The 43,198-nt window shown below is 61.6% G+C and carries 41 protein-coding genes; 15 read left to right on the top strand and 26 right to left on the bottom strand.

The genetic code is table 11. The annotated features are described in order from the left end of the window. The first annotated feature begins 25 nt into the window (after window positions 1–25). Window positions 26–2,365, top strand: coding sequence for a glycine--tRNA ligase subunit beta (gene glyS, locus PZ897_RS10545; protein WP_275752243.1), 2,340 nt, complete (start codon window positions 26–28; stop codon window positions 2,363–2,365). Between the two features lie 219 nt (window positions 2,366–2,584). Here glyS and PZ897_RS10540 read toward each other — a convergent pair whose 3' ends face one another. Together PZ897_RS10540 and purD are read right to left on the bottom strand one after the other, a co-directional pair. Continuing rightward, window positions 2,585–3,109 carry a plant virulence effector HPE1-like domain-containing protein gene (locus PZ897_RS10540; protein ID WP_275752230.1) on the bottom strand — a complete coding sequence of 175 codons (525 nt, stop codon included), beginning with the start codon at window positions 3,107–3,109 and terminating at the stop codon, window positions 2,585–2,587. Between the two features lie 97 nt (window positions 3,110–3,206). Further along, complete coding sequence (gene purD, locus PZ897_RS10535; protein WP_275752242.1) at window positions 3,207–4,484, bottom strand: phosphoribosylamine--glycine ligase; 1,278 nt, start codon at window positions 4,482–4,484, stop codon at window positions 3,207–3,209. A gap of 179 nt (window positions 4,485–4,663) precedes the next feature. On the opposite strand from purD, the gene ubiA reads away from it, so the two are divergent. After that, complete coding sequence (gene ubiA, locus PZ897_RS10530) at window positions 4,664–5,638, top strand: 4-hydroxybenzoate octaprenyltransferase (RefSeq protein ID WP_275752229.1); 975 nt, start codon at window positions 4,664–4,666, stop codon at window positions 5,636–5,638. 60 nt (window positions 5,639–5,698) lie between these two features. Here the strand turns inward: ubiA and PZ897_RS10525 are convergent, their stop codons facing one another. From PZ897_RS10525 to PZ897_RS10515, 3 genes are all read right to left on the bottom strand, one after another. Then, complete coding sequence (locus tag PZ897_RS10525; protein ID WP_275752228.1) at window positions 5,699–6,265, bottom strand: DUF6101 family protein; 567 nt, start codon at window positions 6,263–6,265, stop codon at window positions 5,699–5,701. Between the two features lie 184 nt (window positions 6,266–6,449). After that, window positions 6,450–7,883 carry an FAD-binding oxidoreductase gene (locus PZ897_RS10520; RefSeq protein ID WP_275752227.1) on the bottom strand — a complete coding sequence of 478 codons (1,434 nt, stop codon included), beginning with the start codon at window positions 7,881–7,883 and terminating at the stop codon, window positions 6,450–6,452. An 83-nt stretch (window positions 7,884–7,966) separates the two neighbouring features. Continuing rightward, complete coding sequence (locus tag PZ897_RS10515) at window positions 7,967–8,941, bottom strand: L-threonylcarbamoyladenylate synthase (protein WP_275752226.1); 975 nt, start codon at window positions 8,939–8,941, stop codon at window positions 7,967–7,969. A gap of 379 nt (window positions 8,942–9,320) precedes the next feature. Here PZ897_RS10515 and PZ897_RS10510 point away from each other — a divergent pair, with 379 nt between their 5' ends. Then, window positions 9,321–11,102, top strand: a complete 1,782-nt coding sequence (locus PZ897_RS10510; RefSeq protein ID WP_275752225.1) for an acyl-CoA dehydrogenase — start codon at window positions 9,321–9,323, stop codon at window positions 11,100–11,102. Window positions 11,103–11,149: 47 nt separating this feature from the next. After that, on the top strand, window positions 11,150–11,908 hold the full coding sequence (locus tag PZ897_RS10505; protein ID WP_275752224.1) for a crotonase/enoyl-CoA hydratase family protein: 759 nt from the start codon (window positions 11,150–11,152) through the stop codon (window positions 11,906–11,908). Between the two features lie 109 nt (window positions 11,909–12,017). Here the strand turns inward: PZ897_RS10505 and PZ897_RS10500 are convergent, their stop codons facing one another. Further along, window positions 12,018–12,260: a hypothetical protein gene (locus tag PZ897_RS10500; RefSeq protein ID WP_275752223.1), complete on the bottom strand. Its 243-nt coding sequence runs from the start codon at window positions 12,258–12,260 to the stop codon at window positions 12,018–12,020. A 202-nt stretch (window positions 12,261–12,462) separates the two neighbouring features. Between PZ897_RS10500 and PZ897_RS10495 the strand changes: the two genes are divergently transcribed. Further along, window positions 12,463–14,565, top strand: a complete 2,103-nt coding sequence (locus tag PZ897_RS10495) for a methyl-accepting chemotaxis protein (protein WP_275752222.1) — start codon at window positions 12,463–12,465, stop codon at window positions 14,563–14,565. 918 nt (window positions 14,566–15,483) lie between these two features. Here the strand turns inward: PZ897_RS10495 and PZ897_RS10490 are convergent. The 9 genes from PZ897_RS10490 to dctP all read right to left on the bottom strand — a co-directional run bounded on the left by PZ897_RS10490 (window position 15,484) and on the right by dctP (window position 23,624). After that, window positions 15,484–16,743 (bottom strand): class I SAM-dependent RNA methyltransferase, encoded by a 1,260-nt coding sequence (locus tag PZ897_RS10490; RefSeq protein ID WP_275752221.1) that lies wholly within the window; start codon window positions 16,741–16,743, stop codon window positions 15,484–15,486. Then, window positions 16,740–17,507, bottom strand: a complete 768-nt coding sequence (locus tag PZ897_RS10485) for a TlyA family RNA methyltransferase (protein WP_275752220.1) — start codon at window positions 17,505–17,507, stop codon at window positions 16,740–16,742. The genes PZ897_RS10490 and PZ897_RS10485 overlap by 4 nt, the downstream gene beginning before the upstream one ends. A 72-nt stretch (window positions 17,508–17,579) precedes the next feature. After that, on the bottom strand, window positions 17,580–17,879 hold the full coding sequence (locus tag PZ897_RS10480) for a hypothetical protein (RefSeq protein ID WP_275752219.1): 300 nt from the start codon (window positions 17,877–17,879) through the stop codon (window positions 17,580–17,582). Between the two features lie 95 nt (window positions 17,880–17,974). Next, window positions 17,975–19,906 (bottom strand): 1-deoxy-D-xylulose-5-phosphate synthase, encoded by a 1,932-nt coding sequence (gene dxs / locus PZ897_RS10475; protein WP_275752218.1) that lies wholly within the window; start codon window positions 19,904–19,906, stop codon window positions 17,975–17,977. Between the two features lie 103 nt (window positions 19,907–20,009). Further along, complete coding sequence (locus PZ897_RS10470; RefSeq protein WP_275752217.1) at window positions 20,010–20,252, bottom strand: hypothetical protein; 243 nt, start codon at window positions 20,250–20,252, stop codon at window positions 20,010–20,012. A gap of 78 nt (window positions 20,253–20,330) precedes the next feature. Then, complete coding sequence (locus tag PZ897_RS10465; protein WP_275752216.1) at window positions 20,331–20,744, bottom strand: OsmC family protein; 414 nt, start codon at window positions 20,742–20,744, stop codon at window positions 20,331–20,333. An 18-nt stretch (window positions 20,745–20,762) separates the two neighbouring features. Then, window positions 20,763–22,052, bottom strand: a complete 1,290-nt coding sequence (locus tag PZ897_RS10460; protein WP_275752215.1) for a TRAP transporter large permease — start codon at window positions 22,050–22,052, stop codon at window positions 20,763–20,765. Between the two features lie 3 nt (window positions 22,053–22,055). Further along, on the bottom strand, window positions 22,056–22,601 hold the full coding sequence (locus tag PZ897_RS10455; RefSeq protein ID WP_275752214.1) for a TRAP transporter small permease: 546 nt from the start codon (window positions 22,599–22,601) through the stop codon (window positions 22,056–22,058). 9 nt (window positions 22,602–22,610) lie between these two features. Further along, the gene (gene dctP / locus PZ897_RS10450; protein ID WP_275752213.1) at window positions 22,611–23,624 is read right to left on the bottom strand and encodes a TRAP transporter substrate-binding protein DctP; all 1,014 of its coding nucleotides are present in this window, start codon (window positions 23,622–23,624) and stop codon (window positions 22,611–22,613) included. A 926-nt stretch (window positions 23,625–24,550) separates the two neighbouring features. Between dctP and PZ897_RS10445 the strand changes: the two genes are divergently transcribed. Next, on the top strand, window positions 24,551–24,760 hold the full coding sequence (locus PZ897_RS10445) for a hypothetical protein (RefSeq protein ID WP_275752212.1): 210 nt from the start codon (window positions 24,551–24,553) through the stop codon (window positions 24,758–24,760). Window positions 24,761–25,084: 324 nt separating this feature from the next. On the opposite strand, the gene PZ897_RS10440 is transcribed toward PZ897_RS10445, so the two are convergent. Beyond that, window positions 25,085–25,330: an exodeoxyribonuclease VII small subunit gene (locus PZ897_RS10440; RefSeq protein ID WP_275752210.1), complete on the bottom strand. Its 246-nt coding sequence runs from the start codon at window positions 25,328–25,330 to the stop codon at window positions 25,085–25,087. A gap of 3 nt (window positions 25,331–25,333) precedes the next feature. Beyond that, the gene (locus PZ897_RS10435; protein ID WP_275752209.1) at window positions 25,334–26,260 is read right to left on the bottom strand and encodes a histone deacetylase family protein; all 927 of its coding nucleotides are present in this window, start codon (window positions 26,258–26,260) and stop codon (window positions 25,334–25,336) included. A gap of 360 nt (window positions 26,261–26,620) precedes the next feature. Between PZ897_RS10435 and PZ897_RS10430 the strand changes: the two genes are divergently transcribed. Together PZ897_RS10430 and PZ897_RS10425 are read left to right on the top strand one after the other, a co-directional pair. Further along, window positions 26,621–27,817, top strand: coding sequence for a winged helix-turn-helix domain-containing protein (locus PZ897_RS10430; protein ID WP_275752208.1), 1,197 nt, complete (start codon window positions 26,621–26,623; stop codon window positions 27,815–27,817). A 154-nt stretch (window positions 27,818–27,971) separates the two neighbouring features. Next, entirely contained in the window at window positions 27,972–28,742 is a 771-nt protein-coding gene (locus tag PZ897_RS10425) for a gamma-glutamyl-gamma-aminobutyrate hydrolase family protein (RefSeq protein ID WP_275752207.1), read from the top strand. Between the two features lie 128 nt (window positions 28,743–28,870). Here PZ897_RS10425 and ribB read toward each other — a convergent pair whose 3' ends face one another. Together ribB and aroC are read right to left on the bottom strand one after the other, a co-directional pair. Next, window positions 28,871–29,971 carry a 3,4-dihydroxy-2-butanone-4-phosphate synthase gene (gene ribB, locus PZ897_RS10420; protein WP_275752206.1) on the bottom strand — a complete coding sequence of 367 codons (1,101 nt, stop codon included), beginning with the start codon at window positions 29,969–29,971 and terminating at the stop codon, window positions 28,871–28,873. Window positions 29,972–29,982: 11 nt separating this feature from the next. Next, window positions 29,983–31,077 carry a chorismate synthase gene (aroC, locus tag PZ897_RS10415; protein ID WP_275752205.1) on the bottom strand — a complete coding sequence of 365 codons (1,095 nt, stop codon included), beginning with the start codon at window positions 31,075–31,077 and terminating at the stop codon, window positions 29,983–29,985. A gap of 223 nt (window positions 31,078–31,300) precedes the next feature. On the opposite strand from aroC, the gene PZ897_RS10410 reads away from it, so the two are divergent. Beyond that, window positions 31,301–31,561, top strand: a complete 261-nt coding sequence (locus PZ897_RS10410) for a DUF1344 domain-containing protein (protein ID WP_275752204.1) — start codon at window positions 31,301–31,303, stop codon at window positions 31,559–31,561. 56 nt (window positions 31,562–31,617) lie between these two features. Here the strand turns inward: PZ897_RS10410 and PZ897_RS10405 are convergent, their stop codons facing one another. The 4 genes from PZ897_RS10405 to PZ897_RS10390 all read right to left on the bottom strand — a co-directional run bounded on the left by PZ897_RS10405 (window position 31,618) and on the right by PZ897_RS10390 (window position 34,817). Continuing rightward, window positions 31,618–32,211, bottom strand: a complete 594-nt coding sequence (locus tag PZ897_RS10405) for a histidine phosphatase family protein (RefSeq protein ID WP_275752202.1) — start codon at window positions 32,209–32,211, stop codon at window positions 31,618–31,620. Window positions 32,212–32,293: 82 nt separating this feature from the next. Beyond that, window positions 32,294–33,106, bottom strand: a complete 813-nt coding sequence (gene fabI / locus PZ897_RS10400) for an enoyl-ACP reductase FabI (RefSeq protein WP_275752201.1) — start codon at window positions 33,104–33,106, stop codon at window positions 32,294–32,296. A 114-nt stretch (window positions 33,107–33,220) separates the two neighbouring features. Further along, complete coding sequence (locus PZ897_RS10395; protein WP_275752200.1) at window positions 33,221–34,252, bottom strand: DnaJ C-terminal domain-containing protein; 1,032 nt, start codon at window positions 34,250–34,252, stop codon at window positions 33,221–33,223. A gap of 106 nt (window positions 34,253–34,358) precedes the next feature. Continuing rightward, window positions 34,359–34,817: an RT0821/Lpp0805 family surface protein gene (locus tag PZ897_RS10390; RefSeq protein ID WP_275752199.1), complete on the bottom strand. Its 459-nt coding sequence runs from the start codon at window positions 34,815–34,817 to the stop codon at window positions 34,359–34,361. Window positions 34,818–34,855: 38 nt separating this feature from the next. Here PZ897_RS10390 and pdxH point away from each other — a divergent pair, with 38 nt between their 5' ends. Then, on the top strand, window positions 34,856–35,470 hold the full coding sequence (pdxH, locus tag PZ897_RS10385) for a pyridoxamine 5'-phosphate oxidase (RefSeq protein ID WP_275752197.1): 615 nt from the start codon (window positions 34,856–34,858) through the stop codon (window positions 35,468–35,470). Window positions 35,471–35,475: 5 nt separating this feature from the next. Here the strand turns inward: pdxH and PZ897_RS10380 are convergent, their stop codons facing one another. Both PZ897_RS10380 and tldD read right to left on the bottom strand, forming a co-directional pair. Then, window positions 35,476–36,528: a polysaccharide deacetylase family protein gene (locus tag PZ897_RS10380; RefSeq protein ID WP_275752196.1), complete on the bottom strand. Its 1,053-nt coding sequence runs from the start codon at window positions 36,526–36,528 to the stop codon at window positions 35,476–35,478. Between the two features lie 164 nt (window positions 36,529–36,692). Next, window positions 36,693–38,108, bottom strand: coding sequence for a metalloprotease TldD (tldD, locus tag PZ897_RS10375; protein ID WP_275752195.1), 1,416 nt, complete (start codon window positions 38,106–38,108; stop codon window positions 36,693–36,695). Window positions 38,109–38,188: 80 nt separating this feature from the next. Between tldD and PZ897_RS10370 the strand changes: the two genes are divergently transcribed. After that, window positions 38,189–38,494, top strand: coding sequence for a hypothetical protein (locus PZ897_RS10370; RefSeq protein WP_275752194.1), 306 nt, complete (start codon window positions 38,189–38,191; stop codon window positions 38,492–38,494). Window positions 38,495–38,511: 17 nt separating this feature from the next. Here PZ897_RS10370 and PZ897_RS10365 read toward each other — a convergent pair whose 3' ends face one another. Next, entirely contained in the window at window positions 38,512–39,039 is a 528-nt protein-coding gene (locus PZ897_RS10365) for an invasion associated locus B family protein (protein ID WP_275752193.1), read from the bottom strand. Between the two features lie 379 nt (window positions 39,040–39,418). Here PZ897_RS10365 and coxB point away from each other — a divergent pair, with 379 nt between their 5' ends. The 4 genes from coxB to PZ897_RS10345 all read left to right on the top strand — a co-directional run bounded on the left by coxB (window position 39,419) and on the right by PZ897_RS10345 (window position 43,197). Then, window positions 39,419–40,294: a cytochrome c oxidase subunit II gene (gene coxB, locus PZ897_RS10360; protein ID WP_275752192.1), complete on the top strand. Its 876-nt coding sequence runs from the start codon at window positions 39,419–39,421 to the stop codon at window positions 40,292–40,294. Between the two features lie 18 nt (window positions 40,295–40,312). Beyond that, the gene (gene ctaD / locus PZ897_RS10355) at window positions 40,313–41,968 is read left to right on the top strand and encodes a cytochrome c oxidase subunit I (RefSeq protein WP_275752191.1); all 1,656 of its coding nucleotides are present in this window, start codon (window positions 40,313–40,315) and stop codon (window positions 41,966–41,968) included. Between the two features lie 128 nt (window positions 41,969–42,096). Then, window positions 42,097–43,044 carry a heme o synthase gene (locus tag PZ897_RS10350; protein ID WP_275752190.1) on the top strand — a complete coding sequence of 316 codons (948 nt, stop codon included), beginning with the start codon at window positions 42,097–42,099 and terminating at the stop codon, window positions 43,042–43,044. Window positions 43,045–43,047: 3 nt separating this feature from the next. Then, window positions 43,048–43,197, top strand: a complete 150-nt coding sequence (locus PZ897_RS10345) for a hypothetical protein (RefSeq protein WP_275752189.1) — start codon at window positions 43,048–43,050, stop codon at window positions 43,195–43,197. Window position 43,198: the final 1 nt, after the last annotated feature.

Here is a 43,198-nt window from a genome sequence, read left to right as displayed (position 1 = left end):
GCAGCACCTTTGTGGAGTTGACCTGATGCCCGACCTGTTGCTTGAGCTCCGCTCCGAAGAGATACCAGCCCGCATGCAGCGCAAGGCTGCGGGCGATCTGCGCAAGGCTGTCACCGACGCCTTGGTCGATGCCGGCCTGACCTATGAGGCAGCGCGCGAATACTGGACCCCGCGGCGTTTGACGCTTGATGTCCGTGGCCTGACGGCGCGCTCCAAAGATGTGCGCGAGGAGATCAAGGGCCCGTCGACCAAGGCGCCCGACCAGGCGCTGGCCGGCTTCATGCGCAAGGCCGGTCTTGCCGATATGTCCGAAGCGCATGTGCACACCGATCCGAAAAAGGGCGATTTCTATGTCGCCCATATCTCCAGGCCCGGACGCGCCGCCGAAGAGATCATCGCCAGCGTGATGCCCGGCATCATTCGCGGTTTCTCCTGGCCCAAATCGATGCGCTGGGGAGCGGCTTCGATGCCCAAGGGGGTGACCTGCCACGGCATTGCCGGCAAGGGCCCGGAAGCGCTGAAATGGGTGCGCCCGCTGCAGTCGATCATCTGCACCTTCGGTCCCGAGACCGAGGATCCGACCGTTATCGCTTTCGAGATCGATGGGCTGGTTGCCGGCAACACCACCTCGGGCCACAGGTTCCACGCGCCTGATCCGTTCACCGTGCGCCGCTTCGAGGATTATTCCGGCAAGCTCGAACGGGCCAGAGTGGTGCTCGACGCCGAACGGCGCAAGGAGATGATCCTGTCGGACGCCCGCAATCTGGCTTTTGCCTCCGGGCTCGAACTGGTCGAGGACGAGGCGCTGCTGGACGAGGTCGCGGGCCTGGTTGAATGGCCGGTGGTGCTGATGGGCGAATTCGAGGAGGATTTCCTGGCAATCCCCGACGACATCACCCGGCTGACCATCAAGACCAACCAGAAATGCTTCGTGCTCCGGCAGCCCGGCGGCAAGCTGTCGAACAAGTTCATTCTGGTCTCCAACATCGAAGCCAGCGACGGCGGCGCCAAGGTGGCTTACGGCAACGGCAAGGTGGTCCGCGCCCGCCTCTCCGACGCACTCTATTTCTGGAATACCGACCAGGCCGATCTGCCCGACCGTGACAAGCTCACGGCGTCAGCCGAAAAGCTCGGTCTCGACATGGCCAAGCCGCTCGACCAGCGCATGGCGCGGCTGGATCAGCTCGGCGTCACCTTTCACGCCAAGCTCGGCACGCAAGGCGAGCGTGTTGAGCGCATCGCCAAGCTGGCCGCGGAACTGGCGCCCATCGTTGGCGCCGACCCGAAACTCGCCACCCGCGCAGCGATGCTCGCCAAGGCCGATCTGACCACCGAAGTGGTCGGCGAGTTCCCCGAACTGCAAGGCGTGATGGGCCGCATCTATGCCGGTCTTCAGGGCGAGGATGCGCGCGTCGCCGCCGCGCTCGAAGAGCACTACAAGCCGCAAGGCCCATCCGACGAAGTGCCGACCGATCCGGTGTCGATCGCCGTGGCGCTGGCCGACAAGCTCGACACGCTGGTCGGCTTCTGGGCCATCGACGAAAAGCCGACAGGCTCGAAAGATCCCTATGCGCTCAGGCGTGCAGCACTGGGTGTGATCCGGAGTCTGGTGGAGAATGGACTCAGGATTAGGATGAACAGCAGATTGGAACCAGCCATCCGCCGAGTGCTCCTTGACCATTTCGCTGCAATGGATCCCATCGTCATGGGTGTCAGTATTCTAAGAAAGGATTCCCCCAGTGGGGAGTGGGAAGATATGGGTCCTTCAGTTGATGAGGCACGACGTCAGCTTGTCGAGAAATTGGAAACTGATCAATCTCCCACCGCAGGCGAAATCGAAGACCTTTCTAACCTCCTGTCCTTCTTCCAAGACCGCCTGAAAGTCTATCTCCGCGATCAGGGTGCGCGCCATGATCTCATCGATGCGGTGATCACGCCGGCCTCCGATGACCTCCTGGACATCACCCGCCGTGTCGAGGCGCTGGGTGCGTTCCTCGACACCGAGGACGGCAGGAACCTGCTGGCCGGTGCCAAGCGCGCCGCCAACATTCTGGCCGCCGAAGAGAAGAAGGGAACCGCCGTCGCCGAGACGGTTGATCCGGCCCTGTTCGAACAGGATGAAGAGAAAAACCTGTTTGCCGCGGTGACTCAATCTGTCAGTCAGGCAACGCAAGCCATTGAAACGGAAGATTATTCGGCGGCCATGAGCGCGCTTGCCACTTTACGTGAACCGGTTGATTCATTTTTTGAGGCGGTGCTGGTAAATGCCGAAGAACAATCGGTGCGTGCAAACCGGTTGGCATTGCTCGCCCTGATCCGTCAGGCCACCGGCGCGGTTGCCGATTTCTCCCGCATTGCCGGATAGGCTCGCGGGGGGCGCGTCCCAGCGCCCGAAGCCGGCTACCCCTGGAGGTGGGTGCCGGCTGGGTGCCATCGCGTCGGCCCTTGCGCGGGCTTGCGCGGCAGAAGGTGTATGGTCTGCTCATGCATGTCGCGCAAAAGTGTGCAGCGGTTTTGCGACAACGACATGCATAAACAAAGAGCCTAAAGTGCGTCACCCGGAACCGGTTTGATGCGACGCGCTTTAGTTGAGCCGAAGCTCGAAACTCGATGGATCGAAAGCCGTTTTTACCGGCTCGCCCAGCGCACCGGTCTTGGTGTCTTGGTCGATACCTGGCGCAGTAGTGGCAATCACCGGTTCGAACAGCCTGGGCTGATCCGCCGTTTCTGCCGTCGCCGGCGCGTTGTCCGTGGCGGCTTCCACGGATGCGGTGTCATGGGCCTTGTCGTTGACCAGGCCAAGCGCAATCAGATCGGCCTCGCGGGCCTTGCGCACCATCGTCCGGGGTGATCCCCCGAGCAGGTTTTCGGTGCGGTAGATCATCATCTCGCCGTCCACGTCCCGCGCCTCGACGATGATCTGTCCGGGCTTGAGCTTGATCTCGGTGTCAGCCTTGGCCTTTTGGGCTGCTTCCCTGACGCAAGCCGGGCAGCCGATCGTGATCATGCTGCTGCGCGAACTTGCAGTCGGCTGGAAAGGCTCGATGGAGGATGCCTGCGCCGCGCCTGCGCCAAGACAAAACGTGGCGGCAAGGATAGTTCTGAGCATGGTGTTCACTCCCTTCTTCCCGGAAAGTCCGGTTTTGGTGAGTGCACTCTAGCAGCGGGGCGTTACGATCCGGTTTTTGCAAGCGGTTAACGTGCGGTTATTTTTTGGCTTCCCGCGCCACCGCCTGCCAGCCGATATCACGGCGGCAAAATCCGCCCGCCCAGTCGATCGCGTCCACCGCTTCATAGGCCTTTGCCTGCGCCTGTGTCACATCCGCGCCCTGCGCCGTGACATTGAGCACACGACCGCCATTGGCCTTGAGCTGATCGCCATCCAGCACTGTGCCGGCATGAAACACCTTGGCGCCATTGGCTTCCGCCGCGTCCAGACCCGAGATCGGTGTGCCCTTGCGCGGCGTGGCGGGATATCCCTCCGCCGCCATCACCACGGTGAGCGCCGCATCGTCCTTCCAGCGCGCCGAGACATGCGCCAGCTCCCCCTCTGCGGCGGCTTTGAGCAGCACCAGCACATCGTCTTTGAGCCGCAGCATCAGCACCTGGCATTCGGGATCGCCGAACCGCACATTGTACTCGATCAGGCGCGGACCGGTCTCGTCGATCATCAGCCCGGCATAGAGCACACCGGAAAACGGCGCGCCGATGGCCGCCATGCCGCGCATGGTTGGTTCGATGATCTCGCGCATGGTCTGGTCAATCAGCTCCGGCGTCATCACCGGCGCCGGCGAATAGGCGCCCATGCCGCCGGTATTGGGGCCGGTGTCGCCGTCGCCAAGCCGCTTGTGATCCTGCGCCGTGCCGAAGGGCAGGGCGGTCTTGCCGTCACACAGGCAGAAGAAGCTGGCTTCTTCGCCCGACAGGAATTCCTCGACCACCACTTCGGCCCCGGCTTCACCGAAGGCACCTTCGAAACACTCCTCGATTGCCGCCAGCGCCTCTTCCAGCGTCATGGCCACGGTGACGCCCTTGCCGGCTGCCAGCCCGTCGGCCTTGATCACGATCGGTGCGCCCTGCGCCCGTGCATAGGCCTTGGCCTTGGGCGCATTGTTGAACCGCTGATAGGCGCCGGTGGGAATGTTTTCGCGCGCGCACAGATCCTTGGTGAAGCCTTTCGAGCCTTCAAGCTGGGCTGCCTGCGCCGAGGGTCCGAATACCGGGATGCCTGCCTGCGTGAGCGCATCGGCGAGCCCCGCCACCAGCGGCGCTTCCGGCCCGATCACCACCAGCTCAATCGATGTGTCGCGGCAAAAGGCAACCACGGCGTCATGATCGGCCACGTCCAGGGCGGTGATTGTCGCATATTCGGCAATGCCCGGATTGCCCGGTGCTGCATGGAGCGTGCCGAGCATGGTGGATTGGGCGATTTTCCAGGCCAACGCATGTTCGCGGCCACCTGAGCCGATCAGCAGCACATTCATCATAGCAAAGCTCCATCTTTGGTCGCGCGCCAGACTCGCGCCCGCTTGCGCCCCGGGGTAGGGAATAGCGGACCCAGCGTCAAGGCAGTTGCGGTGCCGCGGCCTAAAGCCATGCACAGAGTGTTATTTTGACAGGCTGCAACTTGACGGCACCTGGTGCTGCTGGCAACAGTCCTGTTATGTCCAGAAGGTCGAACAAATCAGCTGAAATCAATGCCCGGGTCGCCGATGCGCCGTCGGGCAACTGGGTGTACCGGGTGCTGCCGCGCGGGCTCTGGCCGCATGCCCAGCTTGCCCGCTGGGACCGGCCGATCGGCTGGCAATTGCTGATGTGGCCCTGCTTCTGGTCGGCGGCCCTGGCTGCCAACCTCGCCAGTTCGCCCGCCAACATCGACACGGTCTGGTCGCCCACGCTGATGCTTTGGCATCTTTTCCTGTTCATGGCCGGCGCCATTGCCATGCGCGGAGCCGGCTGCACCTGGAACGACCTTGTCGATTACCGGATCGACGCCAAGGTGGCGCGCACCCGCTCGCGGCCGCTGCCCTCGCGCCGGATCTCCCGGCCTGCGGCGATGGCTTTCGTCGCTGTCCAGGCGCTGGTCGGGCTTCTGGTGCTCAATCAGTTCAACTGGTTTACAATCCTGCTCGGCATCGCCTCGCTAGCTGTTGTCGTCATCTACCCCTTCGCCAAGCGGTTTACCGACTGGCCGCAATTCTTCCTCGGGCTGGCCTTTTCCTGGGGTGCGCTGATGGGGTGGGCGGCGGTGTTTGGCAAATTGTCCTGGCCGCCGGTGCTGCTTTACATCGGCGCCATTGCCTGGACCATCGGCTATGACACCATCTATGCCCATCAGGACAAGGAGGACGACGCGCTTGTCGGCGTCCGCTCCACCGCGCGTCTGTTCGGCCCCAACACCAAGGCCTGGCTCATTCTGTTTTACGGGGTGTTTGCCGCCATGGCGCTCGCCGCATTCTGGCTCACCGGCGTGACCTGGCCGGCCTATGCCGGGCTTGTTGTCGCCGTTGCCATGCTCGGCTGGCAGATCCGGGTGATCGATATCGATGACGCTGACCAGTGCCTGGCCTTGTTCAAGGCCAACAGCCGGGTTGGCCTAATCGTCTTTCTCGGCCTCATCGCCGCCGTCTGGGCATGAACAAAACCCGGCTGCCAACATTGGCAACCGGGTCGAGGTTCAGTCTCGGGCGAATTGGTGTTAGCGGCGCGCGATGATCTCGCGGCCTTCGATCTTCATGCGGCATCCAAGTTTGCCGGTCGTGCGGCGCACCAGAAACCGCGGACGGCGCTCGGCGATCTGGTTGTGCCGCCGCCGGCGTGAGGGCGCGGCGGAGGGCGAATGGGTTGATCCGTCGTCAAGCGGCCGGGCCACGCCATCGGCTTCGACCATCAGCATCGGCAGGCTGTAAAGCTCCGACCAGGACCGCCAGTCTGCGGCGATGTCATCGAGATCATGGGCCACCAGCAGCGGCACGCACAAGGCGATGTCGGTGTGGTGCAGTTCCAGCGTCACCGTCACGGTGCCGTCGCCATGATCGATCGCCCGTGCCGCCACGCCCTTGAAGGCGCGGGCCGGAAGCGCAATCGACAAGGGCAGTCCGGATTTCGTCAGCATCTTTCTGACGACGGCGCCGCGGCTGTCGAGCGTGACCGAAACTTCATCACGGTCGTCGCGTGCCGCATAGCATACGCGTTGCGGGAGGTTGTCTGGGTCAAGCCGCAGTTCGAACCCAGCCCATACGGGCTTCAATACGGTATTGGTCATGTACTCGCCTCTGTAACTCTTGAGAGCCGGTTATCCGGTCTTCTCATCCGGGGCTTTTCGCCCTCTCACAGGAAGCAAAATGACCCACAGCCCGTTCCAGTCGGCTTAAGGTTTTGGGTTAAGAAAATCTATGTTTTGGAGATGGTTAGCGAAAGAACACCGTGCCATTTCCGATTTGGAAAGGTTACCGGAAGGCTAGCACCTTGCCCGGATTCATGATGCCCTTGGGGTCGAACGCCTGCTTGATGCGGTGCATCATCGCCATTTCCACGGGCGAGCGGATGCTGGCCAGTTCATCCCGCTTGAGCTGGCCGATGCCGTGCTCGGCGGAAATCGACCCGTTCAGTTTCAGGACAATCGCATGAACGATTTCGTTCATTTCTTTCCAGCGCGCAAGGAAGGCCTGGCTGTCCGCACCTGGCGCTTGCGAGATGTTGTAGTGGATGTTGCCATCGCCCATGTGACCGAAGCCGACGATCCGTGCATCCGGTATCGCCTTGAGCACGGCCTGATCGGCACGGGCCAGGAATTCCGGCACCCGTGCCACCGGCACCGAGACGTCATGCTTGATTGACGCGCCTTCCGGCTTTTGCGCCCAGGACATCGATTCCCGCAATTTCCAGAACGCCTGGCGCTGGGCCTCGGTCTCGGCCGCCACCGCGTCGCGGATCAGCCCCTGTTCATCGGCGGCGACAAACAGGCCTTCGAGCATGGCGCGGGCGGCCTCCTGCGACTGGCCCGAGGAAATGTCGATCAGCACGTACCAGGGATGCGGCTCGGTGAGCGGATCGCGCACCCCCTCGACATGGCGGGTGGTGAATTCGATGCCGATGCGCGGCATCAGTTCAAAGCCGGTGAGCGACGGGCCGCAATAATCCTGCGCCAGCCGGAACAGCTTGAGTGCGGTGTCGGGATCATCGATGCCGGCATAGATGGTCTCGTGGCCGCGTGGGGCCGGAAACAGTTTCAGCACCGCCGCTGTAATCACACCCAGCGTGCCTTCGGCGCCGATGAACAGGTCGCGCAGATCATAGCCGGTGTTGTCTTTCTTCAGGGCCCGCAAGCCGTGCCAGATTTCGCCATCGGGCAGCACGGCTTCGATTCCGAGGCACAGTTGGCGCATGTTGCCATAGGCAAGCACCGCCGTGCCGCCGGCGTTGGAGGAGAGATTGCCGCCGATCTGGCAGGACCCTTCCGAGCCCAGCGACAGCGGGAACAGCAGCCCGGCCTCGCTTGCCGCCTGCTGTGCCTGCTGCAGCACCACGCCCGCCTCGGCCACCATGGTCTGACCGACAGGATCGAGCGAACGGATGGAGTTCATGCGCGCCAGCGACAGCACGATCTCGCCCTTGCCGGAGCGCGGCGACTGACCGCCGACCAGTCCGGTATTGCCGCCCTGCGGCACCACAGCGGTGTTGCTGTCATGAGCCAGCCGCAGGATGGCCGCCACCTCAGCGGTATCCACCGGGCGCAACACCAGCGGGCTCTCGCCTTGGTAAAGCCCGCGCAACTCGATGAGATGCGGCGCGATGTCTGACGGTGAGGTCAAGGCGTTCTGCGCACCGGTGATGGCGGCAAAGCGGTCGATCAGCGAAGGGTCGGTCAAGGGTATGGGCATGCCCAAGCCTTTACCTTTGCGCTGGCCACAAGTCGAGAGCGCTGCCGCCGCCGGAGTGCCCGCTGTGGCGCGCGTGCGGCGTCTTAATCCCGGGGTGCGGCGGCGCGGCTCAGGCGGTCATTGATGGCTTCGCCAAGCCCGTGGCGCGGGACCGGCGCCACCGCGATTCCGGTCGCTCCCGTGGCGTCGGCCTGCTTGAGCATGTCGAACAGATTGGCGGCGGCTTCCCGCAAATCGCCCGACGCTGACAAATCCATGATCGCGGCAGCCTGATCCGCGCCGCGCAAGGGCAATCCGCCGAAACGGATCAGCGCTTCGCCCGGCCTGGCCTCGGATGCGTTCAACCGCACGGGCGCGGATGGCGCATAGTGCGAGGCCAGCATGCCTGGCGCGATCACCGCGCCACCATCGCTCACCGCTGCCGGCCGGTCGACCGCACGCCCGATCATGTCTTCGATCTCCTCGGCCGGAACCCCGCCGGGCCGGAGAAGCCGCAAGCGCTCGCCTTCGACGGCCAGAATGGTGGATTCGACGCCGATCCGGCAGCGTCCGCCATCGAGGATGAGGCTGATGCGGTCGCCAAGATCGTCCGCGACGTGCCGCGCAGATGTCGGGCTGACCCGGCCTGACCGGTTGGCGCTGGGGGCGGCCAGCGGTTGGCCGAACGCGGCAATCAGCTCACGCGCAAAACCTTCAGGCATGCGGATGGCTGCGGTGGCAAGCCCCGCCGTTGCCAGCGAATGGATCCCGGTGGTGTCGCTCAGCGGCAAGACCAAGGTCAGCGCACCCGGCCAGAACGCGTCGGCCAGCCGTTCGGCCAGGGGCGAGAAAGAGACATGCGCCTTTGCCATTTCCATATCTGAAACATGCGCGATCAGCGGGTTGAAGCTCGGACGTGCTTTGGCTTCATATATTGCCGCAATCGCCTGAGGATTGGTGGCGTCGGCAGCCAGGCCATAGACGGTTTCCGTCGGCAGGGCGACAACGTCGCCGCGCCGCAACACGTCGGTTGCCCATGCAAGCGTGTCGGGGTCGGAAATCGGAAGTATCTGCGCCATGGCCAATCCAGTCTGTCAGCGCCCGCTCTATCAGGCGGCCCGCGTTGACGCAATCAACCGGCCTGCAGTGGAATGTGCGATCGCCGCATTTTCATCTCGTGGGTGGGGCCGGAAAAAACCGGGCTGCCGGATGAGGCCGGGTTGGTGGGGAAGCCTTTCACGCCTTGTCGCACCAGTCCCCGATCACGCAACCCCGCAGTGGCGCTGGGGTCGTGGCGGTGCGAACAGGGCTTGCCTTCCGCTGCCACAGCGTCGCAAACTCTTTCAAGTCGCAGCTCATGCCCCATCTGGGAAATTGACGTTTACGTAAAAATCACTTAGCCATGAGCGCGGTCCAGATCCCGCCTCCGGAGCAGGTGGGCAGCAGCGAGGAGATCACATGTATCGTGCGCCGGTAGAGGAAATCGCTTTCACACTCAAATCTGTCGCCGGAATGCGCAAGGCGCTCGAGGCGGGACGGTTTGGAGACCTCGGCGAGGATCTTGTCGACGCCATCCTGGCCGAAGCCGGGCGGTTTGCTTCCGACGAGATCGCGCCGCTCAATGAGATCGGCGACAGCCACGGCGCGGTGCTTGAAGATGGTGCGGTGACGACGCCGCCGGGCTGGAAAGAGATGTACCAGAACTGGATTGCCGGCGGCTGGAACGGTCTGACCGGGCCCGAGGCGTATGGCGGCCAGGGCCTGCCGATGCTTTTGTCGGTGGCAGCGCTTGAAATGTGGAACTCCGGATCGCTGGCCTTTGGCGTTGGCCCGACGCTGACCATGGGCGCTGTCGAGGCGGTCGACAAGCACGCTTCCGATGATCTCAAGGCAAAATATCTTGAAAAGCTGGTGACCGGCGAGTGGATGGGGACGATGAACCTGACCGAGCCGCAGGCGGGCTCCGACCTCAATGCGCTGAAAGCCCGCGCCGAACCGGTCGGCGACGGCAGCTACCGGATTTTTGGCCAGAAGATCTTCATCACCTATGGCGAACATGATTTCACCGACAACATCATTCATCTGGTGCTGGCGCGGCTGCCCGATGCGCCGGCGGGCACCCGCGGCATTTCGTTGTTTCTGGTGCCCAAATTCTTCGTTGCTGATGACGGCACGCTCGGCGGGCGCAACGATGTGATCTGCGCCGGGCTCGAGCACAAGCTCGGCATCCACGCATCGCCCACCTGCACCATGATTTACGGCGACGGCAAATATGGCGAGACGCCTGGCGCCATCGGCTGGCTGGTCGGTGAGGAAAACAAGGGCCTTGCCTGCATGTTCACGATGATGAACAACGCCCGTCTTGCCGTCGGCATGCAGGGCGTCGCAGTTGCCGAAGCCGCCTATCAGAAGGCGCTGGCCTATGCCAAGGAGCGCACCCAGGGCCGCGCGCCGGGATACACCGGCGAGGGCATGAGCCCGATCATCGGGCACCCCGATGTCGCCCGCATGCTGATGACCATGAAGGCCCTGACCCAGGGCGCCCGCGCCATCTGCTATTCCTGCGCCGAAGCACTCGACATGGCCCGCGTCAGTGACGGCGACGAGGCCAGGGCCTGGTCGGAGCGCGCCAGCCTGATTACCCCGATCGCCAAGGCGTTTGCCACCGATATCGGCATGGAGGTCGCCTCGCTCGGCGTCCAGGTGCATGGCGGCATGGGGTTCATCGAGGAAACCGGGGCCGCACGGCTGCTGCGCGATGCCCGCATTGCGCCGATCTATGAGGGCACCAACGGCATTCAGGCAATTGATCTGGTGATGCGCAAGCTGCCGCTGTCGGGCGGCGCAATCGTTGCCGCTTTCATCGCCGATTTCAAGGCCGATGCCGAAGCCGCGCGCGCCTCCAATTCGCCCGCGCTCGACGGCGTTGCCGATCATCTCGATCAGGCCATTGCCGATCTTGAGGCTGCCACCGCTTATCTGCAGGCGGCCACATCGGAAGGGCGCCAGACCGACGCGCTCAGCGGCGCCACGCCCTATTTGCGGCTGTTTGGCCTCACCGCCACCACCGCCATGCTGGTGCGCGGCGCCTTGGCGGATCCCGATGCGCCGGAAGCTGCGGGCCGGGCGGCGCTTGCCCGCTTTGCCGCCACCAATCTCGCGCCGGAAACCAGCGGGCTGGCCGCCAGCGCCACCGCCGGGGCGGACAGCCTTGCCGATGCGTCCGCCGCACTTGCCTGATTATTTTGCAACCGGCTCAACCCGGTTCTGCCGTCAAGGGGACATCCATGACCGACCACATTCTGATCGAGCGCACCGGGGACACCGGCGCCATCAACGTCATCCGCTTCAACCGGCCTGACAAGAAAAACGCCATCACCCGGGCGATGTATGCGACCATGGCGAAAGCCCTGATCGAGGGCGACCGCGATGAGAGCCTGCGGGTGCACGTGATGCTCGGCACCCCCGGCGCGTTTACCTCCGGCAACGACATGCAGGATTTCATGGCGGTGGCCATGGGCGGTTCGATGGGCACCGAAGTGCTCGATTTTCTCGCCTGTCTGGCAACGCTCAAAAAGCCGCTCATCTCCGGCGTTGACGGGCTGGCGATCGGCGTCGGCACCACCATTCACATGCATTGCGACCTGACCTTTGCCACGCCGGAGTCACGCTTTCACACGCCCTTTGTCGATCTGGCGCTGGTGCCTGAAGCCGGTTCCAGCCTGCTGGCGCCGGCCGCCATGGGCCACCAGAAAGCCTTTGCGCTGCTTGCCGCCGGGATTCCGTTTTCGGGCGAAGAGGCCGAGCGCGCCGGCCTGATCTACAAGACCGTCAGCGCCGATCAACTCGAGCCTGCCGTGTTTGCCGCCGCCGAAAACCTGGCACAAAAGCCGCCGCAGGCGCTGGCCATCTCCCGCCGCCTGGTCAAGCCCGACCCGGAGCCGGTGATGGCCCGCATGCGGCAAGAGGCGGACCTGTTTACCAGCCAGCTCAAGAGTGCGGAGGCGCTGGCCGCCTTCCAGGCCTTCATGGCGCGCAAGAAATAGGCGGCTGAGCCGCGCCCGGGCGGTTCAAACCCCTCCGTCATGCCGGACCTGATCCGGGCTGAGGCGGGGAGGGGATCGCTGTTCCCCGCATCGACCGGTTTTCGTCTCGTCATCCGCGGCCTTTGGGCAAGACGAGCCGTGCCACCAGGCCGGATGCCTGCCGGGCGTTGTGCTGGAGCAGCAATGCACCTGTCCCGATCGAAAAGACCTGGATGCGGCTTTCGAGTATTTCCGTGCCAGGCATGGCGCAGCAGATGGCACGAGGATTGTTCTTCAAGGAGTCCGACGACGCCGTCTTTGCGCTTTCCTGGCTCACGCCGGACATCTGCGCGAAAAACAGCGGGCGATACATTCATTTACTCTTAATGATCCATCTCTAAGCAAGAGCAAGAGTAGCAGCGTATCCTCTTGGGTCCGTCAGCGGTTCCAGAATGGCCACCGCCCGAAAACTCGATGTGTCTTTCTAAGCTTCGTCCCGATGTAGCCGCGTGCAGCGAAACAGTGGCCGCAAATGGCAGTGTTGCGTCGTGACCCAATAGGTAAAAGGATTTGCCGTGACTCGACGTTTCAATCTGATGACGCGCATTTTGCTGGTGGCATCGCTTGTGGTGCTTGCAGCCTTTACCGGCTTTTCGCTTTACATTGATGTCTTGCAGCGCGGCACCGCCAGCCGGGCGGTGGAAGAGGAGATTTCTTCGACCGGCGCGCAAGCGGCACAAAGCATAGCCAACTGGATGAATGCGCGGATCGCGTTGACCGAAATGGCCGCCGATGCCGCAGGCCGGGCGGCCGACAATGACGGCATTCGCACGGCACTGCAGAACGGGGTTCTGACCCGCGAATTCATTACCACCTATGTCGGCGATGAAGCCGGAACCTTCACCACATGGCCGGTTCTTGATTTGCCCGCCGGCTACGATCCCCGTACGCGGCCCTGGTACAAGGATGCCGTGACAGCGGGCACGGCGGTGCTGACGGAGCCCTATGCAGACGCGTCTACCAACGACCTGATCATCAGCTCTGCCGCTCCGATCATGCGTGACGGCAAGCTTTTTGGTGTCGCCGGCAGTGATTTCTCGCTGAAGTCACTGGTGGCGATGATCGGTTCGGTCGACATCGGTGGCAAGGGATCGGCATTCCTGGTCAACAGCACCGGAACCATTCTCGTTCACCCGGATCAGGCCCTTGTTTCCAAGACGCTGTCGGAAGCCTTTCCCGATTCCGTGCCTGCGCTCGAACCAGCCATCAGCCGGACGAATTTTGCAGACGCGGATGTGCTGGTCAGCTTCATTCCGCTCACCGGTCTGAAATCGGTCAATTGGCACCTGGGCGTCGTGGTCGATCGCGACCTGGCTTTCGCCAGTGTCGGCAGGTTTCAGGTGGCTGCGATCTTCGCCACCATCATTGCCGTCATCCTGATGACCGCCGTGCTTGCAAGCCTGCTGTCGCGCATGGTGGTTCGTCCGGTTTCCGAGATGACGCGTGTCATGGGCAAACTGGCATCAGGTGACCTGCAGTCGGAGATCCCCGGCAAGGATCGCAAGGATGAAATCGGCGACATGGCCGCTGCCGTCGACGTGTTCAAGGAAAATGCTCTCGAACGCCGCCGTCTGGAAGAACAGGCCGATGAAAACCGCACACTATCGGAACGCGAACGCCATCAGCGCGAGGCGGCAAAGCAGCGTGAAGCCGAAGAGCTTCAGCAGATCGTGGCCGTTCTGGCGGATGGTCTCGGCCGCCTCTCCAATGGCGATCTGGTGCATCGCATCGACACACCTTTCGAGGGCGATCTCGACCGGTTGCGGATCGACTTCAACGAATCCGTGACCAAGCTCAACGCGGCGATGGCCTCGGTTGGCCAGAACGCAACTGCCATCAATGCCGGCGCCAGCGAGATCCGCACCGCTGCAGACAATCTTGCGCATCGCACGGAGCAGCAGGCCGCTTCGGTTGAGCAAACGGCGGCTGCACTCGAGGAAATCACCACGACGGTGAAAGACTCCGCCCGCCGCGCCGAGGAAGTCGGCTCATTGGTGGCTCGCACCCGCAGCGGTGCAGAGAAGTCCGGCGAAATCGTCAACAAGGCAGTCCAGGCGATGCAGGACATCGAGAAGTCGTCTGGCGAGATCTCCAACATCATCGGTGTGATCGATGACATTGCGTTCCAGACCAATCTTCTGGCGCTCAATGCCGGTGTCGAAGCGGCGCGCGCGGGTGACGCCGGCAGAGGCTTCGCCGTCGTCGCCCAGGAAGTGCGTGAACTCGCCCAGCGCTCGGCCAACGCCGCCAAGGAGATCAAGACGCTCATTACCGCCTCTGGAGAGCAGGTTCGTGGCGGGGTCGCCTTGGTCAACGAGACCGGCGGAGCGCTTGAGGTGATTGTCAGGGAAGTCCAGGACATCAATGGCCACGTCAACGCCATTGTGACTGCGGCGCGCGAACAATCGACCGGCCTTCAGGAAATCAACATGGCCGTCAACACCATGGATCAGGGCACACAGCAAAATGCAGCCATGGTTGAGGAGCAGACGGCAGCAAGCCACGGATTGGCGGCGGAAGCAGCAGCGCTCAACGAACTGCTGTCACGCTTCGTGATTGACGAGGCTGCGTCCAAGCATGCCAACCCGGTCCGGAGCACTTCTCGCCGGGCCGCCTGAACGGAAACCCGGACTCATGACAATGCAAATGCCAGCGGACATCGCTGGCATTTGTGTTTGGACCCGACGTCAGTCGGGACCTCAATCGAGCAAGTCAGAAACCCTCTATTGATTCAGCCGCTCCCAAGCGTCACCATTTCGACTTGGGTTGGCCAGGAGAGGGGATCGACATCACCGGCAGGATCTTGTGGCCGGCCATGCCGGATGTCATCCCGCCGCCGCGTCACTCGCACCCTCCCACAAAAAAATTCTCCGCATTTTTCCCCACTCTTTCGCCCCGTGCGATACTCGTCCGACCTTCCGTTCCAACGGATGGCCGGAGTATACGGAGTTCTGGCCAGCGGAAGGCGGTGAGTTCTGGCGCGCGGGGGCCGTATCTGCGGGCCAGAAGCTTGCGAAGCGACATCCCCGGTCAGCGCGGGGGCCTGCCGGATCGCGGTGGATTGCGGCAAGGGTTTTTCGCGCGAATGACCGGAACCGGCTGCCGCCCGTTTGGGTGGCCTCCGGCGGCGTTTGAACCGCATTTCTGTCCGGGCCGGCTGCCCGGCCGAAGCAAGCGGCGTCACCGCAAACGCCGGCCCGATTCATCCCTGCCGCGCCTGACGGGTCGATCCGCCGGGCGCGGGTGGGAAACGGCGGGGTTCGGTCCCCAAAGGTCCGAACGAGACGAAACCGCCCAGGGCTCGCGTCGAGTTTCGCGGGAAGGAGGCCCGCTTGCGCCCGGAAGGCGCTGGCGTCCCTTGCCGGTGGGGTGCGGGTGACCGCGCCAAGCCACTTCTTCCAACCACCACGGGCCTGTCGCCCGCGCCCCACGAGTCCGGATTTTTCCCGGACGAGAAACTGCCCCAGGCCGTCGGCGAAGATTGGTTCGCGCGCGGGGTTTTGGCGCGGGGTGTGGTCGCGCAGGGGAGGCAGTCTCTACCGCTTCGGCCGTTCCAGCAGCGCCACCACTTCGACATGGCTGGACCACAAAAACTGGTCGATCGGCGTCACCGACAGGATCTTGTAGCCGCCCTTGATCAGGATTTCGAGATCGCGCGCCAGCGTCACCGGATTGCACGAGACCGCGGCGATGCGCTTGACCGTCGAGCGGGCGATGTCGCCGACCTGCACCTCTGCGCCGGCGCGCGGCGGATCAAACACCAGCCCCTGATAGGGCTTGAGTTCCGAAAGCATCAAGGGACGGCGGAACAGGTCGCGCTTTTCCACGCTCACCGGCTTCAACCCCAATGTGCGCCGTGCCGCTCTGTCTAGCGCGCTGAGGGAAGGGCCGTCGGCTTCCACTGCATGGACGTGGCTGTGCCGGGCCAGCCTGAGCGCAAACGTGCCCGAGCCTGAAAACAGGTCGGCCACCCGCTTGGATTTGGCGAGATGGGCGCTGACCAGGTCACCCATCACCTGTTCGGCCGCATTGCTGGCCTGAACGAAGCCACCCGGCGGCGGGTTGACGATCACGGCGCCGAAGCTGAGTTCGGGCGGCTGTTTCTCGATCAGGATCTCGCCATTGAAGCTGAGCCGGGTCACCGTTGGCTCGGCGCGCACTGCGGCGATGATCCTGAGCCGGTCGGGCTCCTTGAGTGAAAACGGCGCGTCGACAGCGATGTCGAAGCCCGGCGCCGCATCAAGCACCGAGAAGCGGAATGCCTCCTTGCCGACGGCCACGGCAGTGGCCAGCCGCCTCAATCCCGGCAGGCCCTGGTTGATCGGCGCGGTGGCGACAAGGCAGGCATCAATGGGCACGATCTGATGGCTCGAGGCGCGGTTGAAGCCCAGAATCGCGCCCTTGTCGGTGCGCCGGGCTGCAAACACCACCCGCCGCCGCGCCCCCGGTGCGCAGGCAACCAGCGGTGCGACGTCGGTGTCGATGCCGCGGCTTTTAAGCGCCGCGACCACCAGGCCGTGTTTCCAGGCCCGGTAGGCGCCGTCGGCCACATGCTGCAGGGCGCAGCCGCCGCATCCGGCATTGTCGTCATCGGGGCCGAAATGCGGGCATGGCGGGGTCACCCGGTCGGATGACGGCTCAAGCACCGCCATCAACGAGGCGCGGCCTTTCTCGACCGCCGCGTTGATGGTATCGCCGGGCACGGTAAACGGCACGAAAACCGGACCATTGGAGGTGTCGGCAATGCCGTCGCCCTGTCCGCCGAGCCGGGTGATATCTAGCTTCTGAGCGCTCATGATTTGACGCCTCCAATGAGAAATTCCTGGTTGCCGTCGCTGCCTTCGATCGGCGAGGGCACCGGCCCCACTGCCCGCCAGCCCGGCAGTCCGTCGAGCCATGCGGCGAGATCATCGGCGATCACCGGCCCGAGGGCAGTATTCTTGAGCAGCCCGCCCTTGCCGATGGCTGACCGTCCGGCCTCGAATTGCGGCTTGACCAGCATCACCGCAAAGCTGCCCGAAGCGGCAAGGTCAAGTGCCGGCGGCAGCGCCAGCTTCAGCGAGATGAAACTGACATCTGACACCACGGCGCCAATGTCATGACCGCCAAGATGCGCGCGGTTGAGTTCGCGTGCATTCACGCCTTCAAGATTGCTGACCCTTGGATCAGCGTCGAGTGAGGCATGCAACTGGCCATGGCCGACATCGACCGCAATGACATGGGCCGCACCCGCCGCAAGCAGCACCTGGGTAAAGCCGCCGGTCGAGGCGCCGATGTCCAGGCTCGCCCGGCCGGAGGGATCAAAGCCGAACGCGTCGAGACCGGCCTTGAGTTTCAGCGCCGCCCTCGAAACATAGTCGCGCGCGGGATCGGACAGAGAGACAGCAATGGCAGCGGTGACCATCATGCCCGGCTTGGAAGCAGCTTTGCCGTCGACCGTGACGGCACCACGGGCGATGGCGTCACGCGCCCGCGACCGGCTTTCGTAATAGCCGAGACGGACCAGCATCTGGTCCAGCCGGTCCTTGTCCGGAAATGTGCGCGGAGAAGCGTCTGCCATGAACGCCGTCTTGGCCCGGACGGAGCGTCAGGGCAAGAGATTTGTGTGAGGCCGCATTGACAATGCCGTGCGTCAGTAACTCAGGATACTGCCCTGCTCATTCCGCCGCCGCGATTGTACCGGACCATCACCGGCCTTGCGGTCGCGTCTGCGCTCGCTTGCGGCAGGGTAGAGATGCTGCTCGATCTTGAGATCAAGCGAGCCGCGGATATCGCCGAGTTTGGGAACCAGCATCCGGATCGCGGCTTCCTCGATACGCCTGTCATAGACCGGCTGTTTCTGGGCCACCGCGGCTGGAACCATGGCACAGGCAACAATCGAGGCTGTCGCGAGCAGCCGTGCCTGGCTTTTTCTTACAGCTGTTGCCGCCATTGCCGAAATGTCCCCTGTTTCTGATGGTCTGTGCGAAGACTATCAAAGGGACCTTTCGGAACGCCAAAGGGACGTGGTTAGAAACCGGCAAACGCCTATGGTTTCAGAATGGTAACCTGAGCGCCTGGGCGGCTTTCGGCGTTCAAGGCTCGAAAAACCGTCTCGACAATGCCGTTGCGGTCGAGCCCGGCGCGCGCATACATCGCGTCGGGCGAGGCGTGGTCCATGAACAGGTCGGGCATGACCATCGAGCGCACCCGCAAGCCGCCGTCAAGCAGGCCTTCGGTTGCCAGGAAATGAAGCACATGGCTGCCAAAGCCGCCGACAGAGCCTTCCTCGATGGTGATCAGAACTTCGTGGTGGCGGGCCAGCTGGCGGATCAGATCATGGTCGAGCGGCTTGGCGAAACGGGCATCGGCAACGCTTGTGGAAAGACCGGCCGCATCGAGGTCCTCGGCAGCAACCAGGCATTCGGCCAGCCGCGTTCCGAACGACAGGAGCGCGACCTTGGTTCCTTCGCGCACAATCCGGCCCTTGCCGATCTCCAGGATCGAGCCGCGTTCGGGCATTTCGACGCCGACCCCTTCACCGCGCGGATAGCGGAACGAGATCGGGCCTTCGTCATAGGCTGCAGCCGTGCGCACCATGTGCTTGAGTTCGGCCTCGTCGGACGCAGCCATCACCACGAACCCGGGCAGGCAGGCCAGATAGGCGGTGTCGAAGGAGCCTGCATGGGTGGCTCCGTCTGCGCCGACAAACCCGGCCCGGTCGATCGGAAACCGCACCGGCAGCTTCTGGATCGCCACATCGTGGACCACCTGATCGTAACCGCGCTGCAGGAAGGTCGAGTAGATCGCGCAAAACGGCTTCAACCCCTCGGTTGCCATGCCGGCGGCGAAGGTCACCGCATGTTGCTCGGCAATTCCGACATCGAAGCTGCGTCCGGGAAACGCCTTGGCGAACTTGTCGACCCCGGTTCCGCCCGGCATCGCCGCGGTGATCGCAACTATCCTGTCATCATGGCCGGCTTCCTGCACCAGTGCCTCGCCGAACACGGCGGTGTAACTGGGGGCATTGGGCTTGGCCTTGGCCTGGGTTCCGGTGACCACGTCGAACTTGGAAACACCGTGATACTTGTCGGCGGCGGCTTCGGCCGGCGCATAGCCCTTGCCTTTCTGCGTCACCACGTGAATGAGCACCGGGCCATCGCCATTGTCGCGCACATTGCGCAACACCGGCAGCAAATGATCGAGATTGTGGCCGTCAATCGGGCCGATGTGGTAAAATCCGAGTTCCTCGAACATGGTGCCGCCGGTCACATAGCCACGCGCATGCTCGACGGCGCGGGTGATGGCGCGATCGATGTTCTTGCCCAGATAGGCGGTCAGCTTCTTGCCGAACTCGCGGAAGCCCATATAGGTGCGCCCCGAGGCCATGCGCGCCAGATAGGCGCTCATCGCACCCGTCGGCGGAGCGATCGACATGTCGTTGTCGTTGAGAATGACGATCAGCCGCGCATCCAGCGCACCGGCATTGTTGAGCGCTTCATAGGCCATGCCGGCCGACATCGCGCCGTCGCCGATCACCGACACCACATTGCGTGGTGTGGCGGTCAGGCCGCTTGCCACCGCCATGCCGAGGCCAGCCGAGATCGACGTCGAGGAATGCGCCGCGCCGAACGGATCGTATTCGCTTTCGTCGCGCTTGGTGAAGCCGGACAGACCATCTTGCTGACGCAGCGTGCGAATTCTGTCGCGCCGTCCGGTCAGGATCTTGTGCGGGTAGCATTGATGGCCGACATCGAAGATCAGCCGGTCATGCGGGGTATCGAACACCTTGTGAATGGCAATCGTCAGTTCGACCACGCCCAGACCCGCGCCCAGATGACCGCCGGTTCGCGACACCGCATCAATCATTTCGGCGCGCAGCTCTGCAGCAAGCTGCGGCAACAGCTTGTCATCGATGCCTCTGAGATCGGACGGGAACCGGACGGTGTCCAGAAGCGGGGTTACTGGCGGATTGGTCACATTAGGCCTCACAATTGCCTTCGGCGTAGCCCGGATACCCGAAGCTGTAAACCCGAACAAGCATCCGAAAGAGGATCCGGGCGCAGTTGCCACATGATAAATTTCAACGTTTCAACAGAATACCCCGATCGATCCCGAATAGGTATGGCTTGAATGCAAATTGCCAACCATTGCGATCCGCAAAATAGGAAAAAAGCCTCAGGTTGCAGGGCAGGCCCTTGGTGTCGGGATGAAACGCCTCACCGCTCAGCGGAGCGAGTGTCCGCTCACCGAACGAAAAGGCGCGCGCTTCCAGCCGGCCTCGCCGGAAATGACCTATTCTCGATGACGAAACGCGATAGCTCATGACAGCGCAACGGCCGGGATGGCCGCCTGGAACAATGTCATCTCCGAAAAACACCGGGAGATGATGATCGCTCGCCCGTCAGCCAGGGGTTTTCGACTGAGACAAGGTAACTTGAGTATCGCAATCAAGCGAGTTGCTGACCGTGCAAATTGACTTGGCGTTCGTCACAAGTCCGAGGGCAAGGCGCGGATCAGCGACCGGATTGCCGTGTACGACGCAGCGGATTCCTTTCAATCTGCCGGGCAGGTCGAGCGTCTTTTCGGCGGTGATGGAGATGGTGAAAGGGGCCAGTGCCAGGTCTTCGCGGCGGGCAATGATCCGGATCGATTCGACAAGGCAATGGCCGAGGGAGGCCAGCAGGGTGACGACAGGCGACGACCGGGGCGGATGCTGCTGCGCCTGCGTCAGATCGGCCTGCGCGAAGGTAACCGCGTCTGCACCGTCGAACAGCACGTTGACCGGTCCGAACTGTTTCGGCTTGATTTTAACCATGTCGTTTTGGCCTTTCGCTCAGAACAGGAGGTTGGGAAGATAAAGCGCGATGATCGGGAACATCGTCAGAATGAAAATGGCGAGGAGATGGATGATCCAGTAGGGCACCGTCGCCCTGGCAGCATGCCCGAGACTGACCTCGTTCCTTGTCAGGCTCGACAGCACCGACAGGTTCAACCCGACCGGGGGTGTCACCTGGCCGATCTCGATCACGATGGTGATGAGGACACCGACCCAGATCGCGTCATAACCAAGGCCGGTAAGCAGGGGAAACACCACCGGAAGCGTCATGATCATCAGCGACAGCCCGTCGAGGAAACAGCCGAGGATCAGGTAGATCAGCACGACGAGGAGGAGGATGCTGTAACGGTCGAGGCCACTCTCGGCGACAACACTCAGGATTTGCTGCGGCACCCCGAGAATGCTGACCGAGAGGCCGAGAATGGCCGCTCCCAGGACCACAAAGCCGACAGCCGAGAACAACAGCGCCGAGTGGAAGACCGCACCGGCGAGCTTCGAAAGCGTCAGCTCGCCCCAGATCATCGAGATGATTGCGGCGATGACAACACCGACGCCAGCGGCTTCTGTCGGCGTTGCGAGCCCGCCGATGATGCTGCCGATCACCGCCGCGACCAGGATCAGAAGCGGCCAGATCTGACCGAAACCGAGCACGATATCGCGCAATGACTTCCGTGTCGGATCCACCGGCGCGACATGCGGATGTCGCACCGCCTTGACGCAGATATAGGTCATGAACATGGCAGCCACCATCAGCCCCGGCAGGATGCCGGCTACGAACAACCGGCCTATCGAAGTCTCGGTCAAGGCGCCGTAAATAAGGAAGGACAGGCTGGGTGGAATGAGCAGCCCGAGAGTGCCGCCGCCCGCCAGGCTGCCGACGATGACGTTTCTGTCGTAGCCGCGCTTGATCATCTCGGGATAGGCGACCGAACCGACCGCCGCCGCCGTCGAGAGGCTCGAACCGCTGACCGCCCCGAAGAGGGTGCAGACTGCAATATTGGTGTGCAGCAGGCCGCCGGGAATGCGCCGGAATACCGGCGAGAAGGCTGAATAAACGCGGCTGCTGATGCCGCTGCGCAGCAAAATCTCGCCGAGCAGGATGAACAGCGGCACCGCGCTGAGCGTGAACGAGTTGAAGACGCGCCAGATCGCGTCGACGGCGAGTGAGGTCGCTCCGTTCGAGAAGAAGTGCAACAGCACCAGCCCGGTCAAGCCCAGTGCCGCGCCCAGCGCCACACCCGTCGATGCGCCGACCACCAAGATTCCGCCCAGTGTTGCCCAGAACATGGTTCAGCCCTGTCCGTCAGAGACAGCAATGTCGGGAAGCGATTCCAGCGGCATGTGGTTTTCAGGCTCCAGAACACCGACGAGCCGCGCCAGGAAGATCAGCCAGGTCAAACCCAGCGACAGCGGCAGGACCGCCATCCAGGGATAGAGCAGAACGCGCGAGTTCTCGGTCTTGAGGTTGCGCTTCCAGGCAAATTCAAGCCAGGGGATGGCCTCGAAAACGATCCACCCGAAGAACATCAGCCCGACCAGCAATGCGGCGACCCGCACTGGCGTCTCGAACCGGGCTTTCAACGCTTCGGCGACGATCGAAACCCGTATGTGCTGCGCCCTGAGCGTCACCAGCGGCAGGCCAAGAAACAGCGACGCACTCAGCATGAGGCCGATGAGGTCCTCGGCGATGTGCAATGGCGAGTTCGCAAACCGCCGCATCACCACGCTGGTGACGATGACCGCAACGATTCCCGTCATGATCATCGTCGCCAGCACAGCGAGGCCGAGGGCCAGATATTCCAGCCCAAGCGCGGACGTGCGTTTGAATTTTGCCACGGACAGGGATCAGCGGCCGAGCGCAGTCAGGACGCGCTGCCGGTAGTCGAGCGCGTTTCCACCGGCTTCCTCGGCAAGCATCTGCCACGTCTCGGAAACGGCTTCCAGGAACAGCGCCCGGTCGGACTCGGGGAAATCGTCACCCCAGACGATACCCATCTCGGTGAGCTTCTTGCGCGCGTCCAGCTCTTTCTCCAGGTCGGTGTCGTACTGGTTGGTGCGGGCCCAGAGCGCGTCGGCCGCCTTGATGATCTCCGCCTTCACCGTCTCATCGGTCTTTTCCCAGCGGTCGGTTGCCACACCGAGCGTGTAGGGCGCCGAAGCCATCGGGTAGAGGAATGAGGCGTATTTGGTCACTTCCTGCAGCGAGATGGTGTGAGCGTAGAGGGCTGGATAAAGCGCGCAGTCGACCACACCGGTCTTCAACGCCACATAGGTTTCCTCCTGCGGGATGATCTGCGCCGACACGCCGAGCCGGGTGAAGGTCTCCACCTGCTCGCGCGCCCAGACGCGCAGCTTGATTCCCTTCAGATCGGCGAGCGTGCTGATCGGCTTTTCGCTACAGAACAGGGAGACCGACAAGGTCGGGATGGCGACGAAGCCGACCGTGGTCACGTCCCAGTCCTGATATTCGTTGATGTAGATCTCCTGCGCCACCGGCAGGACCGCCTTGAGTTCATCCACTGTGCTGATAGCGCCCTGCACGAACACCGTGCTCAGCGCCGGGGCATCGCGGCCGAGATAGTTCGACCACATCAAGCTCATCTCGATCGCGCCGGTCGGCAGCACGCGCAGGAGGTCGGTGTTGGGAAAGCCCAGCGACCCGCCGCTGTAGACCTTGATCGAGAAATCCTTGTCAGCCAGTGCGGTGTTCACCTCGGCAGCGAATTGTTCGAGCTGTGCTGATTCGGGTCGCGTTTCCGGGAGGAAATTGTTGAGGCGCCATTCTTCGGCGAAGCTGGCGGATGCCGTCGAGCCTGCCAAGGCTACACACAGAGCGGCTGTGCGGATGATGGTTTTCATATGCTGTCTCTTTTCATTGGTCGGACCTTTGGCCCTTGAGTGCGAGGCATTGTACTTCAAAAAATGACCGACTGTCCTCGCTCGCAATTGAGGGTTCCGTCGGTCGTGAGCATCGCCCGCCTGGTGAGCGTTCGGATGGTGGCGACAACCTCCGCCTATTGGATGAGCGACCATGGCGTTGTAGGCCAAAGGCGGGGCACCCCCAGCGGTTGCTGACTGTGGAATAAGTAACCCTTGTTGCTTCCCAGGTGGCTTGATCAACGACCACACCACATCTGGCCAAGCGTTGCGAGGAATGTTCACGCACGATTTCGCTGTTTTTTAGAATATTGTGATGTCTGACCGCCCATCAGGCGAAAGCCAGTCGGATTGAGCGAGGAAATTGCCGACAGGCCGATGTCTGCGAAGGTGAGCGGCGGCGGCCGCGCTGCAGCGCTCATTTCATATATGCCGTGAAGGCAGGCCGTCTCTTCGCGATACGGTGGACAGCCGTTGTTCATGGCCTCGTGGCAAGAACAGCCCGGGCGGACCAGTTCGGCGTTTCGCCGGCAAAGCGTTCAAAGAAGCTCACCGCCAGATCGCTGTCGGGTTGAACTGTTCACCCCCGGCGACACCTTGCGCGTCGGCCAGTTCACGATAGTGAGCGGGCGATCGGGCCATGTGGTCGGCGGCCTATGGTTCCACGTTGATGATGGTCAGCATCAGGCAGTTTATTGTGCCGATGTCACGCCGGGAAGCAGCGTGTTCGTGATGGATCCTGTGCCGCGGTGCGACCTGATTTTGCTGGATACATCCTCTGCCGCCGATTCAATTTTGGGGTTGCAGCTTCGGGGTTGCAGCGCAGCACCGAGATCGAGAACTCGATAGCCGCCCATCCATCCGGGTGCCTGCTGCCTGTACCGGCTTCAGGCAAACCCTTGGAAATCATGGCCATATTGCCTGGCAGATTTGCCATTCATCAGGCAATGCGCGAACCGATTTCCATACAGATTCTTGCCCAGAACGCCTTTGCGCCCTCCACGCAGGAACTGCTGCGGCAACAGCTGGCGCTTGCCGTCGACTGGTCTGACGGTGAACCGTTTCCGGATTGCCCGCTGCTCACCGTTGACGGCATGGGCAGCGCCGGTCCTTGCTGACAGGGTCGGAACCGACGGGGATGTGACGACGCTGATCATACCGCGCGGACGCGCATGAGACGACAGATGGCGACGAGAACGATTTGATAGACAAGGGTTATGCCTGCATCAACCGTCTCAACTGGTTCGGACAGAAGGCGCTGGAGGACCGTCTGCTTCAGCAATTGCCGAAGTGATTGACCCGCTTGCCCGGTATGGCGCACCGGTGCCCATCTGAGCGCGATGCCCCCGATCCTCAACAGCGCCGAATAGAACCACAGGCGCTGGCCCCGCCACCTTCACCGTCGGGGGAGCGCCAGATGTCGTCCACGTGTGACTGTAAAGTTACTCGGCGTCGAGCGGCTCCGTGCCGACCGGCTGGCCCTGGCGGTCGAGCCGGATCTTCTCGATGCGCTTTTCCGCCGCCGAAAGCAGTTTCTCGCAATGGGCCTTCAGCGCCTCGCCGCGCTCATAGATCTCGATCGACTTGTCGAGCGCCACGTCGCCGCGTTCCAGCTGCTCGACGATGCGTTCGAGTTCCGCCACGGCCTGTTCGAAACTCATGGCTGTCATGTCGTTGGCGTCACTCATCGATTATCCCTCTTGCAGCCGGATCACATGGGCCGCCGCCGATTCGGCGAGGCCGACGAGATCATAACCGCCTTCAAGCAGGCTGACGACCCGGTTGCCGGCGTGCCGTCCGGCGATCTCCATCAGCTTGCCGGTGGCCCAGTCGAAATCGTCGGCGACCAGGTTGATTTCGGCCAGCGGATCGCGGTGATGCGCGTCAAATCCGGCGGAGATGATGATTAGATCCGCATGCGCCTCCTCCAGCGCCGGCAGAATCCGGGTCTTGAATGCCTCGCGGAAATGGTCACTGCCGTCATTGGCTGACAGGGGCGCGTTGAAGATGTTGCCCTTGCCGGTCTCCCTGAGGGCACCGGTTCCCGGATAAAGCGGCATCTGATGGGTCGAGCAATAGATCACGCTGTCGTCGTCGTAGAAAATATCCTGGGTGCCGTTGCCGTGGTGCACGTCCCAGTCAACGATCGCCACCCGTTCGGCACCATACGCCCGTTGCGCGTGCCGTGCGGCAATCGCCGCCTGGTTGAACAGGCAGAAACCCATCGAGGTGTTCTTCTCGGCATGGTGGCCGGGAGGCCGGGTTGCGACAAAGGCGTTGTCGGCTTGCTTTTTGAACACCGCATCCACCGCCGCCATCGCGCCGCCAACCGAAATCAGCGCCGCTTCCATCGACCGCGGACTGGCCGTGGTGTCGGAATCGATCCGCGCAAATCCGCTCTCGGGAATGGATGCGCGGATCCGTTCGAGATAATGCTCCGGATGCGCCAGCAGCACCGCTTCAGCGGCGGCCTCAGGCGCCAGATGCCGCACCAGCGAGTTGAAATGCTCATGTTCAAAGACAGCCTCGAGCGCTTTCATCCGGTCGGGCCGTTCGGGATGGCCGGCAGGCACCAGATGTTCGAGGCTGATTGGATTGGAAAAATAAAACGTGGTCATGAAATCTATCTAGCGATGAAATGGCGCTGATGCCAGTGCCGATCCACCAGCCACCCGGTCTGTTTTTTCCGTCAGCCGATAAAACCGGCAGGGCAATCGGGCCGGATTTGCTACCACGGGGGTGGAGCACAACGCCTCTGGGTCATTACAGGCCGGGGCTAAGGGCGGCTTTGGGGAGGGGGCGCGATGCTGCGGGTGACAGGCGCCAATCGCGCAGGTGGCGTCGGGGCTGCCGGCTTCTGGACCCGGTGGCGATTTTCGGTTCCGGAGAGCCGATGAGGCGACCGGGTATGGCTCGGCTTTTGGCAATCGCCAGATTTTCGCTTTTGAACAAAGCGCGAACACGTGTAGGCTGCGGCCATGGTGATTCAGATCTCGAACAAGACAGCGCGGCGGATTTTCCTGGCCAAACAGGGGCTTTCGGCGCCGCCGTCGCGGGCGCTGGGCAAGCCGGATCTGTTGCAACTCATTTGTGACCTTGGCTTTGTCCAGGTCGACAGCATCTCCACCGTCGAGCGCGCCCACAACCAGATCCTGTTTTCCCGCAACCAGACCTTCCGGCGGGATCATCTGCGCCAGTTGCTGGAAGAGGACAGGGCGCTGTTTGAGCACTGGACCCACGATGCGGCGATTGTTCCGACCGCCTTCTATCCCTATTGGAAACACCGGTTTGCGCGCCAGGAGGAGAGCTTGCGCAAGCGCTGGGCAAAATGGCGCGGCGAAGGCTTCGACAAGGTGTTCGACGAAACCTATGCCCGGTTTGCTGACGGCGGCGCCTGTCTGGCTCGCGAGGTCAAGCAGGCCGATCACAAGTCCGGCGGCTGGTGGCAATGGCACCCGTCAAAGACGGCGCTCGAATTTCTCTGGCACACCGGCAAGCTTGCCATCAGCGCCCGCCGGAACTTTCAGAAGATCTACGATCTGAGCGAGCGCGTGATCCCGGCGGATCAGCTTGCTGCTGAGGTTTCCCACGACGAATTTGTCGAGTGGGCCTGCCGCAGTGCGCTGCAACGGCTCGGCTTCGCCACCCATGGCGAAATCGCGGCGTTTTGGGATCTGGTCTCGCCGCAAGAGGCCAAGGCCTGGGTCGCAGACAACCGTCGACAGCTCGAAGAAATCGAAATCGAGTGTGCCGGCACGGCCAAACCGCGCGCATCCTTTGGCTTTTCCGGTCTGCCGCCGAAATTGCAAGACTGGCCCGAACCGCCCGCCCGCGTTCGTGTGCTAAGCCCGTTCGATCCGCTGTTGCGCGACCGCAACCGGGCAGAGCGGCTGTTTGGCTTCCGCTACCGCATCGAGGTCTTCGTGCCCGAACACAAACGCGAATATGGCTATTATGTCTTTCCGCTGCTTGAAGGCGACCGGATGATCGGGCGCATCGACATGAAGGCCGATCGCAGGGCGGGGACGCTCAATGTCACCCGGCTGTGGCTGGAGCCAAAAATCCGCGCTTCAGCCGGCCGAATGGCCAGACTTGATGCCGAACTTGTCCGGCTTGCGCGCTTCACTGGCGTGAGCGAAATTGTCTATGCTGACGGGTGGAACAACAGCACATAAACTATTCAGACGCCTATGCCAGGTGACAGCGGGCTTGCTGAAGCGGTTTGATGTGTCAAAAAATCTTGAGTTGTTGATTGCCTGCGAGTGTGGAAAACAGGAGCCATGTGTGCGCCGCACCGTGCGTCCGGGAAATTGAAGGCGAGAGTATTTCATGGCCAGGCCTGTCATCGGCATCATCGGCAATGCCTACAGTGTGGAAAACAGGTTCTCCGTGCAGATCGCCGGACAAAGCAATCTGAAGGCGGTCGTGGACGTCACCGGCGCCTTGCCGCTGATATTTGCCGGCGATCCGCAGCTGACCGACATATCGGACTTGCTCGGCGTCGTGGACGGCGTCCTGCTGACCGGAGCCAGGGCGAATGTCCATCCAAGCTTGTTCGGCACCCCACCTGATCCCAGGCATGAGCCCTATGACGAGGCGCGCGATACGGTGGCATTGCCGCTGATTGAGGCCTGCGTCGCCAGGGCGGTGCCATTGTTCGGGATTTGCCGTGGCTTCCAGGAGATGAATGTCGCCGCAGGCGGATCGCTGCATCCTGAAATCCGCGAATTGCCCGGCCGCATGAACCACCGCATGCCGCGCCTCGAGACCGGCGAGATTCACCCTGATCCTACGGTCGTCTTTGCCGATCGCCACGAGGTTCGGCTGATCCCGGATGGTGTTTTCGCCCGCATCCTCGGGCGAGAGACGATCCGGGTCAATTCCTTGCACGGACAGGGCATTCTCGAACTCGGCGAAAGGATCGTGGCCGAGGGAATCGCCGAAGACGGAACCATCGAAGCGATTCGCTTCAACGGTGCCGAGGGCTTCGCGCTCGGCGTGCAGTGGCATGCGGAATACGATCCACAGGACAATCCGGTCAACCGGGCGCTGTTTCAGGCTTTCGGCGAGGCGGTCAAGGCCTACAAGCTGCGGCGTTAGAGCGGCTTGGTATTCGCACGGTGCGCTAAGACGCATCACATCAAACCGGTTCCGGGTGACGCACATTAGGCTCTTTGTTTATGCGTGTCGTTGTCGCAAAACCGCTGTACAGTTTTGCGCGACCTGCATTAGATGATCTCGGTCGACGAGATTTGGATGCCGAAACCTTCAAGGCCGACATAATGCCGCTCGCGTGAGGCATAGAGCTTGATCGAGGTGATACCGAGATCCTTCAGGATCTGCGCGCCCAGCCCGATTTCGAGCCACTCGTCCTCGCGGGCCTGGGCCTCGGCGTGTTCCTCTCCCTCCTGGATGGCGGTACGCCGGGAAGCCTGCGGCCCGACGCCGACCGAGCCCTCGCGCAGATAGATCACAACGCCACGCCCCTCGCTGGCCATCTTCTGCATGATCGCATTCATCGGCTCCTGTTTCGAGAACACGTCAGCGACGACGGATTCCTGGTGCAGCCGGACCGGCACATCGACGCCGTCGCGAATATCACCGAACACCACAGCGAGGTGGTGCATCGGATCCCAGAGCAGCTTGTAGCTATGGGCTTTCGCCCTGCCCACCACGGTTTCCACGTCAAAACTGTCAATGTGCTCGACCAGCGTTTCCTTGCGCTGGCGGTAGGCAATCAAGTCGGCGACGGAAACCTGCTTGAAGCCGTGCTTGACGGAGAAATCGCTCACCTGTTCGCCGCGCGTCACCGTGCCGTCGTCATTGACCAGTTCGCAGATCACCGCAATCGGCGGCAGATCGGCAAGCTTGCACAAATCAACGGCGGCCTCGGTGTGGCCCGAGCGCATCAGAACCCCGCCTTCGCGGGCAATCAGCGGAAAGATGTGGCCGGGGCGGGTGAAATCGCTGGCGCCGGCATTGGGATTGGCCAGATTGCGCGCCGTCAATGTCCGATCTTCCGCCGATATGCCGGTGGTGGTTCCATGCTTGTAATCCACTGACACTGTAAAGGCTGTCGTGTGGGCAGAGTCATTTTCCGCCACCATGGCGTTGAGGTTGAGCCGTTTGGCCTCTTCCCGCGGCATCGGTGTGCAGACGATGCCCGACGTGTGCCGCACGATGAAGGCCATTTTCTCGGGCGTGCAGTGAACAGCGGCGACGATCAGGTCGCCCTCGTTCTCACGTCCGCCGTCATCGGTGACGACAACGATTTCACCGGCTTCAAAGGCGCGAATGGCTTCAACGACGCGGGTCTGGTCATAGGACATGGGATTATCTCTCAGTCGAGGCGACCGGTCTGGCCGCGGTCTCTCAGGTAATGATCGGCGAGCGCACAGGCAACCATGGCCTCGCCAATCGGAACGGCGCGGATGCCGACGCATGGATCATGCCGGCCTTTTGTCCTCACATCGACCTCGTTGCCATCCGAATCGATGGACCGGCGGTAGTTGAGGATAGAGGAGGTTGGTTTGACGGCAAATCGCGCCACAACCGGCTGCCCGGTCGAGATGCCGCCTAGGACGCCGCCGGCATTGTTGGACAGAAACACGGGGTTGCCCTTGTCATCGATTCGCATTTCATCGGAATTGTCCTCGCCGCTTATGCGGGCCGCATCAAAGCCATTGCCGATCTCGACGCCCTTGACGGCGTTGATCGACATCAGATTGGCGCAGATGTCCTGATCGAGCTTGGCATAGATCGGCGCGCCGAGACCGGCGGGCACATTCTCTGCCACCACTTCGATTACCGCCCCGACCGAGGAGCCGGCCTTGCGAATCGTGTCGAGATAGTCTTCCCACACCGGCACCATCGCCGGGTCTGGACAGAAGAACGGATTGGTGTCGATTTCCGCCCAGTTCCAGTTCTCGCGGTTGATCTTGTGTTCGCCGATCTGCACCAGCGCGGCACGGATGACAATACCGGGGACAACCAGACGGGCCAGTCCGCCGGCTGCAACTCTTGCCGCGGTCTCCCGTGCCGACGATCGTCCGCCGCCGCGATAGTCCCGGACGCCGTATTTGACGTCATAGGTGTAATCCGCATGCCCGGGCCGGTAGCGCTTGGCGATCTCGGAATAGTCCTTGGAGCGTTGATCGGTGTTGTCGATCAGCATCGAAACCGGGGTGCCGGTGGTGATCAGGCCGCCGTCTTCCGCGCGCATGACGCCGGAGAGCACCTTGATCAGGTCCTCCTCGCGTCGTTGGGTGACGAAGCGGGACTGGCCGGGTTTGCGCTTGTCCATCCAGTGCTGCAAGCCGGCTTCGGTGAACCGGATGCCGGGTGGGCATCCATCAACAATGCAGCCAAGCGATGGCCCGTGGCTCTCGCCCCAGGTGGTCACGCGAAACAGATGGCCGAAAGTGTTGTGCGACATGCGAGTCTACCGTTCAGTAATGCGGAGTGTGCCCTGGCTTGAAGTTCGTTGTGACTTCTAGATGATATCAGGGCCTGGGGGGAAGCCTTTTTGTCGTCATTGCTTAAACGCGCTGTCAATTCGTTGACATAGCAAGTGGTTGCGGTTCACATACCGGCATCAATTTTGCCACAATCTGCTCCTTCAAAGGGGCTACTCGAATCTATTGACCAAGGACTGCCCGATGCGTTTTGTGATTTCCACACTCCTGGCTGTGTCAGCCATGCTTGCACCGTTTGCCGCCTGGGCCCAGAGCGCCGATGCCACCGGCACCATCACGGACATTTCCACTGCCGAACAGACAATCAAGCTCGACGATGGCAAGGTCTACCAGACCCCGGCTGAATTCAATTTCGAGGGGCTGGACAAGGACGTCGAAGTCGTCATCTTCTACACCGAGATCGACGGCAAGCGGATGATCAATGATCTCGAGCTGGTGCAGTAGGCCTTCAGCCGGTCCGACCCACGTCAAGCCTACGCAGCGCCCTCATTGGACGAGGGTTACATCCAGTTGATCTTGGTGCCGGAAATCCGCAGGATGCGGTCTTGCGGCACATCCATCATCGAAGCTTCGTCGCCTGGCAGGCCGCCAATGCGGTTGAACAGCGCCCGGATGATGCCGCCATGGGCGACACAAACCGTGGGCGTTGCGACGGTTGCCAGATAGGCATCAACGCGCTTCGCCATCATCTCATAGCTTTCAGCGCGGTCTCCCGGCGGCAGGAAATTCCATTTGTTCTCTTCGCGCTCGGCCATCGTGCCCGGCTTGGCGGCTTCTATTTCGTCGGGTGTGTAGCCCTCCCAGTCGCCGAAGCTGACTTCGATCAGCAGCGGCTCTATCCGGTAGGCCTTGGGATCGAGCCCGGCATTCTGTCGCACCAGTTCCATGGTGTTGCGCGCCCGCGACAGCGGGCTTGACACCCAGTCAAAGCGGCTGGCGTCGAAGCCTGGGATTGCAGCCAGAGATTTGCCGTTGAGGGTCGCCTGTTGGACGCCGAGCTCGTTGAGCCCGATGTCGCGCGCGCCCTGAAGCCGGTTCTCGCGGTTGTAGCTGGTTTGGCCGTGGCGGATCACAAACATGTCGAGGTCAGGCATGGTCAGGTCTCCGGGACGTGCCGCTTGTCTGGCAAGCTTGTCTTCAAAGGCCCGGCCGCAGATATCGCAGCTCGGGGAGGGCTCAGACGACGCTGATATCAGGCGCATCCACAGCCTTCATGCCAACCGTATGGTAGCCTGAATCGACATGGTGGATCTCGCCGGTGACGCCCTGCGACAGGTCGGAAAGCAGATACAGCGCGGAGCCGCCCACCTGTTCGATGGTGACGGTGCGCTTGAGGGGAGAATTGTACTCGTTCCACTTCAGGATGTAGCGGAAATCGCCAATGCCGGAGGCGGCCAGCGTCTTGATCGGCCCGGCCGAAATCGCATTGACGCGAATGCCCTTGCCGCCCAGGTCAACGGCAAGATAACGCACGCTGGCCTCCAGCGCCGCCTTGGCCACGCCCATCACATTGTAATGCGGCATCACCTTCTCGGCGCCGTAATAGGTCAGCGTCAGAATCGAGCCGCCATCGTTCATCAGCGGCTCGGCGCGCTTGGCCACCGCAGTCAGCGAGTAGACCGAGATGTCCATGGTGCGGTTGAAATTTTCGCGGCTGGTCTCGACGTAACGGCCGGTCAGTTCGTCCTTGTCCGAAAATGCGATGGCGTGAACAACGAAATCGATCTTGCCGAACTTGCTCTCGACCTCGGCAAACACCGCATCGATGGTGTCGAGATCGGTGACGTCGCAATGACCGGCCACGATGGCCCCGAGTTCATCGGCCAGCGGCGCGACTCGCTTCTTCAGTGCGTCACCCTGATAGGTCAGTGCAAGTTCAGCGCCGGCATCGGCGCAAGCCTTGGCGATCCCCCAGGCAATTGACCGATTGTTCGCCACGCCCATGATCAGGCCGCGCTTGCCCTTTAAAAGGCCGGAAGTGTCAGCCATTGCATTCTCCATCAATACTGTCGCGCAGGCTATGCCACACAGGGGCTCTTGCCGCAAGTCGCGGCAATGGATTGCATTAATTGATCAAGCCGCGGATTTGATGCCGCAAATCGCTCAGATATACCACGCCTTCTTGCTCGAGCGCATGAGCTCTTTGAGGTGGGGATCGGGTTTTTTCGGCAGCAGGACGCGCAGGTGTACGTGCAGTGCGCCACGCTTTCCCCTGTTCGTCGGCAACCCCTTGCCGTCAATGCGAAGCACTGTGTCCGATCCTGACCATTCGGGAACCTCGACCCGCATTGGTCCGTCCAGCCCCTCGAAGATGAAGGAGCCGCCCAGAACGGCTTCAGCCAGCTCGATTGCATGGTCGCCATGAAGGTCGCTGCCGGCGGACCGCAGGCGGTCGTGCTTGATGTGGTGAACAGTCACCACCGCATCGCCATAAAGCACCGGATCGGGTGAGGGGACCTTGATCTCGGATCCGTCAGTGGCGCCGGCAGGCACCTCAAACGCGACCGTGTCGTTGTCGCCGAACACAATCTCGTCGTGAGAACCGGTCAGGGCGGTTTCGAGGCTGATCTCCACCTGGTGATGGGTCTCGGGCAGGTTCGATTTGGGCTTGCGGCGCGATTTCCACTTGGCAAACAGGGCGTCAAGTGTCGCCAAAGGATCGTCGTCCATTCCCGGCGCATCAGCCTTGGTGCGCTGGCCGCTGCGATCCTTGTCTTGCCGATCGTGCTCGCGGGTTTTCCTGGCCGCCGCATCGCCGAAGATATGCACAACCATGTCTTCGAATTTCGCCTCGTCCACCGCGTCGGCAGTCTCGCTTCCCGCCGCTGCCTTCGGGCTTGGCGCCTTCGCCGCTGGCTTTCTGAAATCCTTGAACGGGTTTGGGGAAAACCCGCGGGTCGGCCTGGCTTGCCGCCGTCCACGCGCATCGATCTGCCCATCGTCGTACTTCTGCCGCAACGCAGGATCGATCAATAATTTATAGGCGTGGGCAATCTCCGTAAACCGGATTCCGGCTTGCGGGTTGTCCGGATTCTGATCCGGGTGCCATATTTTGGCGAGCTGCCGGTAAGCGCTCTTGATGTCTCCGGCTTTCGCCGTCTGATTGACGCCGAGCACCGTGTACGGACTACGCATGTTACATTCCCGTATGGGCTTTATCCGGCAAGGCTACCGGGATTTTGCTAACCATCGGTGTATGAAAACAAGATCTGTGAGGTAAACAATGGGTATTTGGCTGCGTTCAGCTGCCAGTGCGATCAAGGTTAACAAGATCCCAACCGCCATCCGGACGCTGGCAGGTGCGGCCATCGAACAGGGCAACGCCGTCAAAGCTGTGCCGTGTGGTCTGAAACAGACGGCAGGTCCTTGCGCCATCGGTCAGCGTGGTGAAATGCGAGATCACGCCGGCCGACCCTGTCAGCGTGTTGGACCAGGGCTGAGGAGCGGACAAGTCGTCCCGGTTCAGCCCGCCGACCAGATCCCGGATCACCGTCTCATCCGACATGATTTCGCTTTCGGCAGACAGGGGTGTGATCGCCGCGGTTGTCAGGGGATCGACCGAAAGCGCTGAAACAGCTGAGGTGCCAGCGCTCATGCAGCCTGACAGGGCAAGGCTTGCCGATACCGCGAGCGCCAAAAGGCCGCGCACGACTGGCCCGGCCTTTTCCTCATTGTCCACTTCTGTTAGGTCAATTTCCACGACACTGCCGCTCCAGCCTGGAGGCATGAGGGAAGACTATGACCGAAACAGGGTTAACAACTGGTGACTTCACCGAAGCAACCGAGCCATACCGGCTGTTTGGGCAATGGCTCGAGGATGCGACGGCGTCTGAACCCAATGATCCGAATGCGGTTGCCTTGGCCACGGTCGATGCCGACGGATTGCCCGACGTGCGCATGGTCCTGCTCAAGGGGTTCGATGAGGGCGGCTTTGTCTTCTATACCAATTTCGAGAGCGCGAAAGGCCAGGAAATCCTGTCTTCCATGAAGGCGGCCATGTGTTTTCACTGGAAAAGCTTGCGCAGGCAGGTGCGGATTCGCGGTCCGGTGGAGCAGGTCAGCGACGCCGAGGCCGATGAGTACTATGCCTCGCGTCCCCGTGGCAGCCGGATCGGTGCCTGGGCCTCAAAACAATCCCGGCCGCTCGAGAGCCGGTTCGCGCTGGAAAGAGCGGTTGCCGAATACACGGCAAAATACCCGATCGGTGAGATTCCGCGCCCTCCGCACTGGTCTGGATTTCGCATTGTGCCGCACTCGATCGAGTTCTGGCACGACCGGCCGTTTCGGCTGCATGACCGGATGGCATTCAGCCGCATTGCGGACGAATGGACCAAGACCCGGCTGTATCCGTGATCAGATCACCGTCGGGCAAAGGGAATGCCTGATACCAAGGCTTCGACGTAACGGGTTTTCTGGTAATAGCCATTGAGCGAGATGCGGTGCAACGAATGCAGGTCGCTGAGGCTCTCGGAATTCAGAACACCAGGATTGGTGGTCACCGCCAGCTTGAAGCCCAGCTCTCGTGCTGTCTCGAACTCCCGCGGACCCGCAGCGCAGGAATCGCCATAGGGATAGGCGAGGGTTTGCGGGCGCGCCCCGGCGATTCGGGCCACTCGCTCGGCCGATTGCTCGATTTCGGCGTGCATCCGCGCTGTGTCGACATGCGCCAGATTGATGTGACTGATCGTATGGGCGCCAAGGCTTGCAAGCGGCGTGGCCGCAAGCGCGCTCAGTTCTCGCTCATTCATCACTTCATGGTCGACGATTCCCAGCGGGCAGATCCCGGCTGTGCGAGCCTGGGCGTCAAGCCGGGAAACAATCATATCCTGCTCCGCACAGGCCAGCGCTTTGTGCAGCCGGTCAAAGGCTGCGTATTTTTCAATCAGGCTGCCGGTTGGAAGTGTGACTTCGCCGTTGCCGAAGTCAAATGTGAACTCGTTGACGGCGCTGATCAATTGTTCGGCGGTTTCCCACCAGATTGAATGCGTCCGGTCAACAAACCCGCCGGACACGAAAACCGTATAGGGAATACCGTGTTTTTCGAACACTGGGCGGGCGTGCTGATCATTGTCGCGATAGCCGTCATCGAGCGTAAACACCATTGCCGGACCCGGCTGGTCTGGCTGGGCAAGGAAATCCGGCAGGTCTTCAAGCGCCACCGGAACCCGGCCGTCCGCCTTGAGTCTGGTGATGCTGGCGTCAAGAAAGTCCGGCGTAATCGTCAGGTGCGCCACCGGATCGAAGTCTTTGTGGACAGCCGGACGGACATGGTGCAGCGTAAAGATGGCGCCCATACCGCCTGCGTTCTGCATGACACCGGCTTTTGACATCAGTGAGACGGCCTCGAGCCCGCCCTGTATGACTGTGCGCTTGAGTAGCCGGCGAGCAGCGATTGTGCTTGGTCCGAACATGTTCCTAATCCGAAGAGCGCGGTCGGCGCGATGTTTCGTGACTAGATAACAGGCCCGGCTTAACCGTTGTTGAACAATTCTCAGGAAAGTGGCGCGCTGTAGACATTGCGCGATCCGTGAAGTTTCGCGAACAGCTCAGCGTGGCCTCAACGGATTGGCGTGGGTCAGGTCTGCGTGCCACCGACAGTCATGGCGTTCATCAGCAGGTGCGGTTGTCCCACACCCACAGGCACGCTCTGTCCTGCCTTGCCGCACATGCCGATACCGGTATCGAGTGCGGAATCATTGCCGATCATCGAAATCCGTTGCATCGATTCGGGACCGTTGCCGATCAGCATCGCACCGGTCACCGGTGCGCCGATCTTGCCGTCTTCGATCATGTAGGCTTCGGTGCAGCCAAACACGAACTTGCCCGAGGTGATATCCACCTGTCCGCCGCCGAACGACACTGCGTAAAGTCCTTTCTTGACCGAGGCGATCATCTCGCCGGGTGTGTGCTCGCCTGACAGCATGTAGGTGTTGGTCATGCGTGGCATCGGCTGATGTGCGTAGGATTGCCGGCGTCCGTTGCCGGTGGCCTTCATGCCCATCAGCCGGGCATTCTGCCGGTCCTGCATGTAGCCGACAAGAATACCGTCCTCGATCAGCACGTTGTACCCCGAAGGCGTGCCCTCATCATCGACGGACAGGGAGCCGCGCCGACCCTCAATCGTGCCGTCATCGACTACGGTCACCCCTTTGGAGGCCACCCGTTCGCCCAGCAGGCCGGCGAAGGCGGAGGTTTTCTTGCGATTGAAATCCCCCTCCAGCCCATGCCCCACCGCCTCATGCAGCATCACGCCGGGCCAGCCTGCGCCGAGCACCACATCCATGGTGCCCGCGGGGGCGGGAATGGCGTCGAGATTGACCAGCGCCTGCCTCAGCGCTTCATCGGCGCCGAAGCGCCAGCTTTCATCGGTCAGGAAGTCACCGAATACCTTGCGTCCGCCCATGCCGTAGGAGCCGTTTTCCTGCCGGTCGCCAAGACCGGCGACGACGGAGATATTGAGCCGTGTCAGCGGCCGCACGTCGCGCACACGGTGTCCGTCGGCGCGCAGAATTTCCACCACCTGCCAGTTGGCAGCAATGGATACCGAAACCTGCCGCACGCGTTCGTCCTTGGCGCGGAGATAGGCGTCAATGGTCTGGAGCAGCTTGACCTTGTCTTCAAACCCCGGCGTCGCCAGGGGGTTTTCAGCGGTGTAGAGCACCTTGTTGGTCCGTTGCGGCGCGGCGGAGTAAGTACCGCTGGCGCCGCGCGTCACCGCCGAGACCGCATCGGCCGCGCGCTTCAAGGCCGCTTCCGAAAACTCGCCCGCATGGGCGTATCCGGACGTTTCCCCCAGCACCGAGCGCAGTCCGAAGCCGCGATCGGTTGCATAGGCGCCGGACCTCAGCTTGCCATTGTCAAACACCAGCGATTCCGTTTCCTCGTATTCGAGAAACAGCTCACCATCGTCCGCGTTCTTCAGCGCATCGGCAACAATCCGCTCCACTCGTGATTCCGGGACGTCGAACTGGCTGGCGAGCGGATCTTGCATGGTATTGTCCATTTCTGATGCGATAGGAAAATTATATATAGGCAATCAAACAGCGATTGAAACACAGCGGAGCGATACCGATGGACAAAATCATCGTTGAAAACGTCAATCACCCCGGCAAATCCGAACGGGTCGATGCAGAAAAATACCGGGCCATGCGCGAGGCCATGCTCACGGTACTGACCGCCCAGGCCGAGCCTGTCGACTACACGACGCTAAAGCAGAGGGTCAAGCCATCGCTGCCGCAGCAGCTGTTTCCCGGCGGCGCCACATCCGGATGGTGGATCAAGACCGTGCAACTCGATCTTGAAGCCAAAGGCAAGCTTGCAAGAACCACCGACAAGCCTTTGCGGTTCTTCCTCAAGGGCGCCGGGCAGACGGCTTGAGCCGGCTCCGGTCCGGCTTACGGAAGCGCAGCATACCCCTCGGTGAAGCCCGCGAGGTCGACGGGAATTCCGATGCCTTCCTCAGGTGTCTGGAACACGATGAAAGTCGCCGTCGTGCCGCCACGCAGCGTTGTCAGCAGGGTTTCATCGAGGATCACTTCGGCGTAGCAGCCATCGGAGAAGCAGCGGACGAAATAGGCCCTGCCGATATCCTTGCCGTCAACATTGAGACCGAGCCCCGAAGGCAGCAGCACGCCGAGCGGGGCCAGCACCCGCAGGATACGCGCCTGCTGGTCGGCGGTTTTCAATACCACCACGGAGAGGCCAACCTCGGGACGGTCGTCGGCAATGACGTTCTGCATCAGGGCGCATTGTTCGCCCGGCGCGCCCGCGGGGGTGTCGCAGACGATCGACCATGACCCATGCGAGGATTTGACCTTGCCGGCTTGCTGGGCAGCGGCCGGGGCGGCAAGCAGGGGGGAGGCGAGCATCAGACCCGCCAACAACGCGCCAAAGGTCGGGTTCATTTTAGGTGCAATTGCCATTTCTACTCCATGGAGCGGCCGAATCATCGCGCATTTTGTAGATGCACATGGGCAAATTGGAACCCTTCGCTGTCACTCTCTGCCGTTTTGTGCGGCAAAAATACGGCTTGCGGGTGCCGTTTGCCCCCAATTGCACCATCAGCGCCGAGTTGCAAGTCGGGCGTGAAACGCCGTTTGGTGGTGATCTCCGTTGAATCCCGGCCTGTTTTGCACTTAAGTCACCCCAAATATGCCTGTCAGCCCAGACCGCGCAAAAATGCCGCATAATCATTAGGTGACGACAGTTGCGGGCGATGTCATTCTGTGGTTTGAAGCGCCAATCAAATTGAGGGAATCCGTCTGGTCACGCAGGCGGTACGTTACTCGAGGGAGACACAACGTGACCAACAAGCTATTTGCAGGGCTTGCCGCGCTCTTTTTGCTGGGCATCAGTCCCGCTTTGGCCGCACAGCCAGTTGATTGGCAAATGGGTTTTCAGCCTGCTGCCACCGAAATCATGGCCCAGATTCGTTCTTTTGAGAGTTTCACGCTCTGGTTCATCGTGCCAATCACGCTCTTGATCCTCGCGCTTTTGCTCTACGCGATGGTGCGATTCCGTGCCGGAGCCAACCCCACTCCCTCCAAGACCAGCCACAATGTCTTCATCGAAGTGATTTGGACGCTCGGCCCAGTGGTCGTTCTTCTGGCTCTGGCAATCCCGTCCTTCAACCTTCTGACCGCGCAGTACACGCCGCCGGATGCTGATTACACGGTCAAGGCGACCGGGTATCAGTGGTACTGGGGCTACGAGTACCAGACCGAAACCGAGGTTTCGTTTGATTCGCTGATGCTGCAGGAGGGCGATCGTGCCGCTTCGGGCAAGGAAGACCTGGCAACGTATCCGCGCCTGCTCGCCGTTGACAACGAGTTCGTCGTTCCGGTTGGCAAGACCGTCCGCCTTCTGGTGACCGCCGCTGATGTGCTGCATGCCTTCGCCATGCCGGCATTTGGTGTCAAGATGGATGCGGTTCCGGGCCGGCTCAACGAGGCCTGGTTCAAGGCGGAGGCCGAAGGCCTTTACTACGGGCAATGTTCCGAGCTCTGCGGCAAGGATCATGCCTATATGCCAATCGCCATCCGTGTCGTTGCCCAGGACAAGTTCGATACCTGGCTTGCAGCCGCAGCCGATGATGTCGAGGCCGCCAACAGCACTCTGATTGCCGCCATCCAGGCCGACGCCAAGTCGGTCGATGTCGCAGTCAATGACAATAATTAACAGAGGGGACTGAGACCAATGGCCGGTTCAACTGTCGCTCACGACGACCATGACCACAAACCCCAGGGTTTTGTGCGTCGCTGGATGTATTCCACCAACCACAAGGACATCGGCACGCTGTACCTGATTTTCGCGATTATCGCGGGCATCATCGGCGGCCTGATGTCGATTGCCATGCGAATGGAGCTTCAGGAGCCTGGCATCCAGATCTTTCATGGTCTCGCTTCCATGGTCTATGGCTTCGACGGCGATGCTGCCATTGATGGCGGCAAGCACCTGTACAATGTGTTCACCACTGCCCACGGGCTGATCATGATCTTCTTCATGGTCATGCCGGCGCTGATCGGTGGTTTTGCCAACTGGATGGTGCCGATCATGATTGGCGCGCCGGACATGGCATTCCCGCGCATGAACAACATCTCCTTCTGGCTGCTCCCGCCAGCCCTGCTGCTGCTGCTTGTATCGATGTTCGTGGAAGGCCCTGCCGGCGGGTATGGTTCCGGCGGCGGCTGGACGCTTTATCCTCCGCTGTCAACGTCAGGCCAGCCGGGACCGGCCATGGATTTTGTGATCCTGTCGGTCCACATCGCCGGTGCCTCGTCGATTCTCGGCGCCATCAACTTCATCACCACCATCTTCAACATGCGTGCGCCGGGCATGACCCTGCACAAGATGCCGTTGTTTGCCTGGTCGGTGCTGGTAACCGCCTTCCTGCTGCTGCTGTCCCTGCCGGTTCTGGCTGGCGGCATCACCATGCTTCTGACTGACCGCAACTTCGGCACTGCCTTCTTCGCACCCGAAGGCGGCGGCGATCCGATTCTGTATCAGCATCTGTTCTGGTTCTTCGGGCATCCGGAAGTCTACATTCTGATCCTGCCGGCCTTCGGTATCGTCAGCCACATCATCTCGACCTTTTCGCGCAAGCCGATTTTCGGTTATCTCGGAATGGCTTATGCGATGGTTGCGATTGGCGCGGTCGGCTTTATCGTGTGGGCCCACCACATGTATACGGTCGGTCTGTCGCTCAACACACAGCGATACTTCGTCTTCGCCACAATGGTCATCGCGGTTCCGACCGGGATCAAGATCTTCTCCTGGATTGCAACGATGTGGGGCGGCTCGATCACGTTCCGCACGCCGATGCTCTGGGCGATCGGCTTCATCTTCCTGTTCACGCTTGGCGGCATGACCGGAGTGCAGCTGGCCAATGCCGGCCTCGACCGTGCCATGCATGACACCTACTATGTGGTTGCCCATTTCCACTACGTGCTCTCGCTCGGCGCCGTGTTCGCCATCTTCGCCGGCTGGTATTACTGGTTCCCGAAGATGACCGGGTTCATGTACAATCCGATGGTCGCCCGCATTCACTTCTGGGCCACTTTCATCGGCGTCAACCTGGTGTTCTTCCCGCAGCACTTCCTCGGCCTCGCCGGCATGCCGCGTCGCTACATCGACTACCCGGATGCATTTACCGGCTGGAACGCCGTCTCGTCTTACGGCTCCTATCTCTCCGGCATCGGTGTGCTGATCTTCCTTTACGGTGTATGGGAAGCCTTCGCCAAGAAGCGGATTGCCGGTGATAATCCTTGGGGTGAAGGTGCCACCACTCTCGAATGGCAGCTGTCTTCGCCGCCGCCATATCACCAGTGGACCAAGCTGCCGCGCATCAAGTAGGTCCGCGCAGGTCGTGACAATATTCCAGGCCGCCGGGAACCTTCCGGCGGTTTGGCGCATAATCCAGGACCCGACCCGTATGCAAACGGGAGCTGGGTGCCGGGAAATGTTGGAAAGGCAAATTCTCCATGGCAATGACCGAAAAACACGATGCTCTGTCAGCACCTGCTTCCATGGAAATCCTGGAAGGTGACGCAGGCGATTTTTTCGCGCTTCTCAAGCCGCGCGTCATGTCGCTTGTTGTCTTTACCGCTCTGGTCGGCTTGCTGATGGCGCCCGGCGAGATCCATCCGGTACTTGGCTTTCTGGCAATCCTGGCGATTGCTGTCGGCGCTGGCGCATCGGGCGCGCTCAACATGTGGTATGATGCCGATATCGATATCCTGATGACCCGCACTGCCAAACGCCCGGTTCCGGCGGGTCGAATTTCGGCAGAAACCACGCTGGCCTTCGGCCTGTTCCTGTCCGTGTTCTCGGTGGCGACGCTTGGCCTGATGGTCAATTGGCTCTCGGCCGGCCTGCTCGCCTTCACAATCTTTTTCTACGCCGTCGTCTATTCGATGTGGCTCAAGCGCACGACGCCGCACAACATTGTCATTGGCGGCGCCGCTGGCGCCTTTCCGCCAATCATCGGCTGGGCCTGCGTCACCAATACGATCTCGCTTGAGAGCATCGCCCTGTTTGCCATCATTTTCCTGTGGACTCCGGCCCATTTCTGGGCGCTGGCGCTGTTCAAGGCCGATGACTATGGCCGGGCCGGCGTTCCGATGTTGCCGAATGTTGCAGGTGAACGGACGACCAAGCACCAGATCGTTCTCTACGCCGTGTTGACCGCTCTCAGCGGTGTTGTGCCGACCCTCATGGGGTTTGCCGGCATCATCTATGGCGGGATTGCCGCGGTGCTCGGCTTGGTCTTCGTCTGGTATGCCGTGCAGGTTTGGCGGATGCCGGATGGGGACAGGAAAATGGTTCCTGCCAAAAAGCTGTTTGCCTATTCGCTGGTCTATCTGTTCTGTGTTTTTACCGCGTTGCTTGTTGACGCATTGGTCACCAAATTCACCGGTCTGGCGGCGTAATCCATGGAAAAAGTCGATTTGACGGACAAGCAGAAGAAGGCCAGGCGATCGCGATCCGTGGCGCTGGGTATTGTCCTGGCTGTCCTTGCGGTGCTGTTTTATGTGGTGACGATCATCAAGATCGGCCCGGCTGTTTTTGACCGCACGATGTAAG

Origin of the sequence: Hoeflea sp. YIM 152468 (assembly GCF_029210485.1) — a bacterium.
Classification (GTDB): Bacteria; Pseudomonadota; Alphaproteobacteria; order Rhizobiales; family Rhizobiaceae; genus Hoeflea.
Note: the sequence above shows the minus strand (reverse complement) of the source record. Positions and strands in the feature narration are given on the sequence as shown.

What these genes read in the sequence shown, in the direction of transcription:
- PZ897_RS10465 (WP_275752216.1), bottom strand. Translation starts at nt 20,744, where the DNA reads ATGGTTAAAATCAAGCCGAAACAGTTCGGACCGGTCAACGTGCTGTTC.
- PZ897_RS10510 (WP_275752225.1), top strand. Translation starts at nt 9,321, where the DNA reads ATGTATCGTGCGCCGGTAGAGGAAATCGCTTTCACACTCAAATCTGTC.
- pdxH (WP_275752197.1), top strand. Translation starts at nt 34,856, where the DNA reads ATGACCGAAACAGGGTTAACAACTGGTGACTTCACCGAAGCAACCGAG.
- PZ897_RS10395 (WP_275752200.1), bottom strand. Translation starts at nt 34,252, where the DNA reads ATGCGTAGTCCGTACACGGTGCTCGGCGTCAATCAGACGGCGAAAGCC.
- PZ897_RS10525 (WP_275752228.1), bottom strand. Translation starts at nt 6,265, where the DNA reads ATGACCAATACCGTATTGAAGCCCGTATGGGCTGGGTTCGAACTGCGG.
- tldD (WP_275752195.1), bottom strand. Translation starts at nt 38,108, where the DNA reads ATGCAAGATCCGCTCGCCAGCCAGTTCGACGTCCCGGAATCACGAGTG.
- ubiA (WP_275752229.1), top strand. Translation starts at nt 4,664, where the DNA reads ATGTCCAGAAGGTCGAACAAATCAGCTGAAATCAATGCCCGGGTCGCC.
- ribB (WP_275752206.1), bottom strand. Translation starts at nt 29,971, where the DNA reads ATGTCCTATGACCAGACCCGCGTCGTTGAAGCCATTCGCGCCTTTGAA.
- fabI (WP_275752201.1), bottom strand. Translation starts at nt 33,106, where the DNA reads ATGGCTGACACTTCCGGCCTTTTAAAGGGCAAGCGCGGCCTGATCATG.
- PZ897_RS10470 (WP_275752217.1), bottom strand. Translation starts at nt 20,252, where the DNA reads ATGAGCTATCGCGTTTCGTCATCGAGAATAGGTCATTTCCGGCGAGGC.
- PZ897_RS10425 (WP_275752207.1), top strand. Translation starts at nt 27,972, where the DNA reads ATGGCCAGGCCTGTCATCGGCATCATCGGCAATGCCTACAGTGTGGAA.
- PZ897_RS10435 (WP_275752209.1), bottom strand. Translation starts at nt 26,260, where the DNA reads ATGACCACGTTTTATTTTTCCAATCCAATCAGCCTCGAACATCTGGTG.
- PZ897_RS10345 (WP_275752189.1), top strand. Translation starts at nt 43,048, where the DNA reads ATGGAAAAAGTCGATTTGACGGACAAGCAGAAGAAGGCCAGGCGATCG.
- PZ897_RS10515 (WP_275752226.1), bottom strand. Translation starts at nt 8,941, where the DNA reads ATGGCGCAGATACTTCCGATTTCCGACCCCGACACGCTTGCATGGGCA.
- glyS (WP_275752243.1), top strand. Translation starts at nt 26, where the DNA reads ATGCCCGACCTGTTGCTTGAGCTCCGCTCCGAAGAGATACCAGCCCGC.
- PZ897_RS10370 (WP_275752194.1), top strand. Translation starts at nt 38,189, where the DNA reads ATGGACAAAATCATCGTTGAAAACGTCAATCACCCCGGCAAATCCGAA.
- PZ897_RS10365 (WP_275752193.1), bottom strand. Translation starts at nt 39,039, where the DNA reads ATGGCAATTGCACCTAAAATGAACCCGACCTTTGGCGCGTTGTTGGCG.
- dctP (WP_275752213.1), bottom strand. Translation starts at nt 23,624, where the DNA reads ATGAAAACCATCATCCGCACAGCCGCTCTGTGTGTAGCCTTGGCAGGC.
- PZ897_RS10460 (WP_275752215.1), bottom strand. Translation starts at nt 22,052, where the DNA reads ATGTTCTGGGCAACACTGGGCGGAATCTTGGTGGTCGGCGCATCGACG.
- PZ897_RS10500 (WP_275752223.1), bottom strand. Translation starts at nt 12,260, where the DNA reads ATGTATCGCCCGCTGTTTTTCGCGCAGATGTCCGGCGTGAGCCAGGAA.
- PZ897_RS10520 (WP_275752227.1), bottom strand. Translation starts at nt 7,883, where the DNA reads ATGCCCATACCCTTGACCGACCCTTCGCTGATCGACCGCTTTGCCGCC.
- PZ897_RS10505 (WP_275752224.1), top strand. Translation starts at nt 11,150, where the DNA reads ATGACCGACCACATTCTGATCGAGCGCACCGGGGACACCGGCGCCATC.
- aroC (WP_275752205.1), bottom strand. Translation starts at nt 31,077, where the DNA reads ATGTCGCACAACACTTTCGGCCATCTGTTTCGCGTGACCACCTGGGGC.
- PZ897_RS10540 (WP_275752230.1), bottom strand. Translation starts at nt 3,109, where the DNA reads ATGCTCAGAACTATCCTTGCCGCCACGTTTTGTCTTGGCGCAGGCGCG.
- PZ897_RS10440 (WP_275752210.1), bottom strand. Translation starts at nt 25,330, where the DNA reads ATGAGTGACGCCAACGACATGACAGCCATGAGTTTCGAACAGGCCGTG.
- PZ897_RS10430 (WP_275752208.1), top strand. Translation starts at nt 26,621, where the DNA reads ATGGTGATTCAGATCTCGAACAAGACAGCGCGGCGGATTTTCCTGGCC.
- PZ897_RS10490 (WP_275752221.1), bottom strand. Translation starts at nt 16,743, where the DNA reads ATGAGCGCTCAGAAGCTAGATATCACCCGGCTCGGCGGACAGGGCGAC.
- PZ897_RS10380 (WP_275752196.1), bottom strand. Translation starts at nt 36,528, where the DNA reads ATGTTCGGACCAAGCACAATCGCTGCTCGCCGGCTACTCAAGCGCACA.
- PZ897_RS10410 (WP_275752204.1), top strand. Translation starts at nt 31,301, where the DNA reads ATGCGTTTTGTGATTTCCACACTCCTGGCTGTGTCAGCCATGCTTGCA.
- PZ897_RS10350 (WP_275752190.1), top strand. Translation starts at nt 42,097, where the DNA reads ATGGCAATGACCGAAAAACACGATGCTCTGTCAGCACCTGCTTCCATG.
- purD (WP_275752242.1), bottom strand. Translation starts at nt 4,484, where the DNA reads ATGAATGTGCTGCTGATCGGCTCAGGTGGCCGCGAACATGCGTTGGCC.
- PZ897_RS10405 (WP_275752202.1), bottom strand. Translation starts at nt 32,211, where the DNA reads ATGCCTGACCTCGACATGTTTGTGATCCGCCACGGCCAAACCAGCTAC.
- PZ897_RS10480 (WP_275752219.1), bottom strand. Translation starts at nt 17,879, where the DNA reads ATGGCGGCAACAGCTGTAAGAAAAAGCCAGGCACGGCTGCTCGCGACA.
- PZ897_RS10485 (WP_275752220.1), bottom strand. Translation starts at nt 17,507, where the DNA reads ATGGCAGACGCTTCTCCGCGCACATTTCCGGACAAGGACCGGCTGGAC.
- ctaD (WP_275752191.1), top strand. Translation starts at nt 40,313, where the DNA reads ATGGCCGGTTCAACTGTCGCTCACGACGACCATGACCACAAACCCCAG.
- PZ897_RS10445 (WP_275752212.1), top strand. Translation starts at nt 24,551, where the DNA reads ATGGCCATATTGCCTGGCAGATTTGCCATTCATCAGGCAATGCGCGAA.